At 33.3% G+C, this 57,671-nt stretch carries 51 protein-coding genes and 1 pseudogene (2 of these 52 cut by a window edge); 32 read left to right on the forward strand and 20 right to left on the reverse strand.

Annotated features, from left to right (window positions below; translation table 11 throughout):
• Positions 1-419, reverse strand: partial view of a redox-regulated ATPase YchF gene (gene ychF, locus ACP7AV_RS11520; RefSeq protein ID WP_426064822.1) — the start only. It extends 676 nt beyond the left edge of the window; only the first 419 of its 1,095 coding nucleotides appear in the window; it begins with the start codon at positions 417-419; the stop codon falls past the left edge of the window.
• Positions 420-708: 289 nt separating this feature from the next.
• Between ychF and ACP7AV_RS11525 the strand changes: the two genes are divergently transcribed.
• The gene (locus ACP7AV_RS11525; RefSeq protein ID WP_426092068.1) at positions 709-3,342 is read left to right on the forward strand and encodes a TonB-dependent receptor; all 2,634 of its coding nucleotides are present in this window, start codon (positions 709-711) and stop codon (positions 3,340-3,342) included.
• Positions 3,343-3,553: 211 nt separating this feature from the next.
• Here the strand turns inward: ACP7AV_RS11525 and ACP7AV_RS11530 are convergent, their stop codons facing one another.
• Positions 3,554-3,904, reverse strand: coding sequence for a 4Fe-4S dicluster domain-containing protein (locus ACP7AV_RS11530; RefSeq protein ID WP_091171992.1), 351 nt, complete (start codon positions 3,902-3,904; stop codon positions 3,554-3,556).
• Positions 3,905-4,041: 137 nt separating this feature from the next.
• Here ACP7AV_RS11530 and ACP7AV_RS11535 point away from each other — a divergent pair, with 137 nt between their 5' ends.
• The 5 genes from ACP7AV_RS11535 to ACP7AV_RS11555 all read left to right on the forward strand — a co-directional run bounded on the left by ACP7AV_RS11535 (position 4,042) and on the right by ACP7AV_RS11555 (position 8,323).
• The gene (locus ACP7AV_RS11535; protein ID WP_426092069.1) at positions 4,042-5,100 is read left to right on the forward strand and encodes an acyl-CoA reductase; all 1,059 of its coding nucleotides are present in this window, start codon (positions 4,042-4,044) and stop codon (positions 5,098-5,100) included.
• Between the two features lie 93 nt (positions 5,101-5,193).
• A complete protein-coding gene (gene serC, locus ACP7AV_RS11540) occupies positions 5,194-6,264 on the forward strand; it encodes a 3-phosphoserine/phosphohydroxythreonine transaminase (RefSeq protein ID WP_426092070.1) in 1,071 nt (356 codons plus the stop codon).
• A gap of 220 nt (positions 6,265-6,484) precedes the next feature.
• Positions 6,485-7,435, forward strand: coding sequence for a D-2-hydroxyacid dehydrogenase (locus ACP7AV_RS11545; protein ID WP_426092071.1), 951 nt, complete (start codon positions 6,485-6,487; stop codon positions 7,433-7,435).
• Between the two features lie 118 nt (positions 7,436-7,553).
• The gene (locus tag ACP7AV_RS11550; RefSeq protein WP_426064816.1) at positions 7,554-7,988 is read left to right on the forward strand and encodes a DUF6146 family protein; all 435 of its coding nucleotides are present in this window, start codon (positions 7,554-7,556) and stop codon (positions 7,986-7,988) included.
• A 32-nt stretch (positions 7,989-8,020) separates the two neighbouring features.
• Entirely contained in the window at positions 8,021-8,323 is a 303-nt protein-coding gene (locus ACP7AV_RS11555; RefSeq protein WP_426092072.1) for a DUF6787 family protein, read from the forward strand.
• Between the two features lie 16 nt (positions 8,324-8,339).
• Here ACP7AV_RS11555 and ACP7AV_RS11560 read toward each other — a convergent pair whose 3' ends face one another.
• Both ACP7AV_RS11560 and msrA read right to left on the reverse strand, forming a co-directional pair.
• Positions 8,340-8,639 (reverse strand): hypothetical protein, encoded by a 300-nt coding sequence (locus ACP7AV_RS11560; protein WP_426092073.1) that lies wholly within the window; start codon positions 8,637-8,639, stop codon positions 8,340-8,342.
• A 46-nt stretch (positions 8,640-8,685) separates the two neighbouring features.
• On the reverse strand, positions 8,686-9,234 hold the full coding sequence (gene msrA, locus ACP7AV_RS11565) for a peptide-methionine (S)-S-oxide reductase MsrA (RefSeq protein WP_426092138.1): 549 nt from the start codon (positions 9,232-9,234) through the stop codon (positions 8,686-8,688).
• A gap of 245 nt (positions 9,235-9,479) precedes the next feature.
• On the opposite strand from msrA, the gene ACP7AV_RS11570 reads away from it, so the two are divergent.
• The 8 genes from ACP7AV_RS11570 (at position 9,480) to ACP7AV_RS11605 (ending at position 19,868) form a co-directional block, all read left to right on the forward strand.
• On the forward strand, positions 9,480-10,142 hold the full coding sequence (locus tag ACP7AV_RS11570) for an ABC transporter ATP-binding protein (RefSeq protein WP_426064812.1): 663 nt from the start codon (positions 9,480-9,482) through the stop codon (positions 10,140-10,142).
• Between the two features lie 138 nt (positions 10,143-10,280).
• Complete coding sequence (locus ACP7AV_RS11575) at positions 10,281-11,045, forward strand: TIGR02757 family protein (protein ID WP_426092074.1); 765 nt, start codon at positions 10,281-10,283, stop codon at positions 11,043-11,045.
• A gap of 775 nt (positions 11,046-11,820) precedes the next feature.
• Positions 11,821-12,189, forward strand: a complete 369-nt coding sequence (locus ACP7AV_RS11580) for a response regulator transcription factor (protein ID WP_426092075.1) — start codon at positions 11,821-11,823, stop codon at positions 12,187-12,189.
• Positions 12,190-12,215: 26 nt separating this feature from the next.
• Positions 12,216-13,319 (forward strand): hypothetical protein, encoded by a 1,104-nt coding sequence (locus ACP7AV_RS11585; protein ID WP_426092076.1) that lies wholly within the window; start codon positions 12,216-12,218, stop codon positions 13,317-13,319.
• Between the two features lie 2 nt (positions 13,320-13,321).
• A complete protein-coding gene (locus ACP7AV_RS11590) occupies positions 13,322-14,752 on the forward strand; it encodes a glycosyltransferase family 2 protein (RefSeq protein ID WP_426064806.1) in 1,431 nt (476 codons plus the stop codon).
• 19 nt (positions 14,753-14,771) lie between these two features.
• Positions 14,772-17,162 (forward strand): sulfatase-like hydrolase/transferase, encoded by a 2,391-nt coding sequence (locus tag ACP7AV_RS11595; RefSeq protein ID WP_426092077.1) that lies wholly within the window; start codon positions 14,772-14,774, stop codon positions 17,160-17,162.
• A 29-nt stretch (positions 17,163-17,191) separates the two neighbouring features.
• A complete protein-coding gene (locus ACP7AV_RS11600; protein WP_426092078.1) occupies positions 17,192-18,424 on the forward strand; it encodes a YaiO family outer membrane beta-barrel protein in 1,233 nt (410 codons plus the stop codon).
• Positions 18,425-18,515: 91 nt separating this feature from the next.
• Complete coding sequence (locus tag ACP7AV_RS11605) at positions 18,516-19,868, forward strand: DEAD/DEAH box helicase (RefSeq protein WP_426092079.1); 1,353 nt, start codon at positions 18,516-18,518, stop codon at positions 19,866-19,868.
• Positions 19,869-20,026: 158 nt separating this feature from the next.
• Here the strand turns inward: ACP7AV_RS11605 and ACP7AV_RS11610 are convergent, their stop codons facing one another.
• A complete protein-coding gene (locus tag ACP7AV_RS11610) occupies positions 20,027-21,139 on the reverse strand; it encodes a lactonase family protein (protein ID WP_426092080.1) in 1,113 nt (370 codons plus the stop codon).
• Positions 21,140-21,321: 182 nt separating this feature from the next.
• On the opposite strand from ACP7AV_RS11610, the gene ACP7AV_RS11615 reads away from it, so the two are divergent.
• From ACP7AV_RS11615 to ACP7AV_RS11630, 4 genes are all read left to right on the forward strand, one after another.
• Positions 21,322-23,250, forward strand: a complete 1,929-nt coding sequence (locus ACP7AV_RS11615) for a BatA domain-containing protein (RefSeq protein WP_426092081.1) — start codon at positions 21,322-21,324, stop codon at positions 23,248-23,250.
• Between the two features lie 121 nt (positions 23,251-23,371).
• Positions 23,372-24,637, forward strand: coding sequence for a dihydroorotase (locus tag ACP7AV_RS11620; RefSeq protein ID WP_426092082.1), 1,266 nt, complete (start codon positions 23,372-23,374; stop codon positions 24,635-24,637).
• Positions 24,630-25,007: a hypothetical protein gene (locus ACP7AV_RS11625; RefSeq protein WP_426092083.1), complete on the forward strand. Its 378-nt coding sequence runs from the start codon at positions 24,630-24,632 to the stop codon at positions 25,005-25,007. Before ACP7AV_RS11620 ends, ACP7AV_RS11625 begins: the two co-directional genes overlap by 8 nt.
• Positions 25,008-25,012: 5 nt before the next feature.
• Entirely contained in the window at positions 25,013-25,660 is a 648-nt protein-coding gene (locus ACP7AV_RS11630; RefSeq protein ID WP_426092084.1) for an alpha/beta hydrolase, read from the forward strand.
• Positions 25,661-25,720: 60 nt separating this feature from the next.
• On the opposite strand, the gene ACP7AV_RS11635 is transcribed toward ACP7AV_RS11630, so the two are convergent.
• The gene (locus tag ACP7AV_RS11635) at positions 25,721-26,221 is read right to left on the reverse strand and encodes a hypothetical protein (RefSeq protein WP_426092085.1); all 501 of its coding nucleotides are present in this window, start codon (positions 26,219-26,221) and stop codon (positions 25,721-25,723) included.
• 11 nt (positions 26,222-26,232) lie between these two features.
• Complete coding sequence (locus ACP7AV_RS11640) at positions 26,233-26,997, reverse strand: MBL fold metallo-hydrolase (protein ID WP_426092086.1); 765 nt, start codon at positions 26,995-26,997, stop codon at positions 26,233-26,235.
• A gap of 94 nt (positions 26,998-27,091) precedes the next feature.
• Between ACP7AV_RS11640 and ACP7AV_RS11645 the strand changes: the two genes are divergently transcribed.
• Complete coding sequence (locus tag ACP7AV_RS11645) at positions 27,092-28,552, forward strand: TonB-dependent receptor (protein WP_091205268.1); 1,461 nt, start codon at positions 27,092-27,094, stop codon at positions 28,550-28,552.
• 187 nt (positions 28,553-28,739) lie between these two features.
• Here the strand turns inward: ACP7AV_RS11645 and bcp are convergent, their stop codons facing one another.
• Positions 28,740-29,192: a thioredoxin-dependent thiol peroxidase gene (gene bcp, locus ACP7AV_RS11650; protein WP_426092087.1), complete on the reverse strand. Its 453-nt coding sequence runs from the start codon at positions 29,190-29,192 to the stop codon at positions 28,740-28,742.
• A gap of 90 nt (positions 29,193-29,282) precedes the next feature.
• On the opposite strand from bcp, the gene ACP7AV_RS11655 reads away from it, so the two are divergent.
• On the forward strand, positions 29,283-29,933 hold the full coding sequence (locus ACP7AV_RS11655) for an endonuclease III domain-containing protein (RefSeq protein WP_426092088.1): 651 nt from the start codon (positions 29,283-29,285) through the stop codon (positions 29,931-29,933).
• Positions 29,934-30,039: 106 nt separating this feature from the next.
• Here the strand turns inward: ACP7AV_RS11655 and ACP7AV_RS11660 are convergent, their stop codons facing one another.
• The gene (locus ACP7AV_RS11660; RefSeq protein ID WP_426064787.1) at positions 30,040-30,183 is read right to left on the reverse strand and encodes a hypothetical protein; all 144 of its coding nucleotides are present in this window, start codon (positions 30,181-30,183) and stop codon (positions 30,040-30,042) included.
• A gap of 52 nt (positions 30,184-30,235) precedes the next feature.
• Positions 30,236-30,820, reverse strand: coding sequence for an RNA polymerase sigma factor (locus tag ACP7AV_RS11665; protein ID WP_426092089.1), 585 nt, complete (start codon positions 30,818-30,820; stop codon positions 30,236-30,238).
• 425 nt (positions 30,821-31,245) lie between these two features.
• Between ACP7AV_RS11665 and uvrA the strand changes: the two genes are divergently transcribed.
• Positions 31,246-34,041, forward strand: coding sequence for an excinuclease ABC subunit UvrA (gene uvrA / locus ACP7AV_RS11670; RefSeq protein WP_426092090.1), 2,796 nt, complete (start codon positions 31,246-31,248; stop codon positions 34,039-34,041).
• A gap of 3 nt (positions 34,042-34,044) precedes the next feature.
• Here the strand turns inward: uvrA and ACP7AV_RS11675 are convergent, their stop codons facing one another.
• The 7 genes from ACP7AV_RS11675 to ACP7AV_RS11705 form a co-directional block, all read right to left on the reverse strand.
• The gene (locus ACP7AV_RS11675) at positions 34,045-34,344 is read right to left on the reverse strand and encodes a hypothetical protein (protein ID WP_426092091.1); all 300 of its coding nucleotides are present in this window, start codon (positions 34,342-34,344) and stop codon (positions 34,045-34,047) included.
• A gap of 202 nt (positions 34,345-34,546) precedes the next feature.
• Entirely contained in the window at positions 34,547-36,007 is a 1,461-nt protein-coding gene (locus tag ACP7AV_RS11680; protein ID WP_426092092.1) for a lipopolysaccharide biosynthesis protein, read from the reverse strand.
• A 42-nt stretch (positions 36,008-36,049) separates the two neighbouring features.
• Positions 36,050-37,339, reverse strand: a complete 1,290-nt coding sequence (locus tag ACP7AV_RS11685; protein WP_426092093.1) for a glycosyltransferase family 4 protein — start codon at positions 37,337-37,339, stop codon at positions 36,050-36,052.
• A gap of 234 nt (positions 37,340-37,573) precedes the next feature.
• On the reverse strand, positions 37,574-38,041 hold the full coding sequence (locus ACP7AV_RS11690; RefSeq protein ID WP_426092094.1) for a nucleotidyltransferase: 468 nt from the start codon (positions 38,039-38,041) through the stop codon (positions 37,574-37,576).
• 12 nt (positions 38,042-38,053) lie between these two features.
• The gene (locus tag ACP7AV_RS11695) at positions 38,054-38,218 is read right to left on the reverse strand and encodes a hypothetical protein (protein WP_426092095.1); all 165 of its coding nucleotides are present in this window, start codon (positions 38,216-38,218) and stop codon (positions 38,054-38,056) included.
• 57 nt (positions 38,219-38,275) lie between these two features.
• Positions 38,276-40,693: a YfhO family protein gene (locus tag ACP7AV_RS11700; protein ID WP_426092096.1), complete on the reverse strand. Its 2,418-nt coding sequence runs from the start codon at positions 40,691-40,693 to the stop codon at positions 38,276-38,278.
• Positions 40,694-40,741: 48 nt separating this feature from the next.
• Positions 40,742-41,023, reverse strand: coding sequence for a DUF4834 family protein (locus tag ACP7AV_RS11705; protein ID WP_426092097.1), 282 nt, complete (start codon positions 41,021-41,023; stop codon positions 40,742-40,744).
• 135 nt (positions 41,024-41,158) lie between these two features.
• Here ACP7AV_RS11705 and ACP7AV_RS11710 point away from each other — a divergent pair, with 135 nt between their 5' ends.
• Together ACP7AV_RS11710 and ACP7AV_RS11715 are read left to right on the forward strand one after the other, a co-directional pair.
• On the forward strand, positions 41,159-42,094 hold the full coding sequence (locus tag ACP7AV_RS11710) for a transporter (RefSeq protein ID WP_426092098.1): 936 nt from the start codon (positions 41,159-41,161) through the stop codon (positions 42,092-42,094).
• A gap of 21 nt (positions 42,095-42,115) precedes the next feature.
• On the forward strand, positions 42,116-43,234 hold the full coding sequence (locus tag ACP7AV_RS11715; protein ID WP_426092099.1) for a GTP cyclohydrolase: 1,119 nt from the start codon (positions 42,116-42,118) through the stop codon (positions 43,232-43,234).
• Positions 43,235-43,323: 89 nt separating this feature from the next.
• Here ACP7AV_RS11715 and ACP7AV_RS11720 read toward each other — a convergent pair whose 3' ends face one another.
• Together ACP7AV_RS11720 and ACP7AV_RS11725 are read right to left on the reverse strand one after the other, a co-directional pair.
• Positions 43,324-43,797: a hypothetical protein gene (locus tag ACP7AV_RS11720; protein WP_426092100.1), complete on the reverse strand. Its 474-nt coding sequence runs from the start codon at positions 43,795-43,797 to the stop codon at positions 43,324-43,326.
• Positions 43,798-43,907: 110 nt separating this feature from the next.
• The gene (locus ACP7AV_RS11725; RefSeq protein ID WP_426092101.1) at positions 43,908-45,170 is read right to left on the reverse strand and encodes an aminotransferase class I/II-fold pyridoxal phosphate-dependent enzyme; all 1,263 of its coding nucleotides are present in this window, start codon (positions 45,168-45,170) and stop codon (positions 43,908-43,910) included.
• Between the two features lie 267 nt (positions 45,171-45,437).
• Between ACP7AV_RS11725 and ACP7AV_RS11730 the strand changes: the two genes are divergently transcribed.
• The 3 genes from ACP7AV_RS11730 to ACP7AV_RS11740 all read left to right on the forward strand — a co-directional run bounded on the left by ACP7AV_RS11730 (position 45,438) and on the right by ACP7AV_RS11740 (position 48,099).
• A complete protein-coding gene (locus ACP7AV_RS11730; protein WP_426092102.1) occupies positions 45,438-46,721 on the forward strand; it encodes a DUF2157 domain-containing protein in 1,284 nt (427 codons plus the stop codon).
• Positions 46,711-47,271: a GDYXXLXY domain-containing protein gene (locus ACP7AV_RS11735; RefSeq protein WP_426092103.1), complete on the forward strand. Its 561-nt coding sequence runs from the start codon at positions 46,711-46,713 to the stop codon at positions 47,269-47,271. Before ACP7AV_RS11730 ends, ACP7AV_RS11735 begins: the two co-directional genes overlap by 11 nt.
• Before the next feature lie 63 nt (positions 47,272-47,334).
• On the forward strand, positions 47,335-48,099 hold the full coding sequence (locus tag ACP7AV_RS11740; protein WP_426064759.1) for an NYN domain-containing protein: 765 nt from the start codon (positions 47,335-47,337) through the stop codon (positions 48,097-48,099).
• On the opposite strand, the gene ACP7AV_RS11745 is transcribed toward ACP7AV_RS11740, so the two are convergent.
• Entirely contained in the window at positions 48,096-50,477 is a 2,382-nt protein-coding gene (locus ACP7AV_RS11745) for a 7TM diverse intracellular signaling domain-containing protein (RefSeq protein WP_426092104.1), read from the reverse strand. The genes ACP7AV_RS11740 and ACP7AV_RS11745 overlap by 4 nt on opposite strands.
• A gap of 644 nt (positions 50,478-51,121) precedes the next feature.
• Between ACP7AV_RS11745 and ACP7AV_RS11750 the strand changes: the two are divergent.
• The 6 genes and pseudogenes from ACP7AV_RS11750 to ACP7AV_RS11775 form a co-directional block, all read left to right on the forward strand.
• Positions 51,122-51,891 (forward strand): annotated as a pseudogene (locus ACP7AV_RS11750) (glutamate synthase-related protein).
• A gap of 54 nt (positions 51,892-51,945) precedes the next feature.
• Positions 51,946-52,134: a hypothetical protein gene (locus ACP7AV_RS11755; protein ID WP_426092105.1), complete on the forward strand. Its 189-nt coding sequence runs from the start codon at positions 51,946-51,948 to the stop codon at positions 52,132-52,134.
• A 1,565-nt stretch (positions 52,135-53,699) separates the two neighbouring features.
• Positions 53,700-54,278, forward strand: coding sequence for a non-canonical purine NTP diphosphatase (locus ACP7AV_RS11760; RefSeq protein WP_426064755.1), 579 nt, complete (start codon positions 53,700-53,702; stop codon positions 54,276-54,278).
• Positions 54,279-54,480: 202 nt separating this feature from the next.
• Positions 54,481-56,406 carry a DEAD/DEAH box helicase gene (locus tag ACP7AV_RS11765; RefSeq protein ID WP_426064753.1) on the forward strand — a complete coding sequence of 642 codons (1,926 nt, stop codon included), beginning with the start codon at positions 54,481-54,483 and terminating at the stop codon, positions 56,404-56,406.
• 86 nt (positions 56,407-56,492) lie between these two features.
• Positions 56,493-57,260 (forward strand): carboxypeptidase-like regulatory domain-containing protein, encoded by a 768-nt coding sequence (locus ACP7AV_RS11770; protein WP_426092106.1) that lies wholly within the window; start codon positions 56,493-56,495, stop codon positions 57,258-57,260.
• Positions 57,261-57,399: 139 nt separating this feature from the next.
• Positions 57,400-57,671 carry the 5' portion of a DHCW motif cupin fold protein gene (locus ACP7AV_RS11775; protein WP_426092107.1) on the forward strand. It continues 67 nt past the right edge of the window, so only the first 272 of its 339 coding nucleotides appear in the window; its start codon is at positions 57,400-57,402; its stop codon lies beyond the right edge, outside the window.

Genomic DNA, 57,671 nt, shown 5'->3' on the forward strand with positions numbered 1-57,671 from the left:
TTTTCAACGTTTTCTAAGTCCTTCAACTGCAATTCGATATCAATCGTTTCTTTATCACGAATTGGATTTACATTTCCGTCAACGTGTACGATATTATCGTTGTCAAAACAACGCAAAACGTGAATAATGGCATTACATTCTCTGATGTTTCCAAGAAATTGATTTCCTAATCCTTCTCCTTTACTGGCACCTTTTACCAATCCTGCGATATCAACGATATCAACCGTTGCCATTTGAACGCGTTCCGGTTTCACCAATTCTTCTAATTTTTCAATTCTCGGATCTGGTACATTTACAACACCTATATTCGGCTCAATAGTACAAAAAGGAAAGTTGGCACTCTGCGCTTTTGCATTGGATAAACAATTGAATAATGTTGATTTTCCAACATTTGGTAATCCTACAATTCCTGCTTTCATATGTGGATAATATTTTATTTTTAATGGAATATTTTGTCGTAAACCTGTTGTTATTTCGCAACAGATCTTACGAAACTTTTTTTACGTATCACACGCTATTTGTGAATTCAGCGGTCGCTCAAAAGTTTGCAAAGATAAGATTTTAATAATATTTAAATTGATAAAAATCGCAGTTTAAACAGGTATCATACATTTTTAAAAAAAAAATAAATTATGTTCTAATATTTTGTTAAAAAAAATTATATTGCGAATAATTTAAAACTAAACAAAGGACTAAACACATCTTATTATGAAAAAATTTATATTATTATTATTCCTATTAAACGTCACGCTTCTTTTTGCCCAAAAGGAAGTTTCGGGTGTAGTACAAGATAATACTGGTGCTGGATTACCAGGTGTTAACATTATCGAGAAAGGAACGAACAACGGGGTTTCCACCGACAGCGATGGAGGATATAAAATAAAAGTGAAAGAAGGTGCCACTTTAGTTTTTAGTTATGTAGGATTCTCTACTATCGAAAAATTGGTTACAGGCACTTTTATCAAGGTTGTTTTATCAGAAGAGGGCGGAGAAGTCCTGAAAGATATTGTAATTGTGGGTTCCAGAAACTCAAAAAGAACGGTGGTAAATTCAGCGGTCCCCATTGATATCATTAACGTAAGAGACGTAACGACACAAAGCGGAAAATTAGAAATTAATGAATTACTCCAATATGTTGCACCTTCATTCAATGCGAACAAACAATCAGGTTCTGACGGTGCAGATCATGTTGACCCCGCTTCACTAAGAGGTTTAGGCCCTGATCAAACGCTCGTTTTGATAAACGGAAAAAGAAGACACCAATCGTCTCTTGTTAATCTTTTTGGAACTCGTGGAAGGGGAAATACCGGAACAGATTTGAATGCGATTCCGGCATCTTCAATAAAAAGAATTGAAATTTTGAGAGATGGTGCTGCTGCACAATATGGATCTGACGCTATAGCAGGAGTGATCAATATTGTTATGAATGACAATGTAAATGAATTAACTGGTGCCGTAACTTACGGTGCCTATAATACAAATGCAAAAGGAGATTTTCTTCCGGGAACCGCTAATACAGATGGCAATCGATTAGACCAAAATGGTTTCGGTAATTCTAAAGGCAAAAATAAAAGTTTTGATGGTGGTTCTATAAAAGTAGCAGCTAATTATGGTGTTGCGATTGGAGAAAAAGGCGGTTTTGCTAATTTTACCACAGAATATTTAAGTAAAAATAAAACCTTGCGACCTGGATATGATTTCAGAAAAGGTTTTGGTGAAGCAGAAATTCAAGGATTCAATTTTTTTGGAAACATGGCTATTCCCGTATCCGATAAAACTGAATTTTACGCTTTTGGCGGAAGAAACTATAGAGATACGGATGCATATGCTTTTACAAGAAATGATGGTGAAAGAGTAGTAGAATCCGTATATCCTGGAGGTTACACCCCTAGAATTACGTCAAATATTATTGACAACTCTATTGCTGCAGGTTTTAGAACTGAAACGGCAAGTGGTTGGAAAATAGACATTAGCAATACATTTGGAAAAAACCTTTTCCATTATTTCATCAAAGGAACTATCAATGCTTCATTGGAAGATGCTTCTCCAACAGAATTTGATGCCGGAGGGCATAGTTTGAGCCAAAACACAACTAATTTTGATTTTTCAAAAAACTACAGTTCCGTTTTATCAGGAATGAATCTTGCATTTGGAGCAGAATTCAGAACTGAAAAATTCAACATTTTTGCCGGAGAACAAGGTTCTTACGCTACTTATGACACCAATGGATTTCCTATAACTAATCCTGCAACTCAATCTGCTCCAATCGATCCTATTTCTGGAGAGCCAAGACCAGGAGGTTCTCAAGGGTTTCCGGGATATAGTCCCGCAAATGTCGTTGATAAAAGTCGTACGAACTTGTCTTTATATACGGATACAGAATTTGATATAACGGATAGTTTTTTAGTAAGTGCAGCGGTTCGTTTTGAAAACTACAGTGATTTTGGAAGTACTGTTAATGGAAAAATAGCGACTAGACTTAAAGCTTCGAAAAACATTAATTTTAGAGGTTCGTTAAGCACAGGATTTAGAGCACCTTCATTGGCACAAATTTACTACAACTTACGTTTTACTAATTTTAATGCCGGAGGAGCAACAGAAGTGCTACTCTCACCAAACAATAGCCCTGTAACGCAAGCATTTGGAATCGGGAAATTAAATGAGGAAAAAGCAGTTAATGCATCATTAGGTTTTACTTCAAATTTTGGAGATTTTACAGCTACAGTCGATGGATATTATATTAAGGTAAAAGACAGAATTGTTTTAACTGGCTATTTTGATGCAAGCCAACTAAATCTTGGTGTTTCAGCTGCCCAATTTTTTACCAATGGTGTTGATACAAGAACAGCTGGTTTAGATTTAGTTTTTGCATGGAAAAAAACATTTGGCGATTCAAAATTGGGAGCGACGTTGGTTGGAAATATCAATGACATGAAAATTGACAATGTGAAAAACGGAAGTTTAGACGAAGGTACTTTTTTTGGAAAACGTGAAAAAGCGTTCTTATTGGCTTCAGCGCCAAAAAGTAAATTTGGCTTAAATCTTAATTATTCTAAAAATAAATTCGATGCTGGTTTAGCTTTCACCCATTTTAGTAAAGTAGTTCTTGTGGATTATGCTGATGAAGATGACGTATACAACGCAAAAACGATTACTGATTTAACTTTAGGCTACAAATTATCGAAGCAATTAAAATTAAGCATTGGAAGCAATAACCTCTTCAATATTTACCCTGACAAACAAGATGAGCAAGGAAATACTGAAGCAGGAGGATATTGGGATTCAGTACAAATGGGATTCAGTGGTGCCTATTATTACGCTCGATTGGGATTTAATTTCTAATTCAATTATCCAATGATTATAAAAGGGCTGTCAATTACAGCCCTTTTTTTATTTCGCTTACTCTCCCAAAATTGAATACTTACTAACCGCTATTATTGACGGAAAATATATGCTAACGATCCGCGTAGTATGGTCACACTACAAAAACAAAACAAAAAACCCCGAGCGTAGCACTCAGGATTCTTGGTTTGATTTAATGCCGAATACTATTTTATTCGTTGTGTAAAAACGCTTGTCTATTCAGTAACGTTTCTTCGCTTTCGACGTGATTGTCATCCGGAATACAACAATCTACAGGACATACAGCCGCACATTGTGGCTCATCATGAAAACCTTTACATTCAGTACATTTTCCCGGTACAATATAATACACTTCATCAGAAATGGGAGTTTGAGCTTCATCAGAATCAATTTCGGTTCCATCAGGTAAAATCACTTTCCCTTTTAGTTTTGTTCCGTCTTTATATCTCCAATCGTCCGCTCCTTCGTATATTGCTGTATTTGGGCACTCGGGTTCACAAGCACCACAATTGATACATTCGTCTGTAATTATAATTGCCATCTTTTTAATTTAGGATTAAGGAAATAAGATTTTGGATTTAAGATTCTCATATCTTTCCTCTTTTAATCTTTTAACTATACGTTTTATAGCTTATTTTTGTGCAAAATTACAATCAAAACTATTCATAAGCAAACATTATGACATTAGAAACAAAAAAAAGTGTTTTTGTTGAATTAGGAAAATTTTTAAGTCAGTTTTCTGAAAATAACACTTTAAAAAATCCGGCCGTTTTGCGCAACGAAACGTTTTTTGATGCTTTTGTTGAATTAATACATTTATCACAATCGCACAATGGCTGGTACACTCCTGAAAACGTCTATTTCTCTATACATTCTTGGGCAGAAGCTTTAACAGAAGAGAATCTGAATAAATGGCTTTCAAGCTACACAATTCCGATCCGAGAGCCTAAAAATGTCGCGTTGATTCTTGCCGGTAATATTCCTTTGGTAGGTTTTCACGATTTCCTTTCGGTTTTGATTACAGGAAATAATGTGCTGGTAAAAACATCATCAAACGATCAGCATTTATTGCCTTTTTTAGCGAAATACATTATTGCGGTTAATCCTGAATTTGCTAATACTATCACTTTCGTAGATGGAAAATTAGAAAATTTTGATGCCGTAATAGCTACAGGAAGTAACAACACAGCTCGTTACTTTGAATATTATTTTAAAGACAAACCTTCCATTATTCGAAAAAGCAGAAATTCAGTAGCGGTTTTGACCGCAAATGAAACCAAAGAACAACTTACTGCTTTGGGCGAAGATATTTTTCGCTATTTTGGATTAGGTTGCCGCAATGTTTCTAAACTTTTTGTGCCGAAAGGATATTCCTTTGTTCCTTTTTTTGAAGCGATATTTGCCTACCAAGACGTAATTCATTACGAAAAATACGCTAACAATTACGATTACAACAAAGCCGTTTTCCTGATGAGTAATTTTAAATTATTGGATAATGGATTTCTGACTTTAAAAGAAGATCAAAGTCATGCCTCGCCTATTTCGAGTGTTTTTTATGAGTTTTACGATGATCTAAATGAATTAAAAATGAGATTAAAGTCTGAAAATGAACTGTTACAATGTATTGTTGCTGATGAAACTATAGAAAACAGCGTGGCATTTGGACAAACTCAAAATCCCCGATTATGGAATTACGCAGATAACACAGATACAATTTCATTTATGTTAACGATATAGCCAAAAAAAGTTCAATTATTCCGAATAAATTAACGCTTTTTAAACTCCTATTGTCGAAATTTGCATTTTAATTTTTTGGACATAAACTACACCATGAAAAAACACAACTACAGCGCAGGACCTTGTATTTTACCGCAAGAAGTTTTTGAAAAATCAGCACAAGCAATTTTAAATTTTAACGATTCCGGATTATCACTTTTAGAAATTTCGCACAGAAGCAAAGACTTCGTTGCGGTAATGGATGAAGCGAGAGCCATCGTTCTTGAACTTTTAGGTCTCGAAGGCAAAGGATATCAAGCATTATTTCTTGCTGGCGGAGCAAGTTTAGAATTTTTAATGGTTCCTTATAACTTGATGAGTGAAGGCGGAAAAGCGGCTTATCTTGATACAGGAACTTGGGCAGCAGCAGCTATAAAAGAAGCAAAACTTTTTGGAGATACAGTTGTTGTCGCTTCCTCAAAAGAACAAAATTACAATCATATTCCAAAAGGATATACAATATCAGCAGATGCTGATTATTTCCATTGCACCAGTAATAACACTATTTTTGGAACGCAAATGAAAGAATTTCCATCAGTTGATATGCCACTTGTATGCGATATGAGTTCTGATATTTTTTCAAGAGAATTGGATTTTTCTAAATTTGATTTGATTTATGCAGGAGCACAAAAAAATATGGGTCCCGCAGGAACTACTTTGATTGTTGTAAAAGAAGAAATTTTAGGTAAAAATGGTAGAATAATCCCAAGTATGCTGGATTACGCCAAACATATCAAAGCCGAAAGCATGTACAATACACCGCCTGTTTTCCCTGTTTACGCATCTTTATTGACGCTACAATGGTTGAAAAACCTTGGTGGAATTGCTGCTATTGAAAAAATAAACAATGCTAAAGCGGCATTGCTTTATGGAGAAATTGACAGAAACCCATTATTCAAAGGAGCTGCAGCTGTTGAAGATCGTTCGAACATGAATGCTACTTTTTTATTGAATGACGAAGCGCATGCAGAGACATTTGATACAATGTGGAAAGCAGCGGGAATATCTGGATTACCGGGGCACCGTTCAGTAGGTGGTTACAGAGCTTCTATGTATAATGCGCTTCCGTTAGAAAGTGTTCAGGTGTTAGTGGATGTAATGAAAGAATTGGAAGCCAAAGTCTAGTTTTTAGCCGCACTTTTCAGTTATACAAAATAGCAATTGAATTCTGGATTCCTAGCCCTGATAGCAGTGAAAATCCTTTCTAGTCCTGAACTTGTTTCAGGATCCTGAAACAAGTTCAGGACTAGAAAGATTGTAACGGATAGCGGGAAATAGCTCCAGAAAAATAAAATAAAAATAATATGAGGACTAGATTGCTTCTTTCCTCGCAATGACATAAAAAATGAAAGTATTAGCCAATGACGGAATTTCTAAAAGTGGAATATTAGCTTTAGAAAAAGGTGGATTTGAAGTTATAACGACTAAAGTAGCGCAAGAACAGGTGGCTAATTTTGTTAATGAAAATAATGTAAGCGTAGTTTTGGTTCGTAGTGCGACTAAAGTTCGTAAAGATATCATTGATGCTTGCCCAGGATTGAAAATTATAGGTCGTGGCGGTGTAGGAATGGATAATATTGATGTGGATTATGCGAAAAGCAAAGGGATTCACGTAATAAACACTCTAGCTTCATCCTCAGGATCAGTTGCAGAATTAGTTTTTGCACACTTATTTTCTGGTGCTCGTTTTTTACATGATTCGAACAGAAACATGCCGCTTGAAGGAGATACCAACTTTGATGGTTTGAAGAAAGCATACGCAAACGGAATCGAATTAAGAGGAAAAACACTTGGAATTGTTGGAATTGGCCGTATTGGTCAAGCTACCGCTAAAATGGCGTTAGGATTAGGAATGAAAGTTATTGCTGCCGATAGTTTTATCCCGCAAGTTGATGTTAAAGTTGAATTTTTTGACGGACAATCCATCACAACAAATATCGTCTCTCAATCATTGGAATCTTTATTCAAAGAAGCTGATTTCATTACGTTACACGTTCCTGCACAAGATGGTTACATCATTGGAGAAAAAGAATTGGCTATAATGAAAGACGGTGTAGGTATTGTAAACTGCGCTCGTGGCGGCGTTATTGACGAAGTTGCATTAGTAAAAGCATTAGACAGCGGAAAAGTATTATTTGCTGGACTAGATGTTTTTGAAAACGAACCAACTCCTGAAATGGCTATTTTGATGAATCATAAAATCTCGTTGACTCCACACATTGGAGCGGCAACAGGAGAAGCCCAAGATAGAATTGGTACTGAATTAGCCTCACAAATTATTAGTATATTAGGTTAATTTTTCCTTCTTAAATATTTAATGAGAGGCTGTTTGATAAAAACAGCCTCTTTTTTTACTTAACAGTATACCAATCAATGATTTGTTTTATGTAACTTTATAATTCAATTTTATTATCATGAAGAATAGCTACTATATAATAATTGTCATTTTTTGTTTGCTTTTGGGCTGTACTACCTCAAAGTCTGCTTTTCCAAATACTGAAAAATCAGTTGCGGCTCAAGGCGATACGGTAAGAATTGCCAATGACAAACTGGAATATGAAGTGATTATTATTGATCCCGGTTTTAATACCTGGCTCAATTCAAGAGCATTCCCACGACAATATCATTCTCAATCTTTTTTTGAAAACAAAAACCAGTTTTATGTGAGTGAATGGAACAGTCGGGTGTTGCAACCGCAACGATATGATCCCAATTTGTACGAAATGACAATCAATTATGACCCTAATATTGATTATGGGTACGAGGTAAATTATTTGATATACAATTATATGATTTATTTTCAAAACACGTACAAACAAAAACTTTTTGGTTTTGTCCCCATCAGATAATGTTGCTATATTTGTATTCATTATAAATAAAAATGAACAAACTTAAACAGCGATGGGGAATTGAAACTAATTTTCAACTTACCCTTATATTTATTGTTTTTGCAATAACCGGATCGGCATCGGCATGGCTTTCAAAACCGTTTTGTTTTTGGCTTGGAATTACAAAAGAAGATTTAAGCTATTGGTTCACTCCTATCAGATTAATTTTAATTTTCCCAATCTATCAAGTACTTTTGGTTCTAATTGGTTTTTTATTTGGACAGTTCAAATTCTTTTGGGCTTTCGAAAAAAAAATGCTGAAACGCATGGGATTAGGATTTCTTTTTAACGACTAACTAAAAATGCCTCGAATTACGAGGCATTTTTGTTTTTAATTACATAATTATAAATCCAGGTTAAGGTAAACGTTGGTATAAAATCCGAAAATGGTAAAATTTCTTCCAGAAATGTCACTACTCCTCCCACTCGACCTATTATTCCTTTATACATCCAAGTCATCAAAAAACCGGCTAAAGGAGCCCAAATTACATCTGAAAATTCACCGATTAAGGGGACGGTAAATGAAAGCATTCCAATGGAATCAAACAGAATTCCCAACACCAAATCTCTAGTTTTGTTATTTACTGCAATAACGGACACTTGTTCTGTCATGGTATTTTGATTATTATTTTCAAACTACTTACAAATCTAATGCCAATTATTTTTTTAGCTTAGCTTGATATAATTTTTTCAACTTATCAATTTTGGGCGTGATAACATAGCTGCAATATCCCTGCGTTTTGTTCTGATTGTAATAGTTTTGGTGGTAATTTTCCGCAACATAAAACTTGGGGGCTGGAGAAACTTTGGTAACAATTGGTTTGCCAAACGTATTTTCAGTAGTCATTAAAGCCATATAATCTTCGGACATTTGTTTCTGGAAAGGATTATGGTAAAAAATTTCACTGCGGTATTGTGTCCCTACATCATTCCCCTGACGGTTCAATGTCGTGGGATCGTGTGTGGCAAAAAATATTTCCAAAAGCTCACCAAAACTGATTTTATTAGGATCAAATGTAATCTCAATCGCCTCAGCATGGCCGGTTTCTCCAGTACCAATTTCCTGATACGTAGGATTTAACGTGTTTCCTCCAATGTATCCTGAAACCACTTTACTAACACCGTCCAGTTCTAAAAAAACTGCTTCAGTACACCAAAAACAACCTCCCGCAAAGGTTGCAACTTCAATTTCGTTTTGTATTTCCATATTTTTAGTTTCTATGCTTTTAGGCAAAATAACATTCTTTTCTTTTGCACAAAATGAAAAAGGCAACAGCGCCAAAAAAAACCCAATTATTTTTTTCATTATATATGATTTAAAGTCAAAGTTATTCATTAAAATCCTTCGAATATTCCCTCTTAACTAAAGTTTATACTTTGTCAAATCAAAATTTACTATGATGCTTTCAATAATCACTAAAATCTTTGTTTCTTTGTCAAAACAGTTTTAAAATGATCCAAGCAAAAAATCTACATAAATATTATGATCAACTTCACGTATTAAAAGGAGTAGATTTGCATATTCAAAAGGGAGAAATTGTTTCCATAGTAGGTGCTTCCGGTGCCGGGAAAACGACACTTTTGCAAATTCTCGGTACTTTAGACAAGCCAACCGTTGAAAACGGAATCGAATTGCGCATCAACAATGAAGACATTCTGACCATGAATGACAAAAACTTATCTAAATTCAGGAACCTAAATTTAGGTTTTATATTTCAATTCCATCAATTATTGCCTGAATTTACCGCACTGGAAAATGTATGTATTCCTGCATTTATTGCTAATAAATCCAAAGAGGAAACTGAGGTCGAAGCCAAAAAATTATTGACATATCTTGGCCTTTCACATCGAATGAACCACAAACCAAATGAACTTTCTGGTGGGGAACAACAACGTGTGGCGGTGGCCAGAGCGCTGATTAATAAACCAGCCATCATTTTTGCTGATGAGCCTTCCGGAAATCTCGACACGGCTTCCGCTGAGAACCTGCATCAATTATTTTTCAAACTGCGAGATGAATTGGGACAAACCTTTGTCATTGTTACTCATAATGAAGATTTAGCCAATATGGCCGATAGAAAACTAATAATGGTTGACGGATTAATTAGTAATTAGGAGCTATTTCCAGCTATTCACTATATCTTTTTATTTTTAAAGAAAAAATAAAAAGGATGCCGTTTCTATCTGGGCTAAACCTTGCAAGAACAAGCTGTACTTCCTAAAAAAAATTAGTATCATAAGTCATCATCAATAATGAATCCATCAGAACTTAAAGATTTTCTCGACGAAAAAGTCTTGCAATACAACACACCCGACTTCATAGAAAGTGATCCGGTACAAATTCCACATTTATTCTCACTAAAAGAAGACATTGAAATTGCCGGTTTTCTCAGTGCCACTATTGCTTGGGGAAATCGCAAGATGATCATAAGTAATTCACATCGTATGATGGATTTAATGGGAAACGCCCCGTTTGATTTTGTCATGTCGCACACCGAAAATGATTTGGAACGATTGGAAACTTTTGTACATCGCACGTTCAACGGAATCGATTTTGCCTGTTTTATTAGAAGTATACAGCACATCTACACCAATCACGGCGGTTTAGAAGCGGTGTTCAGCAAACATCAGGAAACCCATTCAATGCAAAAAAGCATCCATGAATTCAAGAAAATATTCTTCGAAGTTCCACACCAGTACAGAACCCAAAAACATATTTCGGATCCGCTGAATAATTCGGCAGCAAAAAGAATCAACATGTATCTTCGTTGGATGATTCGCCAAGACAACAAAGGAGTCGATTTAGGAATTTGGAAAAGTATTTCAACAGCTTCATTATCTTGCCCTTTGGACGTACATTCCGGAAATGTGGCACGCAAATTAGCAATATTGACACGAAAACAAAATGACGGCAAAGCTTTGTCAGAATTGGATTTAAAACTTCGTGAATTTGATGCAAAAGATCCCGTAAAGTACGATTTTGCTTTATTTGGATTAGGGGTTTTCGAAGGATTTTGACTTCCTGAAACGGTATTTTATTGTTTGTGTAATTTTTATTTATATATTTAAACCGAAAGTTGTTTGAGAACAGTTCCCGCTATTTTATTTACGACAAATGCCTTTACAAAAATTGAACTTAAACTGAACAAAAACATGAAAACCTACTTGAATGTTTTGCTGCGAGATAATATTGAAGTCAACATTATTTTCCGAGCTGAATTAATATTTTTCAATAGCCTAAAAAATTTAAAAACTGAATTTAATTTTCCCAATAATTCTTTTTGTAAACTCAAATTACCAAGTGATTTGATTCGGCATTTTATAAAACACAACTTGCTTTTTATCTTTCCCAGCTTCCATCTGTTGCTAAATCTAAAAAATAATGGATTTGGCAACAAAGACATATTTAATGATCTCGTCAAAACAAGTCTTTCTTAACATAGATTGTATTAGTTTGTAACAAAAATTACAAATAAGCTTTCATCACAATGGGTATAATCTTTGTTTACGTACTTTGATAATTTACTAAAATCACCAAGTTCTAAATAACTTCATTAAATTAACATAAGTCAGAAACCATTGTTGATGACTTTTCGTAAATATAAATGATAGGTATTAGACCAATCATTCCTATTTGGCATTCCCAAGTAGAATAAATTAGAGATTCACTTTATGACAAAAAAATTACTCAGAGAAAAACTACGAAATAAAATTGCAGAAGTCATAAATTTCTACCAATTAATTTTAAAGCAGCAGTCGTATACATTTTTACCAGAATTAAAATTAATGTACCATGATTGATGCCAAAAAAATTGTCTTAGCAGAAGATAATTCTATTTTTTTGTTGTTGTTAAAATTTAGGTTAGAAAAAGAAGGTTATAAAATTCTGACCGCTGTAAATGGCAAAGAAGCAATTGAATTAATTGAAGAACACAGTCCAGAATTAATTTTGACCGATATTATGATGCCTTTCATCAGCGGATTAGAAGTCATTAGTCATGTAAGAAATAAACTGAACATGCAAACTCCTATTATTGTTTTTTCATCAGCCGGTCAAGAGGAAATAGTCCTTAAAGCATTTGATTTAGGTGTTACTGATTTTATGAGTAAACCTTTAAGCCCTAATGAACTGGTCATTAGAATAAAAAGATTACTGCCGTAATAATTTAAATTGCCAGATATTACACTATGGATACAAATTACTATTTGATTGATTATTTTCATGAATCGCCATCTATTATTCAAGTAGCATGGAGCATTAGTGGTGTGTTTTTTATAATTCTCACTCCATTGATTCTTTATCTAAAATTTTTGAGAGGACATTTAAGAAAAAAAGAGAGAGTGACTGCTGAATTTGAGAATGATTACGAATCGTCTCTTATTAAATATTTGTATTCTGGAAATGACGAAGAGGAGATAAGCGCAGAGCAAAAAGTAATTATTAATCAATTAAAAGAATGTATTCCAGACCCTTTCAGACGAAAAATTTTAATTGCTGTTTTGTTAAAATTAAAAAATGAAGTTTCAGGGGAAATTGCTGAATCTATTCAGAAACTGTACTTTCATACCGGTCTTGTCAATTTTGCTTTATCACGATTAAAACATAAAAAATGGTACGTCATAGCTAAAGGAATTCGCGAACTAAAGCAATTTCATGTCAAGGAAGCACATGATGAAGTTATTGTTCACATCAATCATCACAGAAAAGAAGTCCGAAAAGAAATGCAATTGTACATGGTCAATTTATTTTATTTTGAAGGACTTGATTTTTTAGATATTTTAGAAACGCAATTATCAGAGTGGGACCAGATTCAATTATTAGAAGTATTGCAACGAATGGAAAACCAAAATATTTCTAATATTAAATCTTGGTTGAATTCCGATAATGATTCCGTTATCATTTTTGCTTTAAAACTTGCAAAAATTTACAATCAGTTCGAGGCAAAAGATGAACTGATTATTTTGCTGTACCACATTAATAAAAAAATCAGACTGGAGGCAATACATGTATTAAGTTATTTGAATGCTTTGGAAGCCAAAGAAATTTTGAAAAATAATATAGAAGAACGCAGTCCGGAGGAACAAATTGCATTTTTTAAAATGATGGAGGATTTGTATGAACAAACGGATGAATCTTTTGTAGTGAAATACATCCATCACGAAATTTTTGAAATTAAAGTTTCTACTTTAAAAATTTTAAAAGTACTTAACAGAGAAAGATTCAATCTTATTAAATTCGAATCTTCAGAGCCAAAATTTTTGAGAATTGTTAATTTTATAGAAAACAATTAAAGATGGGTGTAACTACATATCAAATTATTCTTGAGGTAATTCATTATTTATTTTTTATTTACAGCATTGCGGCAATAGGATCTTATCTTTTACTTGCCGCCATTTCTGGTGTGGAGACGGTTGAATACAAAAGAAAAAACAGTTTTGTCAATTACAAAGAAATAATGTCCTCAAACATTTCACCTTCTATTTCTATCATCGCACCGGCGTATAATGAAAGCTTAAATATTGTTGAAAACGTGCGTTCCTTATTGTCTAATCACTATGTAAATTACAACGTAATCATAGTAAACGACGGAAGTAAAGATGATAGCTTGGAAAAACTGATTGAAGTTTATGATTTGGTACTGGTAGATTATCTCATCAACGAACAAATTCCGACCAAACCCCTTAGAAAAGGAATTTACAAATCAATAAATCCCGCATTTGAAAAACTCATTATCGTTGATAAAGAAAACGGAGGAAAATCTGATGCTTTGAATATGGGACTTAATATAAGCAACAGTAAATATGTAGCTTGTATCGATGTAGATTGCTTATTATTAGAAGATTCTCTTCAAAAAATGATAAAGCCATTTCTGGAGACCACTGACAGGAGAGTTATTGCTGCCGGTGGAGTGATCAGAATTTCGAATTCCTGTGTTGTCATCGACGGTAAATTACATGACGTTAATTTTCCTAAAAAACTATTAGAGCAAGGACAAATTCTAGAATACATTCGTGCTTTTTTATTAGGAAGAATGGCTTGGAGCAGACTCAATGGTTTGTTAGTTATTTCTGGAGCTTTTGGTCTTTTTGATAAAAAAATCGCAATTAGGGTTGGCGGTTACGACACTAAAACTGTAGGAGAAGATATGGAGCTTGTGGTGAGAATGAGAGGCCACATGGAGGAGCTGAAAAAAAAATATAAAGTAGCGTATATTCCTGATCCGTTGTGCTGGACCGAAGCTCCTGATAATTATAAAATATTTATTTCCCAAAGAAACAGATGGACGCGCGGAACTATTGAAACCTTAAGAAGACATCGTAAAATTGGCTTTAATCCAAAATATAAAGCGCTGGGAATGCTGAGTTATCCATATTGGTTTTTTTTCGAAAGATTGGCACCGGTAATTGAAGTGGTTGGTCTGTTTTATTTTGGAATTCTTATTTTGCTGAATCTAGTACGATGGGATTATTCAATTGCCTTTATTACTTTAGCCTATTTATTTACCGTTTTCTTTTCGCTGATAGCTTTAGTTACTGAAGAATTAACCTATCATCAGTATAAAAAGAAAGGAACGGGTTTTCGCTTATTACGGATTGCTTTTTTAGAACCAATCGTTACTCATCCTTTTATATTATATGCCGCAATTCGAGGAAATATAGATTACTATTTTAACAAAAATAAGAAATGGGGAGAAATGACCCGAAAAGGAATGACGAAAGGATAAAATAATAAACCACAGATCAATGAAAATGAAATTTACTTATAAAGACATTTTAGAATACCTATATGCAACGGTTTCGTTAATCCTTGTTTTTTGCCTGTTAAGTTTTATTGAAGTAATCAAAAATTTTGATAAACTGTCATTCGCATATAGAATATTAAATGATTTTTTCACTGGTATGTTAATTGGATTGTTGTTTTTTCCGTTGTATTTAGTTTTAAAACACATTAAAAATTCTGTGGGAATAATTGTCATCAAAATATTATTCTCTATTATTGCGCTCATTCAACTTGGACTAATAGGATACAGCCTAACCACTCATATTAATCTTGGTGCAGATCTTTTAGGGTATTCTTTGCGTGATATCTACACTACTGTTACTGCATCTATATCCATTTCATTCCTTCTATTTTTACCGTTGATAATTTTGCCTGTTATTTATTTGGGAATGAACTGGTTGTTGCATTTTTTTGGACATAAAATCAACTCTAAAATTTTACTTGTAGCTGTATTCTTTTTTGGAAGTTTAAATTTAGTACTTGCCGGAAGCGGTAAACCTGCTACTCAAAACAAATTGAATTTCTTGTTAAGTGACATCATTCGTGCTGAAAATGATAAATCTTTGGCTACTCAGGACAATACCACTTTTAGAAAAGAATACCCTTTAGAACAATCTTCAGAAAACACTAAAGATGTTCTGGCGCCATTTTTCAACATCAGCAAAGAAAAACCAAATGTTGTTTTTATAATTGTCGAAGGACTTGGTAGTGATTTTACGGATGACGGTGAGTACAAAGGTTTCACGCCGTACTTGGATTCGTTGACTTCGAAATCCCTTTATTGGGAGAATTTCGTAAGTACTTCTGGTCGAACATTTGGCGCACTGCCCTCGTTATTAGGTTCGTTGCCTTTTGGCGAAAATGGCTTTATGGAATTAAATCCGTTACCAAAACACAATTCACTTATCAGTATACTGAAATCAAACGGATACACTACCAATTACTTTTGTGGTGATGAATCCAGTTTTGACAGAAAAAGTAATTTCTTAGAATACAATGGTATCGATAAAATAATAGATATCAATAAATTTGGCCCCGGATTCGTTAAAACAAAAGAAAATGCCGGTGGATTTTCATGGGGTTATCCCGACGCTGAAATATATCGTAAAGCATTAACTGAGTTAAAAGGTAGCAAGCAACCTAGGCTGGATATTATAATGACGCTCACCAATCACGAACCTTTTGATTTCCCTTCTAAAAAAGTGTATTTAGAAAAAGTGGAACACATTTTAAAAAACAAATCATATTTTGAGAAAAACAAACTAAATGAATACAAAGACATATTTGCCTGTTTGTTGTACACGGACAATTCTATCCAAAATTTCATGGAAGCCTATTCTAAAAGACCTGATTATGTAAATACCATTTTTATAATTACAGGTGATCACAGGCTAATTCCGGTACCGCAAAAAGATAATTTATCCCGTTTTCATGTTCCTTTTTACATTTATAGCCCGATGCTGAAGAAAACGGCAAAATTCAAATCTATTTCTTCACACAGTGATGTAACGCCAAGTTTAGTTTCTTTCTTAACAAATAATCACAAATTCAATGTATTAGAAAAAACAACCTGGCTTAGTAAGGGACTCGACACTGTGAGACAATTTAGAAATATTCACAATATTCCTTTGATGCGATACAAAGGAAGCATCAATGATTATATTTATAAAGATTATTTCTATTCTGATGGGACTTTGTTTAAAATTGATGAAAATTTCAATCTGAGTGAAACGGACAACGACATGACGGAAACGGTAAGTAGCTCTTTCACGGATTTTAAAAAATTAAATGCTTATTTGACAACAAAAAATAAAATCACCAACGCTGTTTCAGGGTATAAGAAACCGACATATACTTTTACTGCTGAAGAATTTTCGACCATTAAGAAATTAACAAAAGGACTGGATCACGACCGCATTTTCTTTTTAGCACGAGATTTAGCATTCAAAAAAGAGCGCGAAAAAGCACGATTATTATGCAATTATGTTCTGAATGACCTTCCTAATTATGGCGACGTCAGAACTCTGAAAGGGCGAATATTAGCTTGGGATGGCGATTATAAAAATGCGGAAAAAGAATTGTTGGAAGTAATCAACAGAACCCCTTTTTTTGGTGATTCCTATTTAGCGCTGATTGATGTGTATTGGTGGTCAAACCAAAATAAAAAAGCAGTGGCTATTGGCAAACAAGCATTAAGCAATCAAATAAATGATGCCGAACTGGGTTATAAATTGGCTCAGGCATACAATAGAATGCAGAATTATAAAGATTCAAACAAAATGATGGATAGCCTATTGGTGCTATATCCTAAAAATAAAGAATACTCAAATTTTAAAAATTCCTTAAAAAAATGATGGCAAAAATAATTATAAAATTAACTTTTATGTTCGTATTTTTTGGCAGCTTTCAAGTGTCCGGACAAGAAATTAAATTTGATGGTGATCCGGATGCTTCTTTCGAAAATGCTCGTAATCTAGCATTCAACCTTAAGCGGAAACAAGCGCAGGACACCTTATTATTTATCCTGACAAAATATCCTGATTACCATGACGTAAGATCATTTTTGGCAACGACATACTCTTGGGACGGTGAATATAAAAAAGCAAGAAAAGAATTTAATTATGTTCTGGAGAAAGACAAAGAGAATAAAACTATTTGGATGGCAGCCATAAAAAATGAATTGTGGGGTGACTTGCCGTATGCAGCAATAGAAATGACCAATAACGCGTTAAAAACGTTCCCTAATGACTCCGAGTTATTGTTATTGAAAGCAAGTGCGCAAGAAAATACAAATAATCCATTAGAAGCATTAAGTACGATTCAATTCGTGTTGGATCAAAATCCTGACGACCAGAAAGCCAAAGATTATAAAGCGACGTTAAACAATGGCTTGAGCCGAAATGCGATTGGAATAACCTCTTCAGTGGATATTTATTCCGATGTTTTTGACCCAATGCAGTATTATGCGTTGACGTACAGGAGACAAACAAAATATGGAAGTATTATAGGAAGAGTAAATTTCAATAGGAGATTTAACGAAAATGGATTGCAATATGAAGTGGATTTGTACCCAAAAATTGCAAAAGGACTGTACGCCTATGTAAATGTTGGTATTGCTAATACTTTTCTGTTTCCTGACGTAAAATATGGTGCTGAATTATTCAAATCGTTGCCTAAAAGCTTCGAAGTTTCATTGGGATTCCGGACCTTGAAGTACAATACTACCACCAATATCTACACTGGATCAATAGGCTGGTACACCGGAAATAGTTATTTATCGTTCCGTCCCTACTTTACTCCCGGAGAAGCAGGAATTAGCAAATCCGGGACTTTAACCTATCGAAAATACCGAAGTGATGCTGATAATTATTTAGGCGTAGCTGTCAGTGTGGGTTTTTCACCGGAAATTAATCAATTTAATATCAATGAAAATGCAGCCAAATTTGTTGATTTGGAATCTCAGAGAATCAATCTGGGCTATTATTTTACTTCTGCAAATAAACAAAACGCCTGGGGTGCACAATTTGCGGTTTCACACCAGGAAATAATATTTGACCAAGGGAATTTCTTTTGGATTTATTCATTAGCTCTTTCGTGGGATTTAAAATTCAAATAAAATAATGCAAAACAAATTGCCCGTTCCTTGAATACAGTAGATTTTATAGTTTTACTTTCAAAAAGACTATCTTTGCAAAAAATTTAAGCAAATGACTACTTTTGAGCAATTCAACCTTCCTAAATCCGTACAAAAAGCGATCGACGATTTAGGATTTACAACACCCACTCCTATTCAAGAAAAAACCTTTTCTGTGATAATGTCCGGAAGAGATATGATGGGAATCGCTCAAACGGGTACCGGTAAAACATTTGCTTACCTATTGCCTTTATTAAAATTATATAAATTCACACCCGGACATACTCCAAAAATAGTTATTCTGGTACCTACTCGCGAACTTGTGGTTCAGGTAGTTGAGGAAGTAGAAAAACTGACAAAATACATGTCGGTTCGAACTATTGGGATTTTTGGTGGTGTCAATATTAATACTCAAAAAACGACTGTTTATCAAGGTTGCGACATACTGGTGGGAACTCCGGGAAGAATCATGGACTTAACGCTGGACAATGTAATTCGTTTTGAAGAAATGCAAAAGCTGGTCATAGATGAGTTTGATGAAATGCTTAATTTAGGATTTCGTACCCAACTGACAGCTATCTTGGCGATGATGCCTAAAAAACGTCAAAACATTCTTTTTTCCGCTACAATGACCGATGAAGTAGATGCAATTTTGAATGATTATTTTGATTATCCAGAAGAAGTTACACTTTCGGCATCAGGAACTCCATTAGAAAACATCAAACAATTATCTTACAAGGTTCCTAATTTCAATACCAAAATAAACCTTCTAAAACACCTGTTGCAAAATAACGAGGATATGAGTCGTGTTCTGGTATTTGTCAATAATAAAAAGATTTCGGATATGGTTCTCGAGCGAATCGAAGAAGATTTTGATAGTCAGTTTGGAGTAATTCACTCTAATAAATCACAAAATTATCGTTTGAGCACGATGGCGTCCTTCCAAGAAGGAAATTTACGTGGTCTGATTACCACTGATATTATGGCTAGAGGCTTAGACATTTCGAATATTACCCACGTTATCAATTTTGAAATGCCCGAAATGCCTGAATTGTATATGCACAGAATTGGTAGAACCGGTCGTGCTGATGCTTCAGGAACCGCCATAAGTTTTATCGCACCTCGTGAAGAAGAATTTAAAGTAGAGGTCGAAGTACTTATGAATATGGAATTGGCGATTGAGCCTTTCCCGGAAAGCGTTGAAGTTTCATCCAAATTAATCGAGCCTGAAAAAGACAGACAACCGATTAAGTTTATGATGAAAAAACAGAAACTTGACGGAGATGGTGCTTTTCAAGAGAAAAGTAAAAAGAATAAGAAAGTCAATTTGGGAGGACCTGGTGTTACCAAGAAAAAAACACACGGTTCTGTAAACAGAAACATGCTAAAAACCAGAGACAAAAAGAGAAAAGACAAGAACAAATAACGATCAGTATTCCGTTTTTAGTGTTCCGTTTCTTTGTCCTCTTTTTTTGCTTAGCATGAAGGATAAAAGATTAAAACAAAAATAAATAGTAAAAAAGGGTTGGAAAATAGAAATCATTTTCCAACCCTTTTTCTATGAATATTATTGAATTTTTTAGTTTAATTCTTTGTGAAAACCAAACAAACCGGAGAACACAACGCAATCTTTTTACTAGTATCAGTAAGTAAACCAGTCTTTTTATTTCTCTTAAAAATTACAATATCATTTGTAAATTGATGTGCTACCAAAAGAAAATTGCCGCTTGGATCAATGGCAAAATTTCTAGGTCCTTTTCCTAGAGTGCTGGTTTGTCCATTCAATTGTAATTTTCCGTTTTTTTGAATTTTAAAAATTGTAATGTTATTGGCTTCCCCGCGATTAGAAGCATATAAAAACTTTCCGTCCGGCGAAATATGGATATCCGCAGCACTAAAATTCCCTTTATAGTCTTTTGCAAGAACAGTGGTTTCATCAATCTTTTTTAATATTCCGTTTGAGTACCTAAATACGGTTAAAGCTCCGTCAAGTTCTTGTAATAGATAAACAAATTTCCCGTCTTTACTGAACGTCAAATGTCTCGGTCCACTTCCAGACTTCACTGAAATGGTATCTTTAATTTCTAAAACAGTACGTGCAGCATTAGGATTGTAAGCATATGAATATAATTTGTCATTACCTAAATCATTGGACAAAACAAACTTTTTATCTGGAGAAAAATGAACCATGTGCACATGAGGACCTTCTTGTCTTTGCGCATTAGTTCCTTTTCCATAATGTTGAATAACTTGCTTTGCTTCAGCAAGACTTCCGTCGTTGTTTTTATTAAAAACGGAGATGTTCCCGCCAGAATAGTTTGCAACAATTACATTTTTGTCGTCGTTTATAATGTAACATGGATTAGCACCTTTTGAACTTTGTTTGTTAATTAAGTCTAATTTTCCGCTTGCTGGATTATAACTAAAAGAACTTACGGTACTTTCAGCCCCAAATTCATTCACGGAATAAACAAAATTATTATCTTTTGAAACTGACAAATAACTTGGATTTATAACCTTTTCAGTCGCATTTTTAAAACTGAAATCACCTGTCTTTGAATCAAATTCATACACATAAATTCCTTTACTATCGCAGCTTTGGGTATAGGTTCCAATCAGTAGATTAAATTTATTCTTTTGTGCTTGAACACTTGTAAAAATGAAAATTAATAGAACAACAGCAAATGGTTTTTTCATGTTTTTAAATTTTATTGTACAGCTAAAATACACATTATATTCAGAAAGAATTTCAATTGTTTATTCCTTTGAAAATTTTTAACAACTTCATCTAAAACTGTCAACAAATTTGTATTTTTGACTCACGAAGTTCAATGAATTCCATTGAAAACCAAATTCAGTGAAGTAAACTCAAGCTCAGAATGCATTTTAAACATCCCGAAATTTTCTACTTTCTGTTCTTGTTGATTGTTCCAATTTTGGTTCATTTATTTCAATTACGCCGTTTCAAAAAAGAATATTTCACTAATGTTCGTTTCTTAAAAGCACTTTCGATTCAAACCAGAAAAAGTTCTAAAATCAAGAGATGGCTACTTCTCGCCTGCCGATTATTATTGCTAACGTTTATCATTACAGCATTTGCACAACCTTTCTTTGAGTCAAAAGACAGCAAAAATGCCAGTAATGAACTTTACATTATTTTGGACAATTCTTTTAGCATGCAAGCCAAAGGTAAAAAAGGTGAATTGCTGAAAAGAGCCGTTCAGGAACTACTCGAAGAAACTCCGGAAAACGTGAATTTCTCTTTGCTCACCACTTCCGAAAATTATTGGAACACAGATATTAAGTCTGTTCGTAGTGCTTTGCAAAATCTAAAATACAGTGCTACTCCTTTTCAATTAGACAATATGTTAGCGAAGTTAAAAGCGCATAAATCAGCTTTTAAAAAAGATATCATTGTCATTACCGATGCTGTAGGTCTGAATGAAAAACAACTGAAAAACAGTGATGCTACTAATTCTCTTTTCTTTATAATCCCAAAAGCAGAACAAAAAAACAACGTTTCTATTGATAGTGTTTTCATCAATAAAACATTAGACAATTTTTATGAAATCAGTGTCCAAATATCCGGTTATGGAGATGATTTTAAGCCGATTCCAATTTCTTTATACAATGAAAACAAGCTCATTGCGAAGACAATAGTACCATTAAACAGCAAGAAAAAAAATCTAAATTTTACGATTCCGAAACAAGCTTTTCATGGCTATTTTTCTATAGTTGACAATGGATTGGCTTATGACAATACGTTGTTTTTTAGTATTTCTAAAACTAATAAAACCAGCATAATCAGCATTGGAGAACCGACAAAAAGCAATTTCCTTTCCCGAATTTACACCAGTGAAGAATTCAATTATAACAATTATACTTTAAGCGCGTTAGATTACAATAATTTGGAAGAACAAGATGCGATTGTTTTAAATGAATTGGATGAAATTCCGCAAGCTTTGGCTACCACTTTGAAATCTTTTGTAGAAAAAGGCGGTAATTTAATTGTAATTCCTTCGGCAATAATTTCAACCACTAGTATGAATTCTTTTGTATCGAATTTTGGGAATCTAAAATTTAATTCTTTAGAAAACAGAGAAAAGCTGATAACTAAAATCAACTTCAATCATCCTATATTTACAGGTGTTTTTGAAAATAAAGTGACTAATTTCCAATATCCAAAGACAAAAAGTTCGTTTTTATTATCCAGTTCCAGTCCTGCGGCTTTGTCCTATGAAGATCAAAGTATTTTTTTGACTTCGATAGCAAATTCGGTTTCAACTGTTGCTGTTTTTGCAGCTCCTATCAACATCGAAAATTCAAATTTCCAGCAATCGCCATTAATTGTGCCTACATTTTACAAGATGGCGATGAACAATCGTAACAACGGGTTAAATGCTTTGATAATAGGAAATAATAATCCGCATTTGACAGAAGCATCATTAAACAAAGACGCTATTTTAACTGTAAAAGGTTTGGACGAACAATTTATTCCTATCCAACAAATTATGAATAATAAAGTCAAAATGACTTTCAATGATTATCCGGAACAAGCCGGAAATTTCAGCATTTACAATAAAAAAGAATGGATTGAAAACATCAGTTTCAATTACAGCAGAACTGAAAGTGATTTGGCTTCAGCCAATGAAAATATTCTTTCGAAATATAAAACAATCGAATCTATTTCATCGCTATTTGACACGTTACAAACTGACAGAACTGATCATCAAATTTGGAAATGGTTTATTATCTTTGCGCTGTTATTTGTAATAGCCGAAATGGCAATTATACGATTCGTAAAGTAATTAACGAAGGTACAATAATTAAAAAATTAATATGAAATAAGCATGACCATCAATTGGTCGTAAGAGTTAATACATCTCTGCGAATTTCATATTCCATCAAAAAAACAAATATTATCTATATATGAAATTAATTATCAGAGGTGCCAAAATTATCGATTCGAAAAGTCCCTTTCATAACAAGACTCTAGATATTTTAATTGTTGATGGTTTTATAAAAAAAATTGGAACTTCGATTCCAAATCCAGATAAAGCAGACGAAATACAACTTGACAATCTTCACGTATCACAAGGCTGGTTTGACAGTAGCGTTTCGCTTGGAGAACCTGGTTTTGAAGATAGAGAAACCATTTCGAACGGACTTAATGTAGCTGCCAAAAGCGGTTTTACGGCAATCGCATTACAGCCCAACTCCTTCCCTGTTATTGACAATCAATCCCAAGTGAATTTTGTTTTAAATAAAGCACAAGGATTTGCAACACAACTCTACCCTATTGGCGCTTTGAGCAAAGAGAGTGCAGGAAAAGACATGGCTGAATTGTATGATATGAAAAAAGCTGGAGCAATTGCCTTTGGAGATTATAATAAAAGTTTAGACAATGCTAATTTGCTAAAAATTGCTTTACAATACGTTCAGGATTTTGATGGATTACTCATCGCTTTTTCACAAGACGAAAATATAAAAGGAAACGGAGTGGCGAATGAAGGCATTGTTTCTACCCGATTAGGACTAAAAGGAATTCCAAATCTTGCTGAAGAATTACAAATTGCCAGAAATTTATTTTTGTTAGAATATACCGGCGGAAAACTACACATTCCAACAATTTCGACTAAAAAATCAGTTCAATTAATCAAAGACGCTAAAGCCAATGGACTTAATGTAACGTGTAGCGTAGCAGTGCATCATTTGGTTTTAACCGATGAAAAACTGGAAGGTTTTGACACCCGCTATAAAGTTTCGCCGCCACTTAGAACTGAAACTGATAGAAAAGCATTGTTGAAAGGAATAAAAGACGGTACGATCGATATGATTACATCCGACCATAATCCGATAGATATTGAACACAAGAAAATGGAATTTGATTGTGCAAAAAATGGAACAATTGGATTGGAAAGTGCTTTTGGTGCTTTGATGACAGTCTTACCTTTAGAAATCGTAATAGATAAATTGACATCCGGAAAAACAACTTTTGGTATCGAAACAGAAAAGATTAGTGAAGGGTCTAAAGCAAATATTACCTTGTTTAATCCGGAACCAGAAAGCATTTTCACAAAATCATCAATTTTATCAAAATCAAAAAACTCCGCATTTCTGCAAACAGAAATGAAAGGAAAAGTTTATGGTATTATCAATCAAGGAAAATTAATTTTATCAGAAAAAAATGAATAATAATAATAATAATAATAATAATAATAATAATAATAATAATAATAATAATAACAATTTAGAGTCAGGAAAAACCGCTGCCATAACCAGTTATATTTTAGGAATTGGTGTTTTTATAGCGATGTCCATGAACTCCGAAGACAAAAATGAGTTTGCTTCTTTTCACATTCGCCAGGGACTTGGACTCACGTTAACTTTTATATCATTGGGATTAATCATCAGCAATTTTGACAGCTTGCTGATTTCGGCTCCAATGTGGATTTTCGTCTTTGTTTTGTGGTCTTATGGAATTACTACTGCTATAAAAGGCGAAACAAAACCAGTTCCTTTACTGGGAACTTATTATCAAAAATGGTTATCAAACATATCATAATTACAATGAACTTATCCTTAGAATACAAAATACGAGAACCTAAAATAAAATTAGACAAAAATCCGCTTATCCTTTTATTGCACGGGTACGGCAGCAATGAAGATGATTTATTTTCATTTGCTACTGAACTTCCGGAAGAATATTACATAATCTCGGCACGTGCGCCTTATGATATGCAAAATGGTGCTTTTGCGTGGTACGCAATCAACTTCGATGCGGATGAAAACAAATTTTCTGACCACGAACAAGCTAAAGTTTCAAGGGATTTAATCGCTGGATTTATTGATGAGCTAATTGCTAATTATCCAATTAATGAGAAACTAATTGCTTTAGTTAGCTTCAGCCAAGGCGCCATCCTAAGTTATGCTGTGGCACTTTCATACCCAGAAAAAGTTCAGAAAGTAGTAGCTTTGAGTGGATATTTGAATTTAGAGATTATGGCTGATGATTATCTTAAAAATAGTTTTACAAACTTGAAAATATTTGCTTCACACGGAACTGTAGATCAAGTAATCCCAGTGGAATGGGCAAGAAAAACACCTGCAATAGTAGAAAATTTAGGAATAAATATCACATACAAAGAATATCCTGTGGGTCATGGAGTAGCTCCACAAAATTTTTATGACTTTAAAAATTGGCTTCAGGAAAAGTAGTATTCAGTAAGCTGTCGCAGTTTTCAATACTGACAATTTCATAAAGCTGCGACTGAATATTTATTTTTGGTATAATAAGGATTGATTTACTTCAAATGAAATACTGTCATCTGCATTTACAAAATATTTTAATAAAACCTCACCCCAAATTTCACCATCACTAAAGTCAGCAATAATCCATCTGTGATTTAGTATTTTTGCCTTATTGATAATAAATTTATTGGCACCAATTTGATCTTGACCAGTGTAAGGATTTCCTTTTGGGTTGGAATTAAAATCTAATAATTTTTCAGTGACGTAAGGAATTAATTTCTCGTATTGGATTGTTTTTTCAGAACTTGCAGAATCAAAGTAGTTTTGCGCATTTTCATTTTTTTCCAAAGAAAAATAGTTGGCATCCGCTAATTTTTTAGTAACCGAGGCTAAACTGTCCTTTAACTTTGTTGTTATTTTTTTGTATCTATTTTGTTCGAAAGCTACTTGTTTACTCAAAAACATATACGTAAAAATTGAAGAAAGAACAGCTAGAATAGTGAGATAAAGGAATAATGATCGTTTCATTTTTAATAAAATTAAATTTTAATTTCTAAATTATCGTAGGCAAGAAAAACATTTGCGGGAAGATTTTTTTGAACCTCTTCATGATATCCCATTATATGACTGATATGCGTGAGATACGCTTTTTCTGGCTGCAACAAAGTTATGAAATCTAACGCTTCTTTCAAATTGAAATGTGTGTCATGCCGTTCTTCTCGTAACGCATTCACAACCAAAACTTTTAAATTTTGTAGCTTGGCTATTTCTGTTTTTTCAATAGTTTTCACATCTGTTAAATAAGCAAAATCATCAATTCGGTACCCAAAAACCTGAAGATTTCCATGCATAACATTTATTGGAACAGCAGTTTTGTTTCCAATAGCAAATGGCTGGTCGTTAATAACTTCAATAGTTTTTACGGAAGGGGAACCGGGATATTTATTAACCGTTTCAAAAACATAATCGAAACGCTTTTTTAAATTATGTATCACTCGCTGGTGTGCATAAATTGGTATTTCTCCTTGTTTAAAATTAAAAGGTCGAATATCATCAATTCCCGCAGTATGATCTGAATGTTCGTGGGTAAAAAGAATGCCGTTCACCTTTTGACAATTAGACGAAAGCATTTGCTGTCTAAAATCAGGTCCGCAATCGATAATAAAAGAATAATTTTCCCAAGAAATCCATACAGAAACGCGTAGTCTTTTGTCTTTAAAATCAGTGCTTTTGCATACGGGATGATTACTCCCAATAACGGGAATCCCTTGTGACGTACCAGTTCCTAAAAAATATACCTTCAACTTTCTTGATTTTGTTTACAAAAATAGGATTAATTCTCTTTCATTAGAAACCTAATTCATTAACTTTGACAAATATTAGCCATATTAAAAGAAAATGGATACAGAAATTAAATTAAAAGGTGATAAAATCATCGAACAAATTCCTTCTACTAAAGACAAAGCGCTCCGTATCAATTTGAACGAAAATATTTATGGAACTTTTGCAGAAATTGGAGCAGGACAGGAAACTGTAAGACATTTTTTTAGATCTGGTGGATCTTCAGGTACAATTGCAAAAGCAATGTCAGCCTATGATAAAGACTTCAGTGATGCTGTATATGGAATAGAAGAAGACGGCCGATACGTAACGGAAAGCCGATTAAAAAAAATGCTTTCTCATGAAGTAAATCTTATAGAACGACGATTGAGCAGAGAAAAACATCCCAACAAAATGTTTTTTAGTTATGCCAATACCGTAGCTACTATTGATTTCGCTAAACAATTTAAAGGACATGGCTGGGTTGGAATCAGTTATCAAATTGAACCGGATGAGGATTACAACGAGATTATTCTTCACATTCGCTTTAAAGAAACTGATGTTCGTTTACAACAAGAAACACTGGGAATCCTTGGCGTAAATTTGATTTACGGTGCGTATTACAAATACAATGATCCTAAGCGATTATTGCGTTATTTATATGATCATTTAGACAAAGACCAATTAGAAATAGATACAATTAATTTCTCAGGGCCCCGTTTTGCTGATGTAGACAATCGTTTGATGAGTTTACAATTAGTAAAAAATGGAATGACTGATGCTGTAATGTTTAATCCTGATGGAAAAAACATTCTTCCTGCAGCCATACTTTATAAGAAAAACATTCTTGCATTCAGAGGGAGTTTCCGTCCCGTTACAAAAGTAAATATGGACATGTATGAGAAATCATTGAAAATGTTCCTGAATGAAAATAAGGTAAATGCCGAAAATACACTGGTAGTTTTTGAAATTACATTATCCAACTTGCGTTCTGATGGAGAAATAGACGAAAGGGATTTTATGGATCGAGCTGAGTTACTTTGTTCTCTTGGACAAACAGTTATGATTTCTAATTTTCAAGAATATTATAAAGTGGTTGAGTATTTTGCTAATTATACCAAAGCCAGAATGGGATTAGCCATGGGCGTAAATAATTTAGTAGATATCTTTGACGAAAAATATTACCGTCATTTAAGTGGTGGAATTCTGGAAGCTTTTGGAAAATTATTTTATCGTGATATGAAAGTATTCTTATATCCAATGATCGGAGAAAATGGAGAAATTATTACATCCGAGAATTTAAAAGTACACCCAAGAATGAAAGAACTCTATAAATTCTTTAAATTCAATGGAAAAGTAGTTGATATTGATGATTATGACCCTACGATTCTGGAGGTTTTCTCCCGCGAAGTCTTGAATATGATAAATCATGGAAAACCGGGCTGGGAACAAATGCTTCCTTCTGGTATTGCAGAAATAATTAAAGAACACAGACTTTTTGGATTTGATCCAAATAAAGTCTTGAATGAAAGCAATTAATTGATAATAGTCAATAATCAGTTTTAACTCTCATTAACATCAAAATCAGGATTGAATTATGATTCAAGTTATAAAAAAAGTCCAGAACTGCGGTCAATTTTAACCTCAACTCTGGACTTTCTTTTGTCTTTTCTAATCTAAATTCAGTTTATGAAAACATAATTTGAAACGAGTAGTAACTGAACGCTTATTTTAGTATCTGCGCAGCATGTGCTTTGGTTTTTACATCAGCTATCACCTCATCAATAATTCCGTTTTCGCCTATTACAAATGTAGTTCTGTGGATTCCGTCATATTCTTTACCCATGAATTTTTTAGGTCCCCAAACACCAAAAGCCTGAATTATGGATTTATCTTCATCCGCAAGTAATGGAAAAGGAAATTCATACTTATCTTTAAACTTAGCTTGTGCTTTTTGGCTGTCTGCACTTACGCCTAACAATGCGTAATTATTGGCTTGAAAACGTTCGAAATTGTCTCTCAAATCACAAGCTTCAGCTGTGCAACCTGGCGTATTTGCTTTGGGATAAAAGAAAACCACCAGTTTTTTTCCTGCGTAATCTGCTAATTGATGTAATTTTCCCTCTTGGTCAAGACCAGAAAAATTAGGGGCTTTGTCTCCTTTTTTTAATGTTGTCATTATTTATATTTTTTTATTTATTTGAATTAAAGTTGCACTTTGCTTTTGCTATTGAAATTGTTTTTCTTTGCAAATCAAATTTAACTAATAATGAATAAACAAGAACGTGTAACTTTTGTTATAAATACGTTAAAAGAACTTTATCCTACAATTCCAGTTCCACTGGATCATAAAGATCCTTATACTTTATTGATTGCGGTTTTACTTTCTGCCCAATGTACCGATGTGCGCGTGAATCAAATTACGCCTTTACTTTTCGCAAAAGCAGATAATCCGTATGATATGATAAAAATGTCTGTGGAAGAAATAAAGGAAATCATTCGACCTTGTGGCTTATCTCCAATGAAATCAAAAGGTATTCATGGTTTGTCTCATATATTAATTGATAAACACGATGGAAAAGTCCCGCAAAGCTTTGAATTCCTGGAAGAACTACCTGCCGTGGGACATAAAACGGCTAGTGTCGTCATGTCGCAAGCTTTTGGAGTCCCTGCGTTTCCTGTTGACACACACATTCATCGCTTAATGTATCGATGGAATTTAACCAATGGAAAAAACGTAGTTCAAACGGAGAAAGATGCGAAACGCATTTTTCCTGAAGAAATCTGGAATGACCTGCATCTTCAGATTATTTGGTACGGAAGACAATATTCTCAGGCTCGGGGCTGGGATTTAGAAAAGGATAGTATTACCAAAACAATTGGCCGAAAAACGGTACTCGATGCATATTATAAAAAATAAACTGAAGACAAACAAAAAAACCACTAATTCTATTTAAAATCAGTGGTTTTTTTTTCATTACCGAATTGGGCTAATAAAATTAATTTGTTTTGGAATCATATAGATTCTAATTCGATATAATTTCAAAACTTATATTTTCTATTTCTATTATGGTTAACGCTTTTGAATAGCCTAATAAAAAAGAAATTGTTTCTTTACTTGGTTTCATTACTTGAGAAAATAATGATTTTTTTGAGTAAGTTTTTGCCATAAAGTAATATGTATTTGTTTTACATTACAACGCAGCAAGTTTCAAAATATTATTAATTGGTTAAAACAATTTGGTGCTTATCAATTACCTTTCTCAAATTCATCAAAGCATAACGCATTCTTCCTAATGCAGTATTAATACTCACTCCAGTTATTTCCGAAATTTCCTTGAAACTCATGTCTTGATACATTCTCATGACTAAAACTTCTTTTTGATCAGCAGGAAGTCCTTCAATTAGCTTTTGTAAATCCATTTGAACTTGTTCCGATATTATTTTATTTTCTATCGTCAAGGAATTATCAGACATAATAGAGAAAATTGAAAATTCCTCTGTTTCTCTGAACATTGGCATTTTTTTGGTTTTTCGGTAATGATCAACTACTAAATTATGGGATATACGCATTACCCACGGTAAAAATTTACCTTCTTCATTGTAAGAATTTGACTTCAAGGTTTTTATTACTTTGATAAAGGTATCTTGAAAAATATCGTTGGTAATATCTCTATCCGGGATTTTAGAATAAATAAATCCATATATTTTTCCCTCGTGCCTCTTTATTAGTTTAGCTAAGGCATCCTCATTACCTGCGACATATTCCTTAACTAATGACGCGTCTGGGAGTTGTATATTAACCATAATAATACTTTTTAGTTTTTAATTAAAATTGGAGAGTTTTCTCTAAAAAGTAGTTTTTTATTATAGGCTAAAGTGTGTTTAGGTTTGTTCAGTTTTCAAATTTAACTAATTATTATTTTACCATGCAAGTAAAATTAATAAAAATTAACATTTCAAAACTTAAATTTGTTAAAATTTATCTTCGTTTATCACATTTACCACACAAATAGCATGCCGATGCCTAAGAAAGAGTTAATTTAATCTAAAAATTTTAATAAAAATAAAACTAAAATAAGGTCTGCTTATTTTAGTTTCACTTATTTATGAATAAAAACTATACCAGAAGAAAAATCAGTTTTCAACCGTGCTTTTAATGATTATTTGTGAGTTGTTCATTCCCTTTTCTCTGTTGAAAATTGATTACTTTTGTAAAAATTATCATTTTTATGCAAGTTGACCTTTCGAAATTGGATCCAAGGAAAAATATCATCATAAAAGGTGCACAGGTACATAACCTAAAAAATGTTGATGTTGCTATTCCCCGAAATAAATTAGTGGTTATCACAGGACTTTCGGGTTCAGGAAAATCAAGTTTGGCCTTCGATACTTTATATGCCGAAGGACAGCGCCGTTATGTAGAAAGTTTATCTTCGTATGCGAGACAATTTCTTGGACGATTGGACAAACCAAAAGTAGAATATATTAAGGGAATTGCTCCTGCGATTGCTATCGAACAAAAAGTGAATACGACAAACGCGCGGTCAACGGTAGGAACCTCAACAGAAATATATGATTACGTAAAATTACTTTTTGCCAGAATAGGACGAACTTATTCCCCAATTTCCGGTCGTGAAGTCAAAAAAAATACCGTCACTGATGTCGTTTCCGATGTGAAAAATTTTGAATTGGATAGCAAATGGTTACTGCTCGCGCCTATTCATTTGGAAGAGGGACGAAAATTGGAAGACAAACTAAAAGTCCTTTTGCAACAAGGATTTGCCCGAATATTGGTAAATAATGAAATGATTCGTTTAAACGATTTACCAGACTCATTAGATAAAAAAGAAATCTTTTTAATCGTCGACCGAATAGTGGTTAATCACGACACTTCCGCAGAAGAAGAGTTTTACAATCGTCTTGCTGATGCGGTTCAAACTGCTTTTTTTGAAGGAAAAGGAATTTGCCATTTACAAGAATTAAACTCTGATAAAAAGTATTCCTACTCTAATAATTTTGAATTAGACGGCATTACATTTCTGGAACCAAACGTTCATTTATTTAGTTTTAATAATCCATACGGAGCATGTCCCGTTTGTGAAGGTTATGGAAATATTATCGGTATTGATGCCGAATTAGTTATACCAAATACGACATTATCCGTTTTTGAAAATGCTATTTTCCCTTGGCGAGGAGAAAGCATGAGTTGGTTTCGTGACGAACTGGTAAATAAGGCGTACAAATTTGACTTTCCAATACACAAACCATATTACCAATTATCTGAAGGCCAAAAAGAATTAATCTGGAATGGAAATACCTATTTTCAGGGGTTAAATGATTTCTTTAAAGAATTGGAAGAAAAGAATTATAAAATCCAAAACAGAGTGATGCTTTCGCGTTACAGAGGAAAAACTAAATGTCATTCCTGCAAAGGAAAACGCTTAAGAATTGAAGCTTCCTACGTGAAAATTAATGAAAAAACAGTTTCTGATTTAGTTGATTTACCGATAAAACATTTGGTTACTTTTTTTAAAAACATTGATTTAGATGTTTATGAAAAACAAATTGCAAAACGACTAATGGTGGAAATCAACAACCGTTTGTCTTTTCTAACTGAAGTAGGATTGGATTATCTGACATTAAACAGGAATTCAGCCACACTTTCCGGAGGAGAATCGCAACGTATTAATTTAGCAACTTCGCTTGGAAGCAGTTTAGTTGGTTCCATGTATATTTTAGATGAGCCAAGTATTGGGTTACACCCAAAAGATACAGAACGCTTGATAAAAGTATTACTTTCCTTACGGGATTTAGGAAATACGGTTATCGTAGTAGAACACGATGAAGACATCATGAAAGCTGCTGACATGATTATAGATATTGGTCCGGAGGCCGGAACTTTAGGCGGGAATTTAGTCGCTCAGGGAACCTACGACGAAATATTAAAATCGACTTCACTTACAGCGAAATATCTAAATGGTGATTTGGAAATTACCGTCCCTAAAAAAAGAAGATTATTTAAGAATTTTATCGACATAAAAGGAGCACGAGAAAATAATTTACAAAATATTGATGTTACTTTTCCGCTGGATGTATTGACGGTAATTACAGGAGTTTCTGGAAGTGGAAAAAGTACTCTTGTTAAGAAGATCCTTTTTCCGGCCATGCAAAAAAAATTGGAAAACGTAGGTGAAAAAGCAGGACAGTTTACAGAAATGAAAGGTTCATTTTCGCAAATTAAACACATTGAATACGTTGATCAAAACCCAATAGGAAGAAGTTCCCGTTCAAATCCTGTGACTTACATTAAGGCGTATGATGACATTCGGGAATTGTATGCCAAAGAAAAACTATCAAAAATAAGAGGGTATCAGGCCAAACATTTTTCTTTTAATGTTGATGGCGGAAGATGCGAAACCTGCAAAGGAGAAGGTTCTATAAACGTAGAAATGGTTTTTATGGCTGATGTACAATTACCGTGTGAAACCTGTAACGGAAAACGATTTAAGAAAGAAATTCTCGAAGTCGCTTTTGAAGGTAAAAACATTCACGATATACTAACGATGACAATCGATGATGCTATTGCCTTTTTTATAGCAAATAAACAGACTAAAATCACTCAAAAATTGCAGCCTTTGCAAGATGTGGGCTTGGGTTATGTGCAATTAGGACAATCGTCTTCTACTCTTTCCGGAGGAGAAGCACAGCGAATAAAGCTTGCTTCATTCCTGGTAAAAGGAGCTACAAAAGATAAAGCTTTATTTGTTTTTGACGAACCTACAACTGGATTGCACTTTCATGACATCAAGAAACTAATAGCTTCCTTCGATGCATTAATTGATAAAGGGCATTCGATTATTGTTATCGAACACAACCTTGATTTAATAAAGTGCGCGGACTGGATCATAGATTTAGGTCCCGAGGGCGGGGAAAATGGTGGCAAATTACTTGCAGTAGGAACTCCGGAACAAGTTGTAAAAATAAAAGAATCTGTTACGGGAAAATATTTGAAAGATAAATTATAAATATTATCCCATGTAACATTTTTCTTCAAAAGGATTTCCGTCTTCATCAATTGCTATTAAAATCTTTTTAGCTTTTGATGAAACTTGCGAAATGTAAATCCAAGCTATAGACCAAAGTCCAAGAGTAGCGCAAAAGATGCAAAAATTAAAAACATGATCAACCTTTTTTTTCTTTTTCAATAAAACGACAAAAGGTAACTTATCGTTTCGCTCTAATACTACAAACCCATCATTGGTTTTATCGGCTATAATAGATAAAAATTTGATTAAATTATCATCGCTTGTACTTTTATTACTACTCATGCTTATCATTGAAATTTAAATACTTTTTTGCTGTCTTTAATAAAACTGACTTTGCAAAAATAATAGTAAATTTAAAATTCCACAATACCCACTTTTAGTGATATTTGATTTCTTTTTGTTAAAAAAGCTAAAGTAACTTTCGATAAGTAATAGGAAATGAAACAGTTATTTTTTTTTATTATCCAACAGAAACGCTCCTAATTTATCTTAGCTTTTTCAAAACAACATCGATAGCTTGATTAATTTCGACCGAAATAACAAATTTATAATTAATGTAAATGTAAGAAATAGTTAATAAAACTGATTTTAATATTATTGCTATTTTAGGGTCAAAAGGAAATTCCCAAAAATAAAACAAAAGAAACAATAGCAATGTGATTCCCAGAGAATACAATGTTTGCTTTGTAAATGGATACAAATGCAAACGTTTCACCACAAAAAGCAACTTGGCTATGCTATATAAAGTTATTGATAATAATGTTGCGAACGCAGATCCCATAATCCCGTACAAAGGAATAAAAATCGCGTTCAACCCAATAGCTAAAGCAACTAAAAAAACACCGAGGAACAACACAGCTCTGTAATATTTTGTATTAAAAATTATCGCATTATTATTCCCTAATATTAAATCAAAATATTTAGATAATCCAATCATAAATACAACTAAAATACCACCGCTATACTCTTTAGGAACCATTTCATATAACTGATTGATATTAACAAATATACCCAACATTACAAATCCACCCACGACTTGTAAATTAATGGATGTCTTTTTATACAAAACATTTAATTCCTCAAATTTGTTATCGTGCATCAGTCGTGCTGTAATGGGATAGACAATTTGGTGCATCGCGCGACTTGGAACAGAAATAACCAAAGCAATATAAGTAGCAACGGAGTAATACGCTATATTCTCAATAATCATGTATTGGTTAAGCATAATTTTATCCCCATCCAACAGCAAATTAGCTACACTACCTGATAAAATAATATAAAAAGTATACTCCATTATATTTTTTACATTAGAAGGTATTGCAAATTGGAAATCAGGCTTTTTAATGTAATAAGCATAACCCATTGTAATAATTAATGCCAAAAAGTAAATTCCTGCAGTCACGTAAACGAACTCCACAACTGTTATCAATCTGTAATAAACGCCAATCAACGCAAATAATGAAAACAATCTCAATCCTACCTCTTTAACAAAATTACCAAAAACCGAATGCATGTGAACTTTGGCCCAAGCATAAAAAATTTCGAAATAAGCCATACATAATCCTACAAATGGAATAAGCCAAATGAAATCCTTAACTACCGGGTTTTTCTTTGTTACAAAGAATAAAATATCATCAAAAAAAAGTAATCCTAACAATATTAAAGGAATAGACAAAACTAAAGGAAACAACACGGTGAAAGATAAAAATCTGGATTTTTCCTCTTCTGACTCATATTGCGAATAAAATTTCACTAACGTATTTTGCATCCCTATTGCAAATAAAGGCATGATTACATTTGCACAAGAAAGAATGTAACCTGTTACAGCATAATAAGTATCTCCTAAAAAAACAGGATACAAATACAGCGTATTTATGGCACCAATTCCAAAACCCAAATAGGTAATTATTGTATTCTTTAAAGACTGATTTAATACTATTCCCATTATTTTATCATTGCGAAGTATTGAGAGACCTCACTTTCTAATTTACATTTTGTTAAGCAATTCAACCAATTCTTTCGTTAGGTTTCTTCTGGAATAATTTTGTAAACCAACTCCATTTGATTGTAATTTGCCTTTCAAAAACTGATTATAAAAGTCCAAAATTACACTTTTAAGTTTCACTTTCTCAGAATAATCAAAAAATACACCTGTGTTGGTATTCGTAATAATCTCAGCAAAATCTGAATCTTTGGGACCTATGGCAACAATAGGCCGGTTTGAAACCATGTACTCGAATAATTTTCCCGGAATAATGCTTTTAGTATCTTCCGAATTAATTTCGACAAGCAACAAAACCTGCGACTTTCGTTGGTGCGCAATCGCTTCCGAATGGGAAACATAACCCAAATTATTCAAATACGTATTTAGCCCGAATTGATTTAACGTTTCTAAAACTTCCTGACTAACCGCTCCGATTAGTTTTATTTCGAAATGCGATTTGAAATCTGGAATCTCATGAATTAATTCAACCAAACTTTCCCATAAAATCAGAGGATTTCTTTCCGACAAAAAAGAACCGATGTGTGCTAAACTAAATTTAGAATCCAGCGTTTGTTTTTCAACTTCTTCCTTATCATAGCCATTCGTTATTACCGCAATAGGTTTAGTGGTAATCTCCTGGAATTCGGTTTTGGTGGTTTTGCTCGTTACAATAATGGTATCGGCTGAATTTAAAACCTGATGTTCTAAAGCTTTGTGTTTTTTGGCAGCAAAACTCGACAATCGCAATGATTTGTGATAGCCAATTGTCGTCCATGGATCACGGAAATCAGCAAACCATCTCAGATTTAATTTTTGTTTTAATTCCAATCCAATAAGATGCAGACTGTGTGGCGGTCCCGAAGTAACAATTGTATCAATATTATTGTCAACGATGTATTTCTCCAAAAAAGCAACCGATGGTTTTACCCAAAAAACACGCGCATCAGGAATAAAAAAATTTCCACGAATCCAAAGAAAGGTTTTATCCAGAAAAGATTGCTTTTTCTGATTTGGAATAATTCCTGAACTGATTTTTTTTGTTTTATTTTTTGAAAGAAAAGACGCCAGTTGGTACGGTTCAAAAATCTTCTGTTTCAGAATAATTGCTTTCTCCGAGACTTCTTTTACCAAGTTTTGATCAACAATAGGATATGTTGGATTCTGCGGAATATAAACAATCGGCTGAATGCCAAAATCTGGCAAATACTTGACAAACTTAAGCCAACGTTGCACTCCTGGTCCTCCAGCAGGAGGCCAATAATAGGAAATTATTAAAATTTTCTTGGGTTCCAAAGTTAGGATTTTATAGTAATTGATTTTAAATCCATAAAAAACAAATTACTGTTTTTATATAGTCCTTTTGAAATAATGTAAAAAGCAGGTAAAGATGGGATTATTGAAAAATATTTAAATTTGTCAGGACTAAATAGGTAAATTCCAAACAATACTCCAATAGTTAAACCTAAAAAAAAGAGCAAAAACAATATTTGTTGAAACGATTTTAAACCGAATAATTCTTTCATACTTTTAACAAATATTTTTATTATTTAGTTTCTCCAACTCTTCAATATCGAGCTGGTCTTTCAGTCTGTTGGCTGCTTTTTTGGCAATAATCAGATTATCGTAATCAATAAAAAAAACCGGAATTCCATCTATATCTATGATATTTGCTTTTTCTAAAAGTACTACGAAAGGCTTATTTTCTAGACCTTTAACGGAAGTCATAATATCCAATCTAAAATTAATATTTAAAGTGAAATCTGTCCAACCCGGAATGAATTGCATCGTTTTAATACTTTCAAAATCACCTAATCCCATTTGTTTAATAGCATTTCTCAAATTTTCACGATTAGCAATCGTATCTTCAATGAAAATATCAATATCTCCTGTATTTCTTCCGTAGCCATAAATGTTTACAGCAAATCCACCGATGGTTAGATAGTTTACTTTGTTTTCTGACAAATACTTCCAAACATCTATTATTTGTTTATGCATATTCGTTTCAAATTATTTTGATTTTGAATATTTTTTTGCCGATTTTAATACGCAAGAAAGTTCGATTATTGCCATCAGTTTTTCAAAACGTTGTTGATAAGTCAATTGTCTTGTTTCTTCAATATATCTTGCCTCCATAACTGACGGAGGTGCGTGATTTAATTTGACTTTACCCATTGCTTTAAAAATTTAGAATGTATTCGAAATTTATTAGATCAAATTTACAAATAAATATCAGACAGCTAACGCCTTTTTCTTCCTTTCAAAATAAATTCCCCCAATCAAAAGCAATAGTATCCCTATGGAACTAATCAACGTTATTGTACTTCCGGTTTTAACGACTTGTGGCTCAAACTTGAATTCTATCGAGTGTTTTCCAGCTGGAATTTGCAATCCCCTTAAAACGTAATCAACTCTAATATGATCTGATTTTCTACCGTCAATATACGCATTCCAACCTTTTCCATAATACATTTCGGAGAAAACGGCTAAACCTTCATTTGCGTTTTCAGATTTGTACTTCAAATAATTGGGTTTGTAGTTTTCTAAAGTTACAGTCGCTGCGCTGTCATTGGCAAAAGCCGTCTTTTTTAATTCAAAATCTTTACTATTTACGACTGCCACATTCTTAGAATCTAAACTATCTAACGCTTTCATCTCTTCATCAGCAGAACTCACTAATTTTACTTGACTTACAAACCATGCATTTCCATTAGCATTAGGATTTGAAGTTGGAAATTCTTTGCCTTCTTTATCAGTTTGAATTACATATTTTACATCGAGCATATTCAATACTTCCATGTTGTTGTTAGCAATTTGGTAGTCAAATAACTGCTGTATCCTTCGCGGTTTTACTGCACTATAACCTCCAATTGATTTATGAAAATAGGAAGCTCTGGCACTGGATAAATTCCCAGAGACTTCGAAAACTCTATAATGTGTGGTATCTTTAAGAATCTCAACATCCGAAGGAGATTCTTGAAAAGGAACTTCTACTTCTCTTCCGTTAACGAAATCTTTTCCCGAAACATAATTTTTATCCACGAAAAACAAATCGGAGACCATCAATAATCCCACGATTATAATAGCCGTATTTTGGGCAAATCTATCTTTAATCGATAACCAAAAAACTCCCGTAGTTAGTAAGATAAAGAAAGCAGAGCGCAATAAATCAGCGCTATACAAACTCATCCTGTCCTGTTTCAATGCATTTACAAAATCCGGACCGTAGGTTTGTTGAAAATAAGCATCATTTCCGCCAGAAAAACTGAACATACTTTTGCTCAAAAACAATATTACAATAATTCCGAGGCTTAAAATTCCAGTTTCATATAAAGCCTTCCACTGTAATTTTTTATCCAATTGAAAGAAAGACTGCAACCCCATAATCGCCAAAACAGGGAAACACAACTCAAGAATAACTTGTATGGAGGAAACTGCTCTGAATTTATTGTACATCGGAACATAATCAATGAAAAAGTCCGTCAATACTGGGAAATTTTTTCCCCATGAAAGCACTAACGCTATTATTGAACCGCATAGGAATACATACTTTATTTTACGTTTATCTATGAACAAAGCCATTATTGCTAAAAAGAAAACCACCACACCTATATAGGCAGGAGCCGCTACAATAGGCTGATCGCCCCAATACGTTGGCATTCCAGAAACAAAATCAGTTGCCTGATCTTCCGGCACGCCTTGACCAATCATGAATTCATACATATTACTATCTTTCCCAACGGCCTCATTATTTGACCCACCAAAAAGTCGCGGTGCAATCAAATTAAAACTTTCAGTAATTCCATAACTGTATTCCGTAATGTAATCATGCGTCAGCGCACTGCTGTTTGTATTTTTTGAACCATCAGGATTAAAACTTAATTCGCTTTTTCCACGCGTACTGAAATCCGCATATTCAGCTGTTGCCAATAAATTAGTCGCATTCGCACCAAGAGCAAAAATTCCGGCTACCGCCAATGTCCCGAAAGAATACAACATTGATTTATATTCCTTTTCTTTTACTAGCTGATAGATAAAATAAGCAGAAAGAATTAATAAGAAAATCAATAAGTAATAGGTCATTTGGAAGTGATTCGCATTGATTTCTAACGCTGTTGCAAAAAGCGTAATCAAACCTCCCAGAATATATTTTTTTTGAAAGACCAGAATAAACCCGGCAATAACAAGTGGCATGTAAGCAATCGCATGCGCTTTGGCATTATGGCCAACGCCCAAAATAATGATCAAATAGGTAGATAAACCAAAAGCTAATGCTCCAAAAAAGGCTTTCAAAGGATCGACTTTTAACACCAGCATCAAACCGTAAAATCCTAAAAAATATAAAAATAAATAATCCGCAGGTCGCGGTAAAAAACGCAATGCATCATCAATAGCGCCAATGTAATCGTGTGGGTATTTTGCTCCTAATTGATACGTTGGCATTCCGCCGAAAGCTGAATTAGTCCAATAAGGTTCTACATGATCCGTGCCTCTAAAGTCATTTTGCTCTTTGGCCATTCCGGTATACTGTACAATATCAGACTGGAAAATTTGTTTTCCTTGTAATACAGGATAAAAATAGAGTGTAGAAACAAGTACAAAACCAAGTATGGCAAGGGCGTGTGGATAGAACCTATTTATTATTTTCAATTTAAAAAAGTTTGGATTAGAGTAAAAAGCTTGTTAATAATGACAAATTTAATCTATTTCTTCGTAATCAACATAGTCTCCCACTTTTTTGGTTTCGCGGGGATTTTTAGTGTTTACTGAATTGTATGTTACATCATCCTTACTTTGTGTTTTTTTCCACGTGCTGTCTTCCTCATGCTTTTGTTGTTTCTGCATACTTTCGCCCGCTTTTTGAACTACTTTTTTAACTATTAAAGGCAAAAATAATTTTGCTAAAAATCTGAAAATATAGTAGAAAGCAATCATGTAAAATAGTGCTTTTATAAAACCCGTAAATGAAGCTGTTTGCATAGAAGTGTAATTTTTTCCAAAATTAATAAATTCATCTCGAAAGTTCGGGACAAAATAAAAATATCATTCTTAAATAAATAATAAAATATAGTACATTTGAAAAGCGTTATTACTTTTTAACTCAAAAAAAATAATATGTCCAAAATCAAAATCATACTTATCGCAGCTATTGCAATGTTTCCAAGTATTCATTACAGTCAGCATACGGATCAAATAAATTCTAACAGACCAGGCGAAACCATGTCGGCTTTTGCAGTTGGAAAATCAGTAATCCAAATAGAAACAGGCGTTTACGGAATCAAACAAAACCATAGTTTGTTGAATTATGATGCCAATGGTTTTGGTGTTGATGCCACCTTACGATGGGGAATGTTCATGGAAAAACTTGAATTGATAGCTGACATACAATACCAGAACGAGAAATATACCACCTTGTTCAATAGCTCGAAAAGAGCCGACTTCAAACAAACTGTTTTGGGAGCCAAATATTTAATTTACGATCCTTTCAAAAATTACGAGAAAAAGGTGAATATTTATAGCTGGAAAGCCAACAGAGCTTTTAATTGGCGTCAACTGGTACCTGCCGTTTCTGTTTTTGCAGGAGCAAATTTCACTATGGCGGACAATCCGTATTCTTTTTCTTCAGAATCCAGCATTTCCCCAAAGATAATACTGATAACCCAAAACCATCTGGGTGACGGTAGATGGGTTTTTGTAACCAATATAATAGCTGATTATGTAACAACTGATTTTCCTAGTTATGGTTATGTATTGACTTTAACCCGAGGATTTAATGATAAATGGTCCGGATTTTTGGAAAACCAAGGATTTAAAAGTGATTTTTATAGCGATGCCATTGTTCGCGGAGGCGCCGCTTATTTATTAAATAAAGACATGCAAATTGACGCTTCGATTGCTACAAGTCTGAAAGACACTCCATCTGCCCTCTATGGCGGAATTGGTTTTTCCTGGCGTTATGACGCCAATTATCAGGAAGTGCGCATAAACAATGACTCAGGGGACTCAGGAAAGAAAGCGGAAAAAAGAGCAAAAAAGACAAAAAAAGGATAATCACAGAATTTAAAAAACAGAATGATTACAATACAAGAAGCAAAAACTAAAAGTGAATTAACTGAATTTGTAAAATTCCCTTTTTCTTTATATAAAAACAATAAGAATTGGGTTCCGCCATTAATTGGTGAGGAACTGGAAGGATTTGATAAAACTAAAAATCCTGCTTTTGAAACTGCTGAAGCATATTTTTATATTGCCAAAAGAAATAACAAAACTGTAGGCCGAATTGCCGCAATCATCAATTGGAGCGAGGTAAAAGACCAACAAAAAATGAAAGTTCGTTTTGGATGGTTTGACGTGATTGATGATGTAAAGGTGACTGAAGCACTTTTAGAAAAAGTATATGAATTAGGTCGACAAAACAATTTAGAATATGTTGAAGGACCTATGGGTTTTTCAAATCTGGATAAAGTGGGCGTACTTACCGAAGGTTTTGATGAAATAGGAACGATGATTACTTGGTACAATAATCCATATTATGCCACTCATTTCGAACAATTGGGATACGTAAAAGAGAAAGAATATATTGAAAGTAAATTTCCTTTTGTAAACGTAAAGCCTGAATTTTTTGAAAAAGCAAATGATTTGGTCAAAAGAAGGTATCAATTAAGTCCGCTTAATTTTAAAACGACCAAAGAAGTAATGCCGCACGTGGATAAAATGTTTGATTTATTCAATAAGTCTTATGCTTCGTTATCTTCGTTTGTAGCTATTTCAGATACAGAAAAAGAATATTTCAAGAAAAAATACATAAGTTTCATCAATCCTGAATTTATCAAATTCGTGGAAGACAAAAACCATAATATCGTTGCTTTCAGTATTGTAATGCCCTCTTTTTCTGAGGCGATACAAAAAGCAAAAGGGAAATTATTCCCATTTGGATTTCTTCATTTGCTCAAAGCAAAAAAACGAAGTAAGGACGTCATTTTCTACCTTATTGGTGTGTTGCCTGAATACCAAAACAAAGCGGTCACGGCCATTATATTCAAAGAATACTACGAAACTTTCAAAGAAAAAGGTATTGTCAATTGTTTCAGAACTCCTGAATTAGTTGATAACGCCGCAAGCATCAATTTGTGGAAACATTTTGATCCTCAAATTCACAAACGCAGGTGTACTTATAGAAAAGAGTTGTAAGTGAATTCCATTTTATAATAAAACTAAAAATCCATCAACGTCATGCTGATGGATTTTTTAGTTTTAAATAATACATGTTTTTAATAAAATCACATTTTACAATCCACTTTTGACAACAGAACATTTCCATCAAATTGTAATTGTTTTTTATCTTTAAAAGTTACTTTCCCTTTATTGTCATCAATCACGTCTCCAAAACCTTCGACATAAGAATCGTCTTTTTTTAAGAAAGCAACTTTGCGAACTGACGAAATACCTTCGGACATGAAAGTATAATCCGCATAAAGCGTGTCTCCTTTAAATTCTCCTACAAGTGTTCCTGCATTTTTATCTTTTTCAAAAAAATTATAGCTTAAATTTCCCGAAGCAAGCTGACCGTTTTTTACATTTAAAGTCAATGAAACAGTGTCTTTTTTAAGAATTGCTCGATAACACTCTTTAGATTCAGGTTCTTCAACAACAATTTTTTCTAAAACAGCAGGAGATTCTTCCGTTTTCATTCCTTTTTTACAAGAAACAAAAACACTAATAAAAACGACACCCAATAATATTACTTTTTTCATATATTTTCAATTTAGTTTAATAAATATACTAATTCCTGACACAATAAAATACAAAAAAATCCATCATTCCGAAAAATGATGGATTTATATGTAAAAACTTAATTACTTAATTATGCATCTAAATCGACTGTAGTTCTACTTGCAATTTCTTTGTATGTCCCATTTTCTAGTTTCTCACGAATCGCTTCAAAAGCAGTTAGTGTTTCATCAACATCTGATAAAGTATGAGACGTTGTAGGAATCATTCGCAACAAGATAATCCCTTTTGGAATCACAGGATAAATTACAATCGATAAGAAAATGCCGTAGTTTTCTCGTAAATCGTTTACCATAATCATTGCTTCCGGTACACTTCCTTCAAGATATACTGGAGTTACGCAGGTATTGGTGTCACCTATATTAAAATTACGCTCTCTCAATCCGTTTTGCAACGCATTTACATTTTCCCACAATTTATCTTTTAATTCCGGGTGATTACGCAACAGTTCTAATCGTTTTAAAGAACCAATTGTTTGTATCATTGGCAATGCTTTAGCAAACATTTGAGAACGCAAATTGTATTTTAAATAATCAATTATGTCTTTGTCTGCGGCTATAAAAGCACCAATATTTGCCATCGATTTCGCAAAAGTTGAGAAATAAATATCAATTCCGTCCTGACAACCTTGCTCTTCTCCTGCTCCGGCACCTGTTTTTCCAAGTGTTCCAAAACCATGTGCATCATCAACCAGCAAACGAAAATTATATCTTTCTTTCATGGCAACAATTTCCTTCAATTTTCCTTGTTGTCCACGCATTCCAAAAACACCTTCGGTAATAAAAAGAATTCCTCCTCCTGTAACTTCCGCTAATTTTGTCGCACGCTCCAAGTTTTTTTCCATGCTTGCAAGATCATTGTGACGGTATGTAAAACGTTTCCCCATATGCAAACGAACGCCATCAATAATACAAGCATGAGCATCAACATCATACACAATTACATCATTTTTTGTAACCAAAGCGTCAATTGTTGACATAATTCCCTGATATCCAAAATTCAACAAATATGCCGATTCTTTCATTACAAAAGCTGCCAATTCATTCTCTAATTGCTCATGATATTTAGTGTGACCACTCATCATACGCGCTCCCATTGGGTAAGCGGCGCCATACTGTGCTGCTGCTTCCGTATCTGCCTGACGCACTTCGGGATGATTAGCAAGACCTAAATAGTCATTCAAACTCCAATTCAAAATATCTTTTCCACCAAACTGCATTCTTGGACCCAACTCACCTTCTAATTTAGGAAAAACAAAATAACCTTCTGCTTGTGAAGCCCATTTTCCTAATGGTCCTTTATTGTTTTGAATCCTTTCGAATAAATCTTTTACCATAATATATCAAGTAATAATTTTAATTTTGAGAAGTGGCAAAAATAATTATTTAAACTTTATAAAGGACTTGAAAGTAAATTTATTTTTCAAGCTTTAACTTTATGATTATCTGGAGCTAATTCCTGCTCTACACTGTATCTTTTGCACTGTCAGGAAGATTGCTGCGTTCCTCGCAATGACAATGCAAAAGGATGCCGTTGCGGTCAGGGCTAAAAAAACGATTCTAATGGTAAACTTTGTATATTTGAATTATATAAAACATAGTTTATGTCTGACAAAATAACAAATGAACTACATGAACTACTAAATGCCAAGGTAGTTAGTGCAGAAACAGCCCAGAGAATACGCGATTACTTCCACCAAAAAAAAAAAGAAAACTACAACAGACTCTTTTCCGTTTTTGGGATTTTGGGAGCCGTACTTGTTGGACTTGGAATTATTCTTGTTTTCGCACATAACTGGGATACTCTTTCTCGACTTACCAGAGTAATACTATCTTTTCTCCCGCTTCTGATTGGCCAGATTTTTTGCGGCTATTCTCTTTTAAAAAAATCCGCAAGTACGGTTTGGAGAGAAACAGCATCCGTTTTTGTATTCTTTGCCATCGGCGCTAGCATTTCATTAGTAGCTCAGGTTTATAATATTCCCGGAGATATTAATTCCTTCATTATTGCTTGGATGCTATTAAGTTTGCCGCTGGTTTATCTGCTGCAATCGGCGATAGTTTCTCTTTTATATACAGCTGGGATTACGTATTATGGCTGTAATGCTAATTATTTTACCTATCCAAGTACGCATTCCTTTTTATACTGGTTGTTACTTTTAGGAATTGCTCCCTATTATTATCAGCTGTTGAAAACCAAAGCTCTAAGCAACTTTACACTTTTTCACAACTGGTTTATTTCCTTATCAATTGTAATTTGCCTCGGTACGATTGCCCATAAAAATGGAAATTTACTGTATTTGAGCTACATGAGTTTATTCACAATTTTTTATTTCATTGGTAAAACGCCATTCTTTGACCAGCAAAAATTAAAAAACAACAGCTTTATGATTGTTGGAAAATTAGGGATACTCTATTTATTGCTGTTATATAGTTTTAAGTGGTTTTGGAATAAATCTTTTTACAAAACGGATTCAATATCAGAAACATTGCTATCAATAGAATTCATAACTGCTTTTGTACTCACAGTACTCGCAGCGTTTTTCTTTTACAAGAAAAACAGTACAACAAATTTTAAGGAAGTCTCTCTTTTTGAACTTTCATTTTTGATGAACATACTTCTTCTCATTACCGGTTACGAGTTTTCATTAGCAGCAAATGCACTCGTATTATTCATTGGTATATTTGAAGTTAAACGAGGCTTAAAACGAAATCATATGGGACTATTGAATTTTGGATTACTCCTTATTACTGTTCTTATTATGTGTCGTTTTTTCGATACTGATTTAAGTTTCGTCCTTCGAGGGATTCTATTTATGACAATTGGTTTAGGATTCTTTTTGACTAATTATTTCATCCTTAAAAAAAGAAACAAAAATGAAAAATAAGAAAATTATATTCCTAATTTTCATCTTGATTGTTATGGCGCAATTATACGTTCCATTCCAAATGATATACAATCAGGAAGATATTATAAAAAGTGGAAAAGAATTTAGATTCCAAACTATTCCAATAGATCCGTACGATCCTTTTAGAGGAAAATACATTACATTATTCTTTAAAGAAAGAGAAATCACTGTACAAAAAAACATTAAATGGCACAGCGGTGAAACTGTTTTTGCAACACTCACTACCGACAAAAATGGGTTTGCCAAAATCAGTTCTATTTCTAAAATCAAACCAAAAAATAACGAATCCTATATTAAATTGAAAATTAGTCTGGGTTATATTAACTCCAAAATACTAATTGATTTTCCTTTCAATCGGTTTTATATGAATGAAGATATTGCGCAAAAAGCGGAGAAAATCTATCAGGAATTCTCTATCAAAAAGAAAAACGAAACTTACGCTTTAGTGGCAGTAAAAAATGGAGAAGCGGTACTGAAGGATGTTCGCATCAATGACGTTTCAATTAAAGATTTGGCTTCCAAAAAATAAAATAAACACAATTCAAAAGAATAATCTGTACCTTTAAGTACGAAAATCAATACTTTTAATAAAATGTCACAAGATACAAAAGAATTAAAATTAGCCGTTCTCATTGATGCTGACAATGTTCCGTACAGCAATGTAAAAGGAATGATGGAAGAAATTGCTAAATTTGGAACACCCACCACCAAACGTATTTATGCCGATTGGACTAAACCAAATGCAGGTGGCTGGAAAAGTGTATTATTGGAACATGCCATTACTCCTATTCAACAATACAGTTATACGGTTGGAAAAAACTCTTCGGATTCAGCGATGATTATTGATGCTATGGATTTATTGTATTCCGATAAAGTGGATGGTTTTTGTATCGTATCCAGTGATTCTGATTTTACACGTTTAGCCATCCGATTGAGAGAATCCGGAATGAAAGTCATTGGAATTGGCGAACAAAAAACGCCAAACTCATTCATTGTAGCCTGTGACCGGTTCATTTATATCGAAGTTTTGGATGGCGCCATTAAAAAGAAATTACCAAAAAGAACCGCAACCGATACTAAAAAAGCTACGCCAAAAAGCTTAAATAAAGTCGATTTGCATACCATAGAATTAATAGAGTCAACCATAGAAGATATTGCTGACGATAGCGGTTGGGCGTTTCTAGGTGATGTGGGAAACCTAATTGTAAAGAAAAAACCGGAATTTGACCCAAGAAATTATGGCTTTTCAAAATTAACTCCCATGCTAAAATCATTGACTGACATACTCGAAATCGACGAAAGAGACTCTGATAAAAAAGGAATCAAACACGTTTATGTAAGACTGCGTTTCAGTTAAACTAATTTTTTAACTGCCTCATATAAAGTTTCTTTCTTTAGTGGTTTCGACAAATAATCATTCATTCCTATTTCCTTTACACGATCTTTTGTGGTTTCCATTACATCGGCGGTAACTGCAATGATAGGAATATTGCTATTGTGCGCTCCAGCTTCGCCATTTCTGATAGCGATTGTTGCCTCATAACCATCCATGATTGGCATTTGTAGATCCATTAATACAATATCAAATTGATTTGTTTTAAATGCATCTAATGCTTCCTGACCATTATTAGCATAAACCACCTTAGTATCCAACCATTTTTTTGTAATCATTTTTATCACCATCTGGTTAATGGGATTATCTTCGACCACTAAAATGGATTTTCCTGCCAAATCATCTAAAGCAACTTTAGCGGGAGCCTCTAGCTTTCTTTGCTGTGCTGATATGGCAAAATCAATTGTAATAACGACAGTCGTTCCTTCGTTTACTTTACTTTCCATTTTGATGGTTCCGTTTTGCATATCGACTAAAGTTTTCACGATATAAAGTCCTAAACCAAGTCCGCCAAATTTTCGTTTATTATCAATAATATTTTGAGAAAAAGAGTCAAAAATACTTTCCATTTTATCTTTTGAAATGCCAACACCGGAATCCGAAACAGTCAAAATCAAACTGGCTATATTTCCCTCTTTCAATTGGCAATCAACATGAAATTTGACAAATCCTGTCGCTGTAAATTTGATGGCATTATTCAGCACATTATTTACAACTTGAACCAATCGGTTAACATCCCCGATCACTAAATCAGGAAAAGTACCTGACTTTGAAAACTGAAAAACTAATCCTTTATCTTCGGCTCTATTGATGGCATTATTCTTTAAATTTCCCAAAACCTGTACTAGATCAAATGGGTTCTTTTCAAGCTTTAATTCTCCTTTCTCGATTTTAGAAAAGTCTAATATATCATTCACAGAACTTAATAAACTATGAGAAGAGTACTTTATAATTTGGCAATTTTTTTTGATTACATCATCCTGAACTTCACTAGAAATAGAATCAATTAAATTTATAATTGCATTCAGCGGCGTTCGCAATTCATGACTGATATTCGATAAGAAATAGGATTTTAAATCATTCATTTCTTCGGAGCGAATCAAAGCAAGGCGATTGAGCTCGTTTTTTTCATTTTTCAAATTCCGTATCAAATTTGCCATCGAAAGTGAAAGAAAAATAACCTCTAATCCAGTCCCTAATTTTGAACTGTTTTGATTGAAAAAATTATTAGGTAATAATCCGAAATTATATAAAATAAAAATACCGAATCCGATAATCAGAAATGAAATACCAGCTGTAAAAAAAGGATCTATGTACTTTTTTTTACAATATAAATATATTATTGAGCAAACAATCAAAATTAAAAACACAAGCGTAAGAACATTAACTAAAACATACGAAAATAATAAAGTTGAGGGAATAAAAATGATGCATAATAATAATAAAAACAATAATACGTAAGCGATATTAAACAGAATATAAATTTTCTTGCTATTTTTTTTAATCTTTAAAAATAATTCACTGTATTTACCCGAAAAAAAGACGGCAATTATCGCCATAAATAAGACAGTATGATTTGAAAACCATCCTGCATTTGGTGTGACATACTTGTAGAAAAAACCATCTAACGCGAATTGTAGTAATCCAACAAATAAAACGTATAAACTGTAGTATAAAAATATTTTTTCATTTAAAGCAAAAAAGAAGAAAAAATAGATAATAGCTGCGATAGACAAAATGCCGTAAAAAATTCCAAAAAATAATTGTTCATTTGAAATCATTTGTATGAACCTTTCCGACGAATAAAGCATCATGGGAATTTTTATTACCTCACCGTCACTCTTCAAATGCATATATAATTGCAAACTGGATTTTGGTGCTATTTCAATCTTAAAAATAGTTTTTCGATTATCGAAACTACGTTCGGAATATGCCAAATTATCCCCACTAATCTTGGTAGTTATTTTTCCTGAGGCTACATCAACAATATATAATTCTACTAAATCTGTTATGGGACGTGCCGTTTCCAGATAATAATTTAATTTTGAATTTGTAAGATTTTTTATTTTTGTTTTTGACCAAAAATTATTTTGAGTAAAACCTAAATCATCATTTTCACTGATAAGTTTTGTGGGATTCAGGGTGTCATAATTGGCAACAACATATTTGATATCCAAACTTCTTTTCCCTACATCTGCAATTGTGGTGTGATTATGCAAAGAGATTTCTTTAGGAATTGTATCACCGCTAAAGACATATTGAGAATAGGTGTTTGAAAAAAACAAGGTGAAAAATAATAATTTCAAAATAGCACAAATCTGTTTATTGGTTTTTTGACTCATGTTTAATAAATTATGATTAAGCAACATATGTACGCAACGTAAGAAACTTTAGTTTTCCAACTACGCTTAAATTTTACATTTGTTTTGTGAAATAAAGCAATTTCTGTCAAATAACAGAATTAAAAGTCCAAAATATTTAAAATTCTTATTATTGTCGGGGCTGAAAAAACTTTACAATAAGTCAAAAAATTATATTTTTAGTAATATTCGTACTTATGAGTAAACCTGTCATTTATTATTATTTTAATATTGGATTGCTATTCATGGCTGCATTGATTGTATATTCTCAGTAAGTTTTACAAATGCTTCACGATACAAACATTGCATTTTAAGAAATTTTGCTGTTTTGGGTTATTTCAGATATATTCGAAATGATAGCTCCTGCGATTCAGCGATATTTTTCAGAACGTTGCACGAACGGAAAACCATTTTCAAGAAATGAATGTTCGCTCACGTATCAAAGAGCTAAAAATATTGATTCGAAGACATCGTTTGGGACACAAATGAATTAAAACCAGTCTATGTAGGAAGGAAATAAACATTCTATTTTCCCAACAGCAGACAATTAAGAGCTTCTGCGGGTTTCAATTGGCGCGCCTGATTGAACACAACAGTATTAACCTTGCTGATTAAACATTTCAGCAATGAGTTTTGATTCTTTAAGCAAAAATGCAATAGTGAAACTGAACCAAGGAGCCCAAAAAGAAAAATTACATCACAATACCGGCAAAGGTGGTTTAATCCAATACCATCAACACATGGCGACGTATTCTGGCAAATGGGTACTGGTTGTTTTGGCTGCCGAGATAATATAGGTGGACTCGATGGCATTAATTTTGCTGAAAAAGCAAATTTGCCAGAAGTAAAAATGAGTTTAATTAAATTACCGAAGCGAGCAAAATCAGGTCACGATGGTGTTTTGCCTGTAGCAAAAAACACATTTCAAATTGCTAAAATAAGAGGTCTTTTATTAAATATAACAATACTTTCTTCTCCTAGTCCTTCTACTTTTGAAGATATAATAGCTTTAATTGCTTTAATAGCAAAATTACGCCAGCTGTCTAATGGCAAACCAATTGGCTTTAAATTATGCATTGAAGATACCCGAGAATTTGAACTAGTATGCCACGAAATGATTACCCAAAACTGCTTTCCTGATTTCATTACCGTTGATGGTGCCGAGGCAGGAATTATTACTGGATCATTAAAATTTGCAGATGGTGCAGGAATGCCATTTGAGTCATTACATATTTTTGTCAACAAAGCTTTAGTTAGTTTTAGAATTAAAGAAAAAATCCGAATCATTTCCATTGGTAAACTTATATTTGGATATTCCATACGGAGAGCAAGAGCAATTGGCGCTGACATTTGCAATAGTGCGCGCCGATGTATATTATTGTTGGGATGTATCTAAGCGTTAGGATGAAACAATAACCAATGTCCAACAAGAGTTGCAACACAAGACTAAATGAGGATAAAAGGATTAGTGGTTACAGATAAGACAGAACGCGTTTTTAATTTTAATAAAAACACTTTATACTCCGCTGACGTGATCCTTCCTGCAGCAAGTAAAAAAAGCTTTGCTGGAGTTGACATCAATATTTTTGTTCACGGTGCTGAATTAGTTCATTTATCCGATTTATATTTTTCGAAATAATTTAAAAAGTGTAATCAAGAATCAAAGTAAAATACGCTTGAATTAAAAGGAGGGCCTTTATAGCCCTCCAGTTGTTGATTCTGATTTACCATTATCAACTCATACTGTTACAAGTATAGATGATTATTGAATTATCAAATCCTATTGTAAGATGGATATACTCAAGTAATGAATCAAAACCACATTTAAATTTAAGATTTAATGAATTAACAAGTACTAATAATCAATACTTTAACCTCAAATTAACAGGTAGTTTTAGTATTCACGATTATGAAACAATACTAATATGATTGTTAATAATAAAAAAGGAGGACTCGTAAAGTCCTCCAATTATTGATTCTGATTTACCAATACTAACTCATACCGTTACTGATAGAGTCAATTATAAGTTGTCAATCTCATTATAAAAGTAACAACTTAATCAATTAATCAAAACCACAATCAAAGATACAATTATTTTATTGCAATAAATTCATTGTCAGTATTTTAACTATAATTTAAAATTTTAAAAGCATTATTTCATTTATATAATTCATATTTGAAAGGGAATTTTATCATATAGTTTTTTAAAATTTAAAATGAGATCTTAACAAACTGCAAAATTATTTATTGGAGAAAGAGCAAAAAAAGGAGGCCGTTTTAAAGGGCCTCCAAATATGAACTTTGGTGTGTTGTTATCAGATTGAATCTTTCGATGCTACTAACTAATAAATATTCTTCTCTTTGCAGATGGACATATTCAACAAAAAACCAAAACCATATTCAAATATACAACAGTTTTTGAATTAAAAACCCTTGATAAAGACTTTAACATGTATTTAACGTGCTGTTTGCCAATACAATAACAACAATTCTAAACAGTTTATTTAAATCCCAACATTACGAATAAATAAGTGAATGCATTTTCAACAATTGAAAAATTTTAAAAATCATTTTTTTGTTTTACAAATAGGCACAAAAAAAGGAGGCCTTTTTAAAGTGCCTCCAAATATGGACTTTGGTTTGTTGTTATCAGATTGAATCTTTCGATGCTACTAACTATTAAATACTCTTCTCTTTGCAGATGGATATATTCAACAAAAAACCAAAACCACAATCAAATATACAACAGTTTTAAACATAAAAAACACTTAATTAATACTTTAACATGTTTTTAACTTATTGATTTGCATACTATTACTAACATATTATCGCTGTATTTTAGAGTATAAAATTGCTGATGAAAATATTCCAAAAAAAAGGAGGCCTTGTGAAAGACCTCCAATTGTTAATTTTGATTTACCATTATCAACTCTACCGTTCAGTACAATTGACTATCTGAATATTATCACTATTGCTGGTGAATTATACAAGTGACCAATCAAAACTACATTCAAATATACGTTAAAATTTTATTTAAAATATTGATAAATATTACTTTAACTAAATATTAAGATGGTAATTTAAATCGATATTAAAAATGCTTAAATCTTTATATCCAGCCAATAAATATTTGTAATAAAAAATCAATCATTTCAATTCTTAAATAAGTAGAAAATGTATATTTGAAGATTAAAACTAAAAAAATGCAATTCGTATTCGCCTCAAATAACAAAAATAAAATCTTGGAATTACAAAGCATGCTTCCTGAAACTATTACCATTTTAAGTTTAGAGAGCATTGGTTGTTTTGAAGACATTCCAGAAACCGCAGACACTATTGAAGGGAATGCAATTCAAAAAGCAAATTATGTCACTGAAAAATTCGGGTATGATTGCTTTGCTGATGATACTGGACTGGAAGTAGACGCTTTAAATGGCGATCCGGGCGTTTTCTCCGCACGCTACGCTGGCGAACAACGCAATGCAGATGATAATATGAATAAACTATTAGAAGTCTTAGCAGTTCAAAATGAAAGGAAAGCACAATTTAAAACTGTTATCGCATTAAATTTAAACGGCAAACAATATCTTTTTACAGGAATTGCAAAAGGTGAGATTACTTTAAAAAAAATTGGTAATCAAGGTTTTGGTTACGATCCCATTTTTCAACCGGAAGGATTTCCTCAAACATTTGCCCAATTATCCTTGGACGTAAAAAATAAAATAAGTCACAGAGGAAAGGCGACTCAGCAATTAATTAATTTTTTGAAAGAAATCGAATAAGTTATGATTACAACATTTTTACAACACAATATTAAATTCAAAGTCATGATTTTATACTCAATAGCCTAAATCGAAACCTCAAATTTGTAAATAAAAATATAACTTTCTGATAATCAAATTATAATAAATCATCAAATCTTAAAATAGCATTAGTTTATATGGATTATAAACAGTAATTTTGCACCCTATTTTAAAAATACATATGAATAAATTTGAACAATTAGGATTGAGTGAATCGTTACTGAAGGCGATTTTAGATCTAGGATTTGAAAATCCGACCGAAGTACAGGAGAAAGCGATTCCCCTATTATTGGAAAAAGACACAGATATGGTTGCGTTGGCTCAGACAGGGACAGGGAAAACGGCAGCTTTTGGTTTTCCAGTTATTCAGAAAATTGATGCCAACAACAGAAACACACAAGCATTAATTTTATCTCCAACCCGCGAATTGTGTTTGCAGATTACCAACGAAATTAAAAACTACTCTAAATACGAAAAAGGTATTAATGTGGTAGCAGTTTACGGTGGAGCTAGCATAACAGAACAAGCGAGAGACATAAAGAGAGGTGCGCAGATTATTGTGGCAACTCCAGGAAGAATGCAAGACATGATTAATAGAGGTTTAGTAAACATCTCTCAAATCAACTATTGTATCCTTGACGAAGCTGACGAAATGTTGAACATGGGTTTTTATGAAGATATCGTAAACATCCTTTCGACTACGCCAGACGAAAAAAATACATGGTTATTCTCTGCAACAATGCCTGCTGAAGTAGCACGTATTGGAAAACAATTCATGAAAGATCCAATTGAAATTACAGTTGGAACTAAAAACTCGGGTTCAGCTACAGTTTCACACGAATTTTACCTTGTTAATGCTCGTGACCGTTACGAAGCTTTAAAACGTTTAGCCGATTCTAATCCAGACATTTTCTCAGTAGTTTTTTGTCGTACCAAAAGAGATACGCAAGCTGTTGCTGAAAAATTGATTGAAGACGGATACAGCGCTGCTGCTTTGCACGGAGATTTATCTCAAGCGCAACGTGATGGGGTAATGAAATCTTTCCGCGGAAGACAAATTCAGATGCTTGTAGCGACTGATGTTGCTGCACGTGGAATTGATGTTGACAATATTACTCACGTAGTAAATTATCAATTACCTGACGAAATAGAAACGTACAATCACCGTTCTGGTCGTACTGGTCGTGCTGGTAAATTAGGAACTTCTATCGTAATTGTAACTAAAAGTGAATTGCGAAAGATTTCTTCAATTGAAAGAATCATCAAACAAAAATTTGAAGAGAAAACAATTCCTTCTGGAATTGAAATCTGTGAAATCCAATTGTTACACTTAGCAACGAAGATTAAGGATACTGAAGTTGATCATGAAATTGACACTTACCTTCCTGCAATCAATAGTGTACTTGAGGGTTTATCTAAAGAAGAACTTATTAAGAAAATGGTGTCGGTTGAATTCAATCGTTTTATCAATTATTATAAGAAAACTAGAGATATTTCTAATCAAGCATCAGGTTCTGAAAGACGTGATCATGATGACAGAGACGGTGCTCCACGAGAAAATAACAATAGTGGTGCAACAAGATATTTTGTGAACATAGGTTCTAGAGATAACTTTGATTGGATGTCATTAAAAGATTATTTGAAAGAAACATTGGACTTAGGTCGTGATGACGTTTTCAAAGTAGATGTAAAAGAAGGTTTTTCTTTCTTTAACACAGATCCCGAACATACTGATAAAGTAATGGAAATATTGAATAACGTGCAATTAGAAGGACGTAGAATCAATGTTGAAATTTCTAAAAACGATGGTGGCGGAAGACGTGACCATAATGGAAGAAGTTCAGGTGGAAGTTTTGGTGGCGGAAGAAGTTCAGCTCCAAGAAGAGAAGGAAGTTTTGCCCCAAGAAGAGAAGGTTCAGGCGGATTTAGAAGCGATAGAAATTCGGCTCCTAGAGAAGGTGGATTTGGCGGAAGAAGTGATGCTCCAAGAAGAGAAGGTGGTTTTTCATCTGACAGACCTAGAACTGAAGGTTCATCTGACAGAGCACCGAGACGATCTGAAAGCTTTGGTGATTCACCAAGACCAAGAAGACCAAGAAGAGACTAACAGGTATTGTTAATTTTCTTATAATTATACTGGAACTACAAAATATTTAATCCTGTTTTATTACTTTTAAAGTCTTAAATCAGTTTATGAAATATTTTGTAGTTTTCTTTTTTTTAGTAATATCTGTAACAGCGTTTGCGCAAGTTAAAGAACCTTCACAAAAAGTTGATGGTATCATCATCAGTAATTCAACCAGACAACCCCTATCCAGCGTAAATATTATTAATATCAACAAAGTAAGAGGTGCTACAACTGATGCAGGAGGATTTTTTGAGATAGATGTTCAATTAAACGACACCTTGCACATTACAAGTCTGGGTTTTCAATCTCTTCGTGTTAGGGTCACCAATGACTGGATCAAAAATAAAAGCACCAAAATACAACTTACTGAAAGAGCGATCGCACTTGAAGAAGTGGTAATACGCCCTTTTAATCTGACCGGTTATCTTGAAGTAGACACCAAAATTATTCCTATAAAAGAAAACTATCGGTACAGTATTTCCGGATTGACTCAGGGATATGAAGCTGGCGAATATTCTCCAAATGCGTTTGGAAAAGTTCTTGGTTCTATCTTTAATCCAGCAGATATGCTATATAATTTCTTTGGTAACAATCCAAAAGAGCTCAAAAAACTCAAAGAAATGAAGAAAGATGATACGGTACGTAATCTTTTGGAATCAAAATTTGACAGAGAAACTATAGCCGTACTTTTAGGTATTGATAAAAATGAAATCCCTGAGATTTTACAACGTTGCAACTATTCGGAATCGTTTATAAAAACGGCGAACGACCTACAAATTATGGACGCCATTAGTGGTTGTTATGAGGAATACAAAGTTCTAAAGAAAAAATAAAAATTGTTATTGAATTAAAGTTTAGACTTTTATAATAAATTAGATTATTCCTCAATTCTGAAAAAATTGGGGACTTTTATTTTAAAGTCATTACATTCAAGTTCTATTCAAAATTTAAATAATCAAAAAAGTAAAATAAATGTCCAATATACCTTTCCAAACTATTGATTGGGATTCAATAGAAAAAACTGAACATATCGGGACAACAGGAATAGCGCATTGGCAAACAATACAATTAGGCGGACTTAGAATTCGTAAAGTAAGGTATTCCAAAGATTATCTGGCAAATCACTGGTGTCAAAAAGGACATGTTGTTCATTGTCTTGAAGGAGATTTTATTAGTGAATTAAAATCGGGAGAACAAGTTCTGCTTTCTAAAGGAATGACCTACGTAGTTTCTGATGATGCTAG

The organism is Flavobacterium sp. DSR3-2 (assembly GCF_049896525.1).
Classification (GTDB): Bacteria; Bacteroidota; Bacteroidia; order Flavobacteriales; family Flavobacteriaceae; genus Flavobacterium.

Bases quoted from the DNA above. Each gene is read 5' to 3' on its own strand.
- ACP7AV_RS11745 (WP_426092104.1), bottom strand. From the start codon at position 50,477: ATGAGTCAAAAAACCAATAAACAGATTTGTGCTATTTTGAAATTATTA.
- ACP7AV_RS11725 (WP_426092101.1), bottom strand. From the start codon at position 45,170: ATGGTAAAAGATTTATTCGAAAGGATTCAAAACAATAAAGGACCATTA.
- ACP7AV_RS11610 (WP_426092080.1), bottom strand. From the start codon at position 21,139: ATGAAAAAACCATTTGCTGTTGTTCTATTAATTTTCATTTTTACAAGT.
- ACP7AV_RS11580 (WP_426092075.1), top strand. From the start codon at position 11,821: ATGATTGATGCCAAAAAAATTGTCTTAGCAGAAGATAATTCTATTTTT.
- ACP7AV_RS11675 (WP_426092091.1), bottom strand. From the start codon at position 34,344: ATGAGTAGTAATAAAAGTACAAGCGATGATAATTTAATCAAATTTTTA.
- ACP7AV_RS11755 (WP_426092105.1), top strand. From the start codon at position 51,946: ATGAGGATAAAAGGATTAGTGGTTACAGATAAGACAGAACGCGTTTTT.
- uvrA (WP_426092090.1), top strand. From the start codon at position 31,246: ATGCAAGTTGACCTTTCGAAATTGGATCCAAGGAAAAATATCATCATA.
- ACP7AV_RS11705 (WP_426092097.1), bottom strand. From the start codon at position 41,023: ATGCAAACAGCTTCATTTACGGGTTTTATAAAAGCACTATTTTACATG.
- ACP7AV_RS11545 (WP_426092071.1), top strand. From the start codon at position 6,485: ATGAAAGTATTAGCCAATGACGGAATTTCTAAAAGTGGAATATTAGCT.
- ACP7AV_RS11730 (WP_426092102.1), top strand. From the start codon at position 45,438: ATGTCTGACAAAATAACAAATGAACTACATGAACTACTAAATGCCAAG.
- serC (WP_426092070.1), top strand. From the start codon at position 5,194: ATGAAAAAACACAACTACAGCGCAGGACCTTGTATTTTACCGCAAGAA.
- ACP7AV_RS11550 (WP_426064816.1), top strand. From the start codon at position 7,554: ATGAAGAATAGCTACTATATAATAATTGTCATTTTTTGTTTGCTTTTG.
- ACP7AV_RS11555 (WP_426092072.1), top strand. From the start codon at position 8,021: ATGAACAAACTTAAACAGCGATGGGGAATTGAAACTAATTTTCAACTT.
- ACP7AV_RS11760 (WP_426064755.1), top strand. From the start codon at position 53,700: ATGCAATTCGTATTCGCCTCAAATAACAAAAATAAAATCTTGGAATTA.
- ACP7AV_RS11770 (WP_426092106.1), top strand. From the start codon at position 56,493: ATGAAATATTTTGTAGTTTTCTTTTTTTTAGTAATATCTGTAACAGCG.
- ACP7AV_RS11735 (WP_426092103.1), top strand. From the start codon at position 46,711: ATGAAAAATAAGAAAATTATATTCCTAATTTTCATCTTGATTGTTATG.
- ACP7AV_RS11680 (WP_426092092.1), bottom strand. From the start codon at position 36,007: ATGGGAATAGTATTAAATCAGTCTTTAAAGAATACAATAATTACCTAT.
- ACP7AV_RS11690 (WP_426092094.1), bottom strand. From the start codon at position 38,041: ATGCATAAACAAATAATAGATGTTTGGAAGTATTTGTCAGAAAACAAA.
- ACP7AV_RS11525 (WP_426092068.1), top strand. From the start codon at position 709: ATGAAAAAATTTATATTATTATTATTCCTATTAAACGTCACGCTTCTT.
- ACP7AV_RS11575 (WP_426092074.1), top strand. From the start codon at position 10,281: ATGAATCCATCAGAACTTAAAGATTTTCTCGACGAAAAAGTCTTGCAA.
- ACP7AV_RS11720 (WP_426092100.1), bottom strand. From the start codon at position 43,797: ATGAAAAAAGTAATATTATTGGGTGTCGTTTTTATTAGTGTTTTTGTT.
- ACP7AV_RS11665 (WP_426092089.1), bottom strand. From the start codon at position 30,820: ATGGTTAATATACAACTCCCAGACGCGTCATTAGTTAAGGAATATGTC.
- ACP7AV_RS11530 (WP_091171992.1), bottom strand. From the start codon at position 3,904: ATGGCAATTATAATTACAGACGAATGTATCAATTGTGGTGCTTGTGAA.
- ACP7AV_RS11740 (WP_426064759.1), top strand. From the start codon at position 47,335: ATGTCACAAGATACAAAAGAATTAAAATTAGCCGTTCTCATTGATGCT.
- ACP7AV_RS11560 (WP_426092073.1), bottom strand. From the start codon at position 8,639: ATGACAGAACAAGTGTCCGTTATTGCAGTAAATAACAAAACTAGAGAT.
- ACP7AV_RS11630 (WP_426092084.1), top strand. From the start codon at position 25,013: ATGAACTTATCCTTAGAATACAAAATACGAGAACCTAAAATAAAATTA.
- bcp (WP_426092087.1), bottom strand. From the start codon at position 29,192: ATGACAACATTAAAAAAAGGAGACAAAGCCCCTAATTTTTCTGGTCTT.
- ACP7AV_RS11660 (WP_426064787.1), bottom strand. From the start codon at position 30,183: ATGGCAAAAACTTACTCAAAAAAATCATTATTTTCTCAAGTAATGAAA.
- ACP7AV_RS11570 (WP_426064812.1), top strand. From the start codon at position 9,480: ATGATCCAAGCAAAAAATCTACATAAATATTATGATCAACTTCACGTA.
- ACP7AV_RS11595 (WP_426092077.1), top strand. From the start codon at position 14,772: ATGAAAATGAAATTTACTTATAAAGACATTTTAGAATACCTATATGCA.
- msrA (WP_426092138.1), bottom strand. From the start codon at position 9,234: ATGGAAATACAAAACGAAATTGAAGTTGCAACCTTTGCGGGAGGTTGT.
- ACP7AV_RS11655 (WP_426092088.1), top strand. From the start codon at position 29,283: ATGAATAAACAAGAACGTGTAACTTTTGTTATAAATACGTTAAAAGAA.
- ACP7AV_RS11710 (WP_426092098.1), top strand. From the start codon at position 41,159: ATGTCCAAAATCAAAATCATACTTATCGCAGCTATTGCAATGTTTCCA.
- ACP7AV_RS11635 (WP_426092085.1), bottom strand. From the start codon at position 26,221: ATGAAACGATCATTATTCCTTTATCTCACTATTCTAGCTGTTCTTTCT.
- ACP7AV_RS11620 (WP_426092082.1), top strand. From the start codon at position 23,372: ATGAAATTAATTATCAGAGGTGCCAAAATTATCGATTCGAAAAGTCCC.
- ACP7AV_RS11715 (WP_426092099.1), top strand. From the start codon at position 42,116: ATGATTACAATACAAGAAGCAAAAACTAAAAGTGAATTAACTGAATTT.
- ACP7AV_RS11605 (WP_426092079.1), top strand. From the start codon at position 18,516: ATGACTACTTTTGAGCAATTCAACCTTCCTAAATCCGTACAAAAAGCG.
- ACP7AV_RS11600 (WP_426092078.1), top strand. From the start codon at position 17,192: ATGTTCGTATTTTTTGGCAGCTTTCAAGTGTCCGGACAAGAAATTAAA.
- ACP7AV_RS11615 (WP_426092081.1), top strand. From the start codon at position 21,322: ATGCATTTTAAACATCCCGAAATTTTCTACTTTCTGTTCTTGTTGATT.
- ACP7AV_RS11765 (WP_426064753.1), top strand. From the start codon at position 54,481: ATGAATAAATTTGAACAATTAGGATTGAGTGAATCGTTACTGAAGGCG.
- ACP7AV_RS11645 (WP_091205268.1), top strand. From the start codon at position 27,092: ATGGATACAGAAATTAAATTAAAAGGTGATAAAATCATCGAACAAATT.
- ACP7AV_RS11625 (WP_426092083.1), top strand. From the start codon at position 24,630: ATGAATAATAATAATAATAATAATAATAATAATAATAATAATAATAAT.
- ACP7AV_RS11585 (WP_426092076.1), top strand. From the start codon at position 12,216: ATGGATACAAATTACTATTTGATTGATTATTTTCATGAATCGCCATCT.
- ACP7AV_RS11695 (WP_426092095.1), bottom strand. From the start codon at position 38,218: ATGGGTAAAGTCAAATTAAATCACGCACCTCCGTCAGTTATGGAGGCA.
- ACP7AV_RS11535 (WP_426092069.1), top strand. From the start codon at position 4,042: ATGACATTAGAAACAAAAAAAAGTGTTTTTGTTGAATTAGGAAAATTT.
- ACP7AV_RS11590 (WP_426064806.1), top strand. From the start codon at position 13,322: ATGGGTGTAACTACATATCAAATTATTCTTGAGGTAATTCATTATTTA.